Annotated in this window: 48 protein-coding genes, 1 rRNA gene and 1 pseudogene (1 of these 50 running past the window's edge); 36 read left to right on the plus strand and 14 right to left on the minus strand. The window is 72.8% G+C overall.

Annotation, left to right across the window (positions count from 1 at the left end):
• Positions 1-92, plus strand: a 5S ribosomal RNA gene (rrf, locus tag AB0H83_RS36205); the annotation flags it as partial.
• Positions 93-192: 100 nt separating this feature from the next.
• Here the strand turns inward: rrf and AB0H83_RS36210 are convergent.
• Complete coding sequence (locus AB0H83_RS36210; protein WP_360103109.1) at positions 193-855, minus strand: hypothetical protein; 663 nt, start codon at positions 853-855, stop codon at positions 193-195.
• 87 nt (positions 856-942) lie between these two features.
• A complete protein-coding gene (locus tag AB0H83_RS36215; RefSeq protein WP_360103111.1) occupies positions 943-1,806 on the minus strand; it encodes a hypothetical protein in 864 nt (287 codons plus the stop codon).
• Between the two features lie 72 nt (positions 1,807-1,878).
• On the opposite strand from AB0H83_RS36215, the gene AB0H83_RS36220 reads away from it, so the two are divergent.
• From AB0H83_RS36220 to AB0H83_RS36235, 4 genes are all read left to right on the plus strand, one after another.
• Positions 1,879-4,497, plus strand: coding sequence for a valine--tRNA ligase (locus tag AB0H83_RS36220; protein ID WP_360103113.1), 2,619 nt, complete (start codon positions 1,879-1,881; stop codon positions 4,495-4,497).
• A 174-nt stretch (positions 4,498-4,671) separates the two neighbouring features.
• Entirely contained in the window at positions 4,672-5,994 is a 1,323-nt protein-coding gene (locus tag AB0H83_RS36225; RefSeq protein WP_360103115.1) for a folylpolyglutamate synthase/dihydrofolate synthase family protein, read from the plus strand.
• 174 nt (positions 5,995-6,168) lie between these two features.
• Positions 6,169-6,513, plus strand: coding sequence for a DUF4233 domain-containing protein (locus AB0H83_RS36230; RefSeq protein WP_360103117.1), 345 nt, complete (start codon positions 6,169-6,171; stop codon positions 6,511-6,513).
• A 3-nt stretch (positions 6,514-6,516) separates the two neighbouring features.
• A complete protein-coding gene (locus tag AB0H83_RS36235) occupies positions 6,517-7,485 on the plus strand; it encodes a YafY family protein (RefSeq protein ID WP_360103119.1) in 969 nt (322 codons plus the stop codon).
• Here the strand turns inward: AB0H83_RS36235 and AB0H83_RS36240 are convergent.
• Complete coding sequence (locus AB0H83_RS36240) at positions 7,482-9,917, minus strand: VOC family protein (RefSeq protein WP_360103121.1); 2,436 nt, start codon at positions 9,915-9,917, stop codon at positions 7,482-7,484. The two genes, AB0H83_RS36235 and AB0H83_RS36240, sit on opposite strands and share 4 nt — an antisense overlap.
• A 181-nt stretch (positions 9,918-10,098) precedes the next feature.
• Between AB0H83_RS36240 and ndk the strand changes: the two genes are divergently transcribed.
• On the plus strand, positions 10,099-10,512 hold the full coding sequence (ndk, locus tag AB0H83_RS36245; protein ID WP_360103123.1) for a nucleoside-diphosphate kinase: 414 nt from the start codon (positions 10,099-10,101) through the stop codon (positions 10,510-10,512).
• A gap of 103 nt (positions 10,513-10,615) precedes the next feature.
• Here the strand turns inward: ndk and AB0H83_RS36250 are convergent, their stop codons facing one another.
• Complete coding sequence (locus AB0H83_RS36250) at positions 10,616-12,139, minus strand: glycosyl hydrolase family 18 protein (RefSeq protein ID WP_360103125.1); 1,524 nt, start codon at positions 12,137-12,139, stop codon at positions 10,616-10,618.
• A gap of 429 nt (positions 12,140-12,568) precedes the next feature.
• On the opposite strand from AB0H83_RS36250, the gene ileS reads away from it, so the two are divergent.
• Positions 12,569-15,679, plus strand: coding sequence for an isoleucine--tRNA ligase (ileS, locus tag AB0H83_RS36255; protein ID WP_360103127.1), 3,111 nt, complete (start codon positions 12,569-12,571; stop codon positions 15,677-15,679).
• Here the strand turns inward: ileS and AB0H83_RS36260 are convergent.
• Positions 15,676-16,296: an XRE family transcriptional regulator gene (locus AB0H83_RS36260; RefSeq protein WP_360103129.1), complete on the minus strand. Its 621-nt coding sequence runs from the start codon at positions 16,294-16,296 to the stop codon at positions 15,676-15,678. The two genes, ileS and AB0H83_RS36260, sit on opposite strands and share 4 nt — an antisense overlap.
• Positions 16,297-16,323: 27 nt before the next feature.
• Between AB0H83_RS36260 and AB0H83_RS36265 the strand changes: the two genes are divergently transcribed.
• The 3 genes from AB0H83_RS36265 to AB0H83_RS36275 all read left to right on the plus strand — a co-directional run bounded on the left by AB0H83_RS36265 (position 16,324) and on the right by AB0H83_RS36275 (position 18,742).
• Positions 16,324-16,959, plus strand: coding sequence for a phenylalanine--tRNA ligase beta subunit-related protein (locus tag AB0H83_RS36265; protein ID WP_360103131.1), 636 nt, complete (start codon positions 16,324-16,326; stop codon positions 16,957-16,959).
• A gap of 67 nt (positions 16,960-17,026) precedes the next feature.
• Positions 17,027-17,911 carry a DMT family transporter gene (locus tag AB0H83_RS36270; RefSeq protein WP_360103133.1) on the plus strand — a complete coding sequence of 295 codons (885 nt, stop codon included), beginning with the start codon at positions 17,027-17,029 and terminating at the stop codon, positions 17,909-17,911.
• A gap of 108 nt (positions 17,912-18,019) precedes the next feature.
• Positions 18,020-18,742 carry a lysophospholipid acyltransferase family protein gene (locus tag AB0H83_RS36275; RefSeq protein WP_360103135.1) on the plus strand — a complete coding sequence of 241 codons (723 nt, stop codon included), beginning with the start codon at positions 18,020-18,022 and terminating at the stop codon, positions 18,740-18,742.
• Positions 18,743-18,777: 35 nt separating this feature from the next.
• Here the strand turns inward: AB0H83_RS36275 and AB0H83_RS36280 are convergent, their stop codons facing one another.
• Positions 18,778-19,629 carry a hypothetical protein gene (locus tag AB0H83_RS36280; protein ID WP_360103137.1) on the minus strand — a complete coding sequence of 284 codons (852 nt, stop codon included), beginning with the start codon at positions 19,627-19,629 and terminating at the stop codon, positions 18,778-18,780.
• Positions 19,630-19,713: 84 nt separating this feature from the next.
• Between AB0H83_RS36280 and AB0H83_RS36285 the strand changes: the two genes are divergently transcribed.
• From AB0H83_RS36285 to AB0H83_RS36330, 10 genes are all read left to right on the plus strand, one after another.
• Positions 19,714-20,442 (plus strand): beta-phosphoglucomutase family hydrolase, encoded by a 729-nt coding sequence (locus AB0H83_RS36285; protein WP_360103140.1) that lies wholly within the window; start codon positions 19,714-19,716, stop codon positions 20,440-20,442.
• On the plus strand, positions 20,443-22,788 hold the full coding sequence (locus AB0H83_RS36290) for a glycosyl hydrolase family 65 protein (RefSeq protein ID WP_360103142.1): 2,346 nt from the start codon (positions 20,443-20,445) through the stop codon (positions 22,786-22,788).
• A gap of 26 nt (positions 22,789-22,814) precedes the next feature.
• Entirely contained in the window at positions 22,815-24,776 is a 1,962-nt protein-coding gene (locus AB0H83_RS36295) for a TIGR03960 family B12-binding radical SAM protein (protein ID WP_360103144.1), read from the plus strand.
• Complete coding sequence (locus tag AB0H83_RS36300) at positions 24,769-25,572, plus strand: TIGR03936 family radical SAM-associated protein (protein WP_360103145.1); 804 nt, start codon at positions 24,769-24,771, stop codon at positions 25,570-25,572. Before AB0H83_RS36295 ends, AB0H83_RS36300 begins: the two co-directional genes overlap by 8 nt.
• A gap of 129 nt (positions 25,573-25,701) precedes the next feature.
• Positions 25,702-28,692 carry an Rne/Rng family ribonuclease gene (locus AB0H83_RS36305; protein WP_360103147.1) on the plus strand — a complete coding sequence of 997 codons (2,991 nt, stop codon included), beginning with the start codon at positions 25,702-25,704 and terminating at the stop codon, positions 28,690-28,692.
• Positions 28,693-28,816: 124 nt separating this feature from the next.
• Positions 28,817-29,131, plus strand: coding sequence for a 50S ribosomal protein L21 (gene rplU, locus AB0H83_RS36310; RefSeq protein ID WP_033365478.1), 315 nt, complete (start codon positions 28,817-28,819; stop codon positions 29,129-29,131).
• A 10-nt stretch (positions 29,132-29,141) separates the two neighbouring features.
• Entirely contained in the window at positions 29,142-29,399 is a 258-nt protein-coding gene (gene rpmA / locus AB0H83_RS36315; protein ID WP_033365480.1) for a 50S ribosomal protein L27, read from the plus strand.
• An 80-nt stretch (positions 29,400-29,479) separates the two neighbouring features.
• A complete protein-coding gene (gene obgE, locus AB0H83_RS36320) occupies positions 29,480-30,934 on the plus strand; it encodes a GTPase ObgE (RefSeq protein ID WP_360103150.1) in 1,455 nt (484 codons plus the stop codon).
• Between the two features lie 69 nt (positions 30,935-31,003).
• Entirely contained in the window at positions 31,004-31,927 is a 924-nt protein-coding gene (locus AB0H83_RS36325) for a GNAT family N-acetyltransferase (protein WP_360103151.1), read from the plus strand.
• 16 nt (positions 31,928-31,943) lie between these two features.
• The gene (locus AB0H83_RS36330; protein ID WP_360103153.1) at positions 31,944-33,092 is read left to right on the plus strand and encodes a hypothetical protein; all 1,149 of its coding nucleotides are present in this window, start codon (positions 31,944-31,946) and stop codon (positions 33,090-33,092) included.
• Here the strand turns inward: AB0H83_RS36330 and trpS are convergent.
• Positions 33,025-34,056, minus strand: coding sequence for a tryptophan--tRNA ligase (gene trpS, locus AB0H83_RS36335; RefSeq protein ID WP_360103155.1), 1,032 nt, complete (start codon positions 34,054-34,056; stop codon positions 33,025-33,027). The genes AB0H83_RS36330 and trpS overlap by 68 nt on opposite strands.
• A gap of 301 nt (positions 34,057-34,357) precedes the next feature.
• Between trpS and AB0H83_RS36340 the strand changes: the two genes are divergently transcribed.
• Both AB0H83_RS36340 and AB0H83_RS36345 read left to right on the plus strand, forming a co-directional pair.
• Entirely contained in the window at positions 34,358-34,546 is a 189-nt protein-coding gene (locus tag AB0H83_RS36340; protein ID WP_360103157.1) for a hypothetical protein, read from the plus strand.
• Positions 34,543-35,055, plus strand: coding sequence for a hypothetical protein (locus tag AB0H83_RS36345; protein WP_360103159.1), 513 nt, complete (start codon positions 34,543-34,545; stop codon positions 35,053-35,055). Before AB0H83_RS36340 ends, AB0H83_RS36345 begins: the two co-directional genes overlap by 4 nt.
• A 61-nt stretch (positions 35,056-35,116) precedes the next feature.
• On the opposite strand, the gene AB0H83_RS36350 is transcribed toward AB0H83_RS36345, so the two are convergent.
• Positions 35,117-35,335 (minus strand): DUF397 domain-containing protein, encoded by a 219-nt coding sequence (locus tag AB0H83_RS36350; protein ID WP_033365485.1) that lies wholly within the window; start codon positions 35,333-35,335, stop codon positions 35,117-35,119.
• An 85-nt stretch (positions 35,336-35,420) separates the two neighbouring features.
• On the opposite strand from AB0H83_RS36350, the gene nadD reads away from it, so the two are divergent.
• The 9 genes and pseudogenes from nadD to AB0H83_RS36395 form a co-directional block, all read left to right on the plus strand.
• Positions 35,421-36,014, plus strand: a complete 594-nt coding sequence (gene nadD, locus AB0H83_RS36355) for a nicotinate-nucleotide adenylyltransferase (protein ID WP_360103161.1) — start codon at positions 35,421-35,423, stop codon at positions 36,012-36,014.
• 80 nt (positions 36,015-36,094) lie between these two features.
• A complete protein-coding gene (gene rsfS / locus AB0H83_RS36360) occupies positions 36,095-36,478 on the plus strand; it encodes a ribosome silencing factor (protein WP_033365487.1) in 384 nt (127 codons plus the stop codon).
• Positions 36,479-36,506: 28 nt separating this feature from the next.
• A complete protein-coding gene (locus AB0H83_RS36365; protein WP_360103164.1) occupies positions 36,507-37,106 on the plus strand; it encodes a histidine phosphatase family protein in 600 nt (199 codons plus the stop codon).
• A gap of 41 nt (positions 37,107-37,147) precedes the next feature.
• Positions 37,148-37,552, plus strand: coding sequence for a hypothetical protein (locus tag AB0H83_RS36370; RefSeq protein ID WP_360103166.1), 405 nt, complete (start codon positions 37,148-37,150; stop codon positions 37,550-37,552).
• Between the two features lie 17 nt (positions 37,553-37,569).
• A complete protein-coding gene (locus AB0H83_RS36375; protein ID WP_360103168.1) occupies positions 37,570-38,445 on the plus strand; it encodes a DegV family protein in 876 nt (291 codons plus the stop codon).
• A 92-nt stretch (positions 38,446-38,537) separates the two neighbouring features.
• Positions 38,538-39,290, plus strand: coding sequence for a ComEA family DNA-binding protein (locus tag AB0H83_RS36380; protein ID WP_360103170.1), 753 nt, complete (start codon positions 38,538-38,540; stop codon positions 39,288-39,290).
• Positions 39,287-41,599, plus strand: a complete 2,313-nt coding sequence (locus AB0H83_RS36385; RefSeq protein WP_360103172.1) for a ComEC/Rec2 family competence protein — start codon at positions 39,287-39,289, stop codon at positions 41,597-41,599. Before AB0H83_RS36380 ends, AB0H83_RS36385 begins: the two co-directional genes overlap by 4 nt.
• A 4-nt stretch (positions 41,600-41,603) precedes the next feature.
• Entirely contained in the window at positions 41,604-42,587 is a 984-nt protein-coding gene (gene holA, locus AB0H83_RS36390; protein WP_360103174.1) for a DNA polymerase III subunit delta, read from the plus strand.
• Positions 42,584-42,796: pseudogene (locus AB0H83_RS36395) on the plus strand (hypothetical protein); the annotation flags it as partial. The gene holA and the pseudogene AB0H83_RS36395, both read left to right, overlap by 4 nt.
• 3,176 nt (positions 42,797-45,972) lie before the next feature.
• Here the strand turns inward: AB0H83_RS36395 and rpsT are convergent.
• The 4 genes from rpsT to AB0H83_RS36415 form a co-directional block, all read right to left on the minus strand.
• On the minus strand, positions 45,973-46,239 hold the full coding sequence (rpsT, locus tag AB0H83_RS36400) for a 30S ribosomal protein S20 (RefSeq protein ID WP_033365494.1): 267 nt from the start codon (positions 46,237-46,239) through the stop codon (positions 45,973-45,975).
• A 131-nt stretch (positions 46,240-46,370) separates the two neighbouring features.
• On the minus strand, positions 46,371-47,558 hold the full coding sequence (locus AB0H83_RS36405) for an Ig-like domain-containing protein (protein ID WP_360103176.1): 1,188 nt from the start codon (positions 47,556-47,558) through the stop codon (positions 46,371-46,373).
• A gap of 21 nt (positions 47,559-47,579) precedes the next feature.
• Complete coding sequence (locus AB0H83_RS36410) at positions 47,580-50,048, minus strand: ATP-binding protein (RefSeq protein ID WP_360103178.1); 2,469 nt, start codon at positions 50,046-50,048, stop codon at positions 47,580-47,582.
• A 63-nt stretch (positions 50,049-50,111) separates the two neighbouring features.
• A complete protein-coding gene (locus tag AB0H83_RS36415; protein ID WP_360103236.1) occupies positions 50,112-50,783 on the minus strand; it encodes an ABC transporter ATP-binding protein in 672 nt (223 codons plus the stop codon).
• Positions 50,784-50,917: 134 nt separating this feature from the next.
• On the opposite strand from AB0H83_RS36415, the gene AB0H83_RS36420 reads away from it, so the two are divergent.
• Positions 50,918-51,508 carry a helix-turn-helix transcriptional regulator gene (locus AB0H83_RS36420; RefSeq protein ID WP_360103180.1) on the plus strand — a complete coding sequence of 197 codons (591 nt, stop codon included), beginning with the start codon at positions 50,918-50,920 and terminating at the stop codon, positions 51,506-51,508.
• A 157-nt stretch (positions 51,509-51,665) separates the two neighbouring features.
• Here AB0H83_RS36420 and AB0H83_RS36425 read toward each other — a convergent pair whose 3' ends face one another.
• Positions 51,666-52,781: an FAD-binding oxidoreductase gene (locus tag AB0H83_RS36425; RefSeq protein WP_360103238.1), complete on the minus strand. Its 1,116-nt coding sequence runs from the start codon at positions 52,779-52,781 to the stop codon at positions 51,666-51,668.
• A 72-nt stretch (positions 52,782-52,853) separates the two neighbouring features.
• On the opposite strand from AB0H83_RS36425, the gene AB0H83_RS36430 reads away from it, so the two are divergent.
• Positions 52,854-53,795: a PfkB family carbohydrate kinase gene (locus AB0H83_RS36430; RefSeq protein ID WP_360103182.1), complete on the plus strand. Its 942-nt coding sequence runs from the start codon at positions 52,854-52,856 to the stop codon at positions 53,793-53,795.
• 66 nt (positions 53,796-53,861) lie between these two features.
• Here the strand turns inward: AB0H83_RS36430 and AB0H83_RS36435 are convergent, their stop codons facing one another.
• Entirely contained in the window at positions 53,862-54,260 is a 399-nt protein-coding gene (locus tag AB0H83_RS36435) for a hypothetical protein (protein ID WP_360103184.1), read from the minus strand.
• Between the two features lie 180 nt (positions 54,261-54,440).
• Here AB0H83_RS36435 and AB0H83_RS36440 point away from each other — a divergent pair, with 180 nt between their 5' ends.
• The 3 genes in view from AB0H83_RS36440 to AB0H83_RS36450 are tightly spaced (each overlapping or abutting the next) and all read left to right on the plus strand, a layout consistent with a single transcriptional unit that may run on beyond the window.
• Positions 54,441-57,074 (plus strand): nitrate- and nitrite sensing domain-containing protein, encoded by a 2,634-nt coding sequence (locus AB0H83_RS36440; protein WP_360103186.1) that lies wholly within the window; start codon positions 54,441-54,443, stop codon positions 57,072-57,074.
• Positions 57,075-57,494, plus strand: a complete 420-nt coding sequence (locus AB0H83_RS36445) for a roadblock/LC7 domain-containing protein (protein WP_360103188.1) — start codon at positions 57,075-57,077, stop codon at positions 57,492-57,494.
• On the plus strand, positions 57,484-57,671 hold the beginning of the coding sequence (locus tag AB0H83_RS36450) for a DUF742 domain-containing protein (protein ID WP_360103190.1). The gene runs 196 nt beyond the window's last position; the window shows 188 of its 384 coding nt (coding positions 1-188); its start codon is at positions 57,484-57,486; the stop codon falls past the right edge of the window. The genes AB0H83_RS36445 and AB0H83_RS36450 overlap by 11 nt, the downstream gene beginning before the upstream one ends.

Raw genomic sequence — 57,671 nt, forward strand, 5'->3', positions numbered from 1 at the left:
CGCCCGGTCCCATTCCGAACCCGGAAGCTAAGCCCTCCAGCGCCGATGGTACTGCACCCGAGAGAGTGTGGGAGAGTAGGACGCCGCCGGACAAACCTTCGCAGTAGCCCCCACCACACGGTGGGGGCTACTCGCGTTTCCAGGAACAACAAGGCCGCATTTCCAGAAAAACAAGGCCCGGCGAACGCCGGATCAGCGCTTCTCGACCGCCGGCCGCAGCTGCAGCAGCGCCTTCTCCGCGTCCGCCATCTGCCGGCCGGGGAACAGCGCCACGCCCAGCGAGCCGTTGTCGGCCCAGCCGCACACCGACATCGAGCCGTCCTTGTCGACGATCTCACCGCACCGGGCCAACCCACCGAGCTCACCCGCGTCGACGTCGTGGACGTTGCGGACACCGGCGTCGCCCGGGTCTGGGCCGGCGACCGCCTTGAACGCCCCGTCCAGGGCACGCTCCGGCTTCCAGATCCGGCCCGTGCCGGCGACGAGGATGACCGTGCGCACCTCGGACGGGCCGTTCTGGTCCCGGTAGATGGCGCCGACGCTCTTGTCGAGGCTCACCTGCGTGACGACGGCATCCCGGACGTACTCCGCGGTCTGCGTCGCGTCCTCGGTCGAGAACAGGGTGAAGGAGCCGATCTGCGGCGGCGTCGACACGGTCGTGTCGCTCTGCTGCGTGACCCGCACGACCGTCGGGCCGTAGACGACCGCGGAGCCGAGCAGCGCCACGCCGGCGAGCGCGCCGCAGACGATCGCGACCTTCTTCAGGTTGATGGACGAGCCGGGCCCGTCACCACGGGACTCGTCGTCGTCGGAAGCCTCGAAGGCGTCGTCGGAGATGCCCGGCAGATCGACCATCGGCGCAGCGTAGCAAGGGCCGCTACATGCAGCGGGGCCGGACCGTGGTGGCCCGGCCCCACCCGTACCCCGGGCAGAACGCGACGATCAGCGGCTCTCGACAGCCGGACGGATCCGCAGGAACAGGTCCGCGGCCTCCTGGAGCTCACGGCCGACGAAGACGGCGATGCCGACGCTGCCGTGGTCGGCCCAGACGCACAACGTCATCGCCAATTCGTCCTCCTTGCCGGTCGCACACTTCACGGTGCCACCCAGGTCACCGGCCGGGTAGCTGGTCTGCCCGCCGACCCCGCCGCCGGCGGTCGCGTTGAAGCCCTTGAACGCGTCCTCGATCTCATCGTCGGGGAACAGGATCGTCGAGGTCGCCGCCACCAGCACGACCGGCTTCTGCGGGTCGCCGTCGCTGTAGATGCCCGCCGCGACCTGGTCGACATCGCCCACGTTGGTGCGCAGGTCGGCCTCCATCTGGTCGACGATCGTCTGCATCTGCTCGGAGGTCTCCTTGTTGAGACCGCCGGGCAGCGTCGCCGGCGCCGTCACGGTGGTGCCGCTCGCGGAGATGACCGGGTACAGGAACACGCAGGAGATCACCGCACAGACCAGGAACAGCGCGCCGAGCACCCCGAGCGTGATCTTCAACCCTTTGCCCCGGCGGGCGGGCGGAGGAGGCGGCGGGAACGCGGGACCGGGCACCGGCGGCTGGAACGGCTGCGGCTGCTGGTACGCCGGCTGGTACGCCGGCGCCTGGTACGGGTCCTGGTACGCGGGCTGCTGATACGGCTGCTGCTGGGCCGGGTACGACTGCGGCGGGCCGTAGGGCCCGGGCTGCTGCTGGTAGGACCCGTCGCTCGGAGTCTGCTGCGTGCCGAACTCCGGCGCCAGGTCGTACGACTGCGGCTGGAACGGCTGCGAGCGAGGTTCGTCGTCAGACGGGCGGGGCGGGTAAGTCACCGTCGATCAGTCTCCTGAGTGAGGGGGCACTGGCGAGCGTAGACCCCGCATGCGAAGTTCTAGACTCGCAATGTGACGGAGACTCAACGGACGCCCGGCGCAGCCGAGCCGACCGCCCCCACTGCTTCGGTGCTCTCGGCCCAGTATGCGCCAGGAGAGGTAGAACAGCGGCGGTATGAGCAATGGGTCGCCGACGGTCTGTTCACGGCGGACGCGGCCGGCGACAAGCCCCCGTTCGCCATCGTGCTGCCTCCGCCGAACGTGACCGGCTCCCTGCACATCGGCCATGCCCTCGACCACACCGTCCAGGACGCCCTCACCCGCCGCAAGCGGATGCAGGGCTACGAGGCGCTGTGGCTGCCCGGCATGGACCACGCCGGCATCGCCACCCAGAACGTCGTGGAGCGGCAGCTCGCCGCGTCCAAGCAGTCCCGGCACGACCTGGGCCGCGAGGCGTTCGTGGAGAAGGTCTGGCAGTGGAAGGCCGAGTCCGGCGGCAAGATCCTGGGCCAGATGACCCGGCTCGGCGACTCGGTCGACTGGAGCCGCGAGCGGTTCACCATGGACGAGGGCCTGTCCCGCGCCGTCCTCACCATCTTCAAGCGGCTCTTCGACGACGGGCTCATCTACCGGGCCGAGCGCATCATCAACTGGTGCCCCCGGTGCCTGACCGCCCTGTCGGACATCGAGGTCGAGCACTCCGACGACGACGGTGAACTCGTCTCCATCCGCTACGGCGACGGCGACAACGCGATCGTGGTGGCCACCACCCGGGCCGAGACCATGCTCGGCGACACCGCCGTGGCCGTCCACCCCGACGACGAGCGGTACCAGCACCTCGTCGGCACCGAGGTCGAGCTGCCGCTCACCGGCCGGCGCATCCCGATCGTCGCCGACCCGCACGTGGACCCGGCGTTCGGCACCGGCGCGGTCAAGGTCACCCCGGCGCACGACCCCAACGACTTCGAGATCGGCCAGCGGCACAACCTGCCCAGCCTCACGATCATGGACGAGCACGGCGTCGTCACCGTGCACGGGCCGTTCCTCGGCCTCGACCGGTTCGAGGCCCGGCCGGCCATCATCGCCGCGCTGCGCGCCGAAGGGCGCATCGTGGCGGAGAAGCGGCCCTACGTGCACGCGGTCGGGCACTGCCAGCGCTGCGGCACCACCGTCGAGCCGCGGCTGTCGCTGCAGTGGTTCGTGCGCACCGGGCCCCTCGCCAAGGCCGCCGGCGACGCCGTGCGCGACGGCCGGGTCCGGGTCGAGCCGCCGGAGCTCACCAAGCGCTACTTCGGCTGGGTCGACAACATGCACGACTGGTGCATCTCCCGCCAGCTGTGGTGGGGGCACCGGATCCCGGTCTGGTACGGCCCACAGGGCGAGGTCGTCTGCGTCGGCCCCGACGAGCAGCCGCCCGCCGGGGACGGCTGGACCCAGGACCAGGACGTCCTGGACACGTGGTTCTCCTCGGCGCTGTGGCCGTTCTCCACGCTCGGCTGGCCCGACGAGACCCCGGACCTGGCGAAGTTCTATCCGACCAGCGTCCTGGTCACCGGCTACGACATCCTGTTCTTCTGGGTCGCCCGGATGATGATGTTCGGCCTGTACGCGATGGACGGCCGGCCGCCGTTCCACGTCGTCATGCTCCACGGCATGGTCCGCGACCAGCACGGCAAGAAGATGTCGAAGTCGTTCGGCAACGTGGTGGACCCGCTGGACTGGATCGACCGGTTCGGCGCCGACGCGACCCGCTTCACCCTCGCCCGCGGCGCCAACCCCGGCGCGGACGTGCCCGTCAGCGAGGAATGGGTGCAGGGCGCCCGCAACTTCTGCAACAAGCTGTGGAACGCGACCCGGTTCGGCCTGTCCAACGGCGCGACCGTCGAGGGTGATCTGCCCACCGAGGAGCTGTCGACCGTCGACCGGTGGATCCTGTCCCGGCTGCAGCACGTCATCGCCGAGGTCGACGAGCAGTTCGAGGCGTTCGAGCTGGCGAAGGTCTGCGACACGCTGTACCACTTCGCGTGGGACGACGTCTGCGACTGGTACCTGGAGCTGTCGAAGCCGGCGATGACCCCGCAGCGGCAGCGGGTGCTGGGCCACGTGCTGGACCAGCTGCTGCGGCTGCTGCACCCGATCACCCCGTTCGTGACCGAGGAGCTGTGGACCACGCTGACCGGCGCGCGGACCCTGGTGCGGGCCGCGTGGCCGGCCGCTGACCGGGCGCTGATCGACGACGCCGCCGAGCGGGAGGTCGCCGACCTGCAGCGGGTCGTCACCGAGGTCCGCCGGTTCCGGGCCGACCAGGGCGTCAAGCCGGCCCAGCGGGTCGTCGCCCGGCTGGAGGGCCTCGACGCCGCCGGGCTCGCCGCGCACGAGGGCCTCATCCGGTCCCTCGCGCGCCTGGAGACCCCGGGCGACGAGTTCGCGGCCACGGCGAAGCTCAGCGTGGGTGTCGGCGTCACCGTCGAGCTCGACACCCGCGGCACGATCGACGTCGGCGCCGAGCGGGCCCGCCTCGGCAAGGACAAGGCCGCCGCGGAGAAGGAGGCCGCGCAGTGCCGGGCGAAGCTCGACAACCCGGCGTTCACCGACAAGGCGCCCGAGGCGGTCGTGGAGAAGATCCGCCAGCGGCTCGCCGCCGCCGAGGCCGACCTCGCCCGCATCACGGGGCAGCTGGAAGCCCTGTGAGCGGCCAGCGGAGCGGCTCGGGCCGCGAACCATGTGGGTGCAGGGTTGGCTCAGGCCGGCGCCGGAGCGCGGCGGAGGCGGCGGCATGAGCGGCCCGCAGCGCAGCGGAGGGCTGCGAACCGGTAGCTCAGGGTGGGGCTCAGGCCGGCGCCGGAGCGCAGCGGAGGCGGTGGCATGAGCAGGTTTACGGAGGTCGACCAGGAGCTCAACGGTCGGGGCTTCACCCGCATGGTGTTCGACCTCGGCCGGATCGAAGGGCTGCTCGACCTCATGGGCAGCCCGCAGCGGGCGTACCCGGCGATCCACATCACCGGCACCAACGGCAAGACGTCGACCGCCCGGATGATCGACTCGCTGCTGCGCGCGCACGGGCTGCGGACCGGGCGGTACACCAGTCCGCACCTGCAGTCGATCCGGGAGCGGATCAGCATCGAGGACGAGCCGATCAGCGAGGAGCGGTTCGTCGAGATCTACGACGAGGTCCAGCCCCTCGCCGAGTACCTCGACGCGCGCAGTGACGCGCCGCTCACGTACTTCGACATGACGACCGCGATGGCGTTCGCCGCGTTCGCCGACGCGCCCGTCGACGTGGCCGTCGTCGAGGTCGGTCTCGGCGGCGCGGACGACTCCACCAACGTGCTGCAGGCCCAGACGACGGTCATCACGCCGATCGGCCTGGACCACACCGAGTGGCTCGGCGACACCATCGAGGACATCGCGCTGGCCAAGGCCGGCATCGTCCACAAGGGGTCGACGCTGATCTGCGCGGCGCAGCCGGACGAGGCGATGCGCCCGATCCTGGAGCGCTGCGCCGAGGTCGGCGCGACCATCGCCCGGGAAGGCCGCGAGTTCGGCGTCGTGCAGCGCGACCTCGCGGTCGGCGGGCAGGTCCTCACCCTGCAGGGCCTGTCCGGCACCTACGAGGGCGTCTTCCTGCCGCTGCACGGCGAGCACCAGGCGCAGAACGCGGCGATCGCGCTCGCCGCCGTCGAGTCGTTCCTCGGCGCCGGCAACGAGCGCGCGCTCAACGCCGAGGCCGTCCGCGACGGGTTCGGCGGGGCCACCTCGCCCGGGCGGCTCGAGCGGGTCCGCAACTCGCCGCCGATCCTCGTCGACGCCGCCCACAACGCCGCCGGCATGCGGGCCACCGTCCGGGCGCTCAACGAGGAGTTCGCGTTCAACGGGCTCGTCGCCGTCGTCGCCGCCCTCGCCGACAAGGACGTCGAGGGCATGCTCGAGCTGCTCGAGCCGATCACCGAGAGCATCGTCTGCACCCGCAACAGCTCGCCCCGGGGCATGTCCGCCGCGCAGCTCGGCGCGATCGCCGAGGAGCTGTACGGGCCCGAACGGGTCCACGTGGTGCCGGACCTGCCCGACGCGATCGACACCGCGGTCGCGCTCGCCGAGTCCGACAATGCGGTCCCCGGCACCATCGGCATTCTCGTCACCGGCTCGGTCGTGACCGTCGCCGACGCCCGAGGGCTGCTGAAGCGATGAGTGGTCCGGAGCGTAGCGGAGGAGCCGCTCATCATGGGCGCAGGGTTGGCTCACGGTGGCGCCGGAGCGCAGCGGAGGTGACGCCATGAGTGGTCCGGAGCGTAGCGGAGGAGCCGCTCATCATGGGCGCAGGGTTGGCTCACGGCGGCGCCGGAGCGCAGCGGAGGTGACGCCGTGAGCACCGCCGGCCTGAAGAACCCCGGCGGCGCGGTCCGCGGCGTCGGGGCGGCCACCCTCGTCGTCGAAGGGCTCGTGCTGCTGCTGGCGCTGCTGCCCCTGGCGAAGCTGGGCCAGTCGACCGCGGCGATCTGGCTCTGCGCCGGGCTCGCCGTGCTCAGCTTCGCCCTGTGCGGGCTGCTGCGCTACGACTGGGCGTGGCCGGCGGCGCTGGTCGTGCCGGTGGCGCTGCTCGCCGGTGGCGTCCTGCACTGGTCGCTGGTCGTGCTCGGCATCGTGTTCGGGCTCAGCTGGGGATACGTCCTGTACGTGCGCCGAGCCGTCTACGCGAACAAACCCTGACGCATGCGGGCGAGCCGGCTGCTGTCCACGCTCCTGCTGCTGCAGACCCGGGGCCGGCTCACCGCCCAGCAGATCGCCGACGAGCTTGAGGTGTCCGTCCGCACTGTGTACCGCGACATCGAGGCGCTCTCCGCGTCAGGTGTTCCCGTGTACGCCGACAGAGGGCCGGCCGGCGGATACCAGCTCGTCGACGGCTACCGCACCACCCTGACGGGGCTCACCACCGACGAGGCGGCCGCGCTGTTCCTCGCCGGCAGCGGCGCCACCGCCGGGCACCTCGGCCTCGGGCCCACCCTCGACGCGGCGCAGCTCAAGCTCCTCGCCGCGATGCCACTGGAGCAACGCACCACGGCGGCCCGCATCCAGGAACGCGTGCACGTCGACGCGCCCGGCTGGTTCCGTGACCCGGAGGCCCCGCCGCACCTCGACGCGGTCGCCGGGGCCGTGTGGGAGCAGCGGCCGCTGCGGGTCTCGTACCGCAAATGGGACGGCAGCCAGGTCGAGCGGACCATCGAACCGTTCGGCCTGGTCCTCAAGGGCACCGCCTGGTACGTCGTCGCCCGCGGCCGGGAACGGGTCAACGCGTACCGGATCTCCCGCATCGACGCCGTCGACGTCCTCGACGGCCGCTTCGAGCGCCCCGCCGGCTTCGACCTGCGCGGCTACTGGACCGAGTGGTCCGACCGGCTGCAGCGCACCCTGTACCGCGGCGGCGACGCGACCGTCCTCGTCGGGCCCCGCGCCGCGAGCATGTGGTGGATGCTCGGCCCGGTCGCCGAGCGGGCGCTGCGCGACACCGCCGGCCCGCCCGACGCCGACGGCTGGGTCCGGATCGTCATGCCGATCGAGTCCTTCGAACACGCCCGGGTCGACCTCGGCCGCTTCGGCCCCGACGTCGAGGTCCTCGAGCCGGCGGAGCTGCGCGACCTGATGCGCCGCACCGCCGAGGAGACCCTGCGCCGGTACGCCTAACGACGCAGCTCCCACTTCGTCAGCGCGATCGCGTGCCCGTCGGGGTCGCGGAACGTCGCCGAGCACAGCTCCAGCTGCTCGCCCTGCGGGACGACCCGCGGCCGGTGGACGAAGTCGACGCCCTGCTCGCGGAGCCGCTCGTACGCCTCGTAGACGTCGGGCACCTCGAGGTTCAGGTGGACGACCCGGCGGTCCACCGGCGGCATGTCCGCGACCCGGCGCAGCACGACCCGGGCGTCGCCGGTGGCGAGCACCACCGCGGCCGGGCCGCTGTCGAGCTCGGTGAGGCCCAGCGTGTCCCGGTAGAACCGCCGCGAGCGCTCCAGGTCCGACACGATCAGCGTGATGCTCACCCCGTTGACGCCGTCGAGCGGCATCGACTGCGGCTGTTGCCGGGCCGCCAGGAACTGCCCGACCGCGCCTTCGGACGGCGGCTGCTCCTCCAGCTGGTCCTCCGGCGCGTCGCCGACGTAGTGCTCGGTGGCGTACGGGTCGGGGCTGACCGGCTCATCGTCGTCGATGTCTGCGGTGGTCGTGGCGGCGGTGGCGGCGGCGGGCCTCGGCCAGACGGGGGAGCGGACGTGGCCGTTGGCGGACCACGCCGACGTCGTGCGGCCCGTCGGCCCGCCGGCGTCCACGGCACCCCAGGGACGGATCGAGGTCGTGCCGTTGCCCACCGGCGCTTCGGCGGCGGCGTGGGCGGCTCCAGTGCCGGCGGGTTCGTCGGAGAGGGCGGCCGGCGGCTCGTCGGTGGCGGGCGGCTCGTCGGCGAGCGCGGCGGACGCCTCGTTCGCGGACCGCAGCGGGGTCGGCGGGACGACCGCCCGCGGCTCGACCACCGCGGCGGCGCCGGTGGCCGGGTCCTCGGACAGGTCCTCGGCCGCGCCGGTCCCGGCGGCCGGCGCCTGCTCGGCCCGCGCCATCCTGGTCGGCAGCTGCTCGGTCTCGCGGTCCGGCCACCAGGTGATCCCGGAGGCGAGGGCCGCGGTGCCCGCCGGCCGGTCGCCGGGCGGCTCGACGCCACCCTCGACGGCGGACTCGACCGCCGCCGGCTCCTCCTGCGTCCCGGCGGAGGCGCCTGAAGCGGCTGAGGCGGCTGAGGCGGCGGGCGTGGTGGTCGAGGCGGGCTTGGTCAAAGTGACGGCGGCTGCCGGCTCGCCGTCCGGATCAGCGGCGGGCAGGTCCGACACCGGCAGGTCCGGCGGCGGGGACAGCGTCGAGCCGGCCTCCGGGATCGTGTACGTCGCGGCGGCCTCGGTCACCACCGCCGGAGTCTCCTCGGTCGCCGCCGGGGCCGCCTGGGTCACCGCCGCGGGAGTCTCCTCCGCGGCGGTGGCGGGTGGTGCCTGCGCCGGCCGGTTGGGTCCGCGGTCGTGGGTGCCGGGGCGGGGCCGGGGGCTCGGCCGCCGGCGGGCGCCGCCGTGCACCGGGTTGGACGGCAACCGGACCACCACCGGCGGGGTGTCCTCGGTGGCGGCGCCGGTCGCCTCGGCCGGCCCGGCCGCCGCGGCGGGTCCGTCGTCCACCGCGGGGTCGCCCGGCTCGGCGAACGCGACCGCGGCCGCGGCCGCTGCCGAGGGCCCCGGCCCGGTCGGGCTCAGGCCGGCCTGGCCCGTGCCGGTCAGGCCGGTGCCCGTCGCGGCGGGGGAGGTCGGCCGGGAGGCGGGCCTGGTCTGTCCGAGGCGGTCGGAGCGGCCGGACAGCCGGACCGGCCCGATGACCGGCGCCGCGACCGGGGGCAGGTCGGTGAGGGTGGGCCGGTTGTCGGGCGGCAGCTCCTCGGCGGGCCGTTCGAACACCGGGCCGCCACCGGCACCGCCACCACCGCCGGGGGCGCCGCCGCTGTGGGTGCCGGCGGTGGGCGTACCGAAGCCGCCGCCGTCGAGATCGCCGGCGTCCGGGGCGCGGTCGGCGGGGGCCTGGGCGCGCCGGCGCTCGTATTCGTCGGTCGGGGAGTCGACGACGGCGAGCTCGTCGCCGTCGACGGAGTACTGCGGGGTGTTGCGGGTGGGCCGGCGCTCCGAGGCCTGCACGTCCTGGTGCGACTGGACCTTGTCCCACACGATGGCGAGCTTGCGCGGGTTGCCCTTGAGGACCTGGACGGGCAGCGTGGCGCCGGGGTCGGGCCACTTGTCCAGGGGGATCGCCGGGTCGACGGTGGAGACGGTGGCGCCGTTGACACCGCTGGCGCGCACGACCAGCTTGAGCCGGCCGCGGGCGGTCCGGCCGTCGGTCGTCGGGCGGGGCGAGATATCGGCGACCCTCGCTGTGCCGTAAACGTATTGCCGCACCTTGTGGCGCGAGTTCAGGACAAGGATCAGCACCGGGCCGGCGGCGGCCACGATGATGCCCAACGCCATCACCAAGGCGTTGGACCAACCCAATCCGCAGAATGCCAGGAAACCGCCGACCACGATGAGCAGTGCGATCACGAGTTTCCTGCTGCCGGTGTCCTGTGCACGATTGCTGGACGGCAAGTCGACCTCCCCAGACGACTGACATCAGGCTATGCCTGATCATCGCCGGAACGGAAGTGTTCGGCACCCTGGCGGGTCGGGTCCGGTGACGCTCGGTAGGCTCAGGGACGTACCGGACCGATCTTGGAGGCACGTCGTGGCGGAGCGTTCGCTCGTTTTGATCAAGCCTGATGCCGTGCGTCGGGGACTCGTCGGCGAGATCATCGGCCGTCTGGAGCGCAAGGGCCTCGCGATCGACGCGATGCGGCTGCGCGCCATGGACCGCGCCCTCGCCGACCAGCACTACGCCGAGCACGTCGAGCGGGACTTCTACCCGCCGTTGCGGGACTTCATGACCGGCGGCAACCTGGTCGCGCTGGTCGTCTCCGGCGACGAGGCGATCGCCGTCATCCGCACTCTGATCGGCTCGACCGACGGCCGCAAGGCCGCGCCCGGCAGCATCCGCGGCGATTTCTCGCTGTCCAACCGCGAGAATCTCGTGCACGCATCCGACTCCGTCGACAGTGCGAAGCGTGAGATCGCGCTGTGGTTCCCGGAGCTCGCGGAGTAATTTCACCTTCGGGAAATCACCCGAAGACAAAAGCGAGGGGACGGGTGCTGGGACACCCGCCCCCTCCCTGTGTTGGGGAAGAAAGCTCGGCCGGAGGTGCGGGTTACGGCAGCGTCGCCAGGTGCGGCTTGACGGTCCGGGCGAAGTTGTTGCCGTTGGTGACGTCCCAGTTGATCGACCAGGTCATGGCGCCGCGGATCCCCGGGTACGTGTGCGGCGGCTTGAACGTGCCGCAGCTGGTGCCGGTCGCCAGGCACGACAGCGCCTGGTTGACCAGGGCCGGGGCGACCACACCGCCGCCGGCCGCGCCGGGCCCGGCGGGCAGGCCGAGGGCCACCTGGTCGGGGCGCAGCCCGTTCTCCAGCTGGATGCAGGCCAGGGCGGTCATGAAGTTGACGGTGCCCTGCGAGTACGCGGCCATCTGGTCGCACCCGAGCATGCTGCCGGAGTTGTAGTACTGGGTGTAGACCACCGTCAGGATGTCCTTGATGGACAGTGCCAGGGCGAAGTAGCTGCCGCCGGTGGACTGCATGTCGATCGTCTGCGGCGCCATCGTGATGATGAGGTTGGCGCCGGCCTTGGCCCGCAGCGAGCGCAGCGCCTGCGCCATGTAGGTCGGGTTGAGACCGTTCTCCAGGTCGATGTCGATGCCGTCGAAGCCGTACTGCTGCATCAGCGACCAGGCGCTGTTGGCGAAGTTCGTGGCCGCGGTCGCGTCACCGACGGTGACCCGGCCGGCTTCGCCGCCGACGGACAGGATGACCTTCTTGCCGCGGGCGTGCAGGGTGGCGATGTCGGACTTGAACTCGGCGTCGGTGTAGCCGCCGACGGCCGCGGCGAGCTGCGGGTCGACCTGGAACGTCAGCTGCCCGGGCTGCGTGCCGGTCTCGGCGAACGCGACGTCGATCAGGTCGTACTCGCTGGGCACGTCGCGCAGCTTCAGCTTGGCGGCGCCGTTGACGAAGTCCTGCCAGTAGCCGGTGAGGAAGTGCGTCGGCAGCGGGCTCGGCGGCGTCGACGTGGACGGTGACGGCGAGGTGGACGGCGACTTCGAGGGCGACGCCGACGGGGACGCCGACGGTGACGTGGAGCGCGACGGCGACGCCGACGGCGTGGTCGGGCCGACCGTGGTCGGCGGGGTGCCGCCGGGGCCGTTGAGGGAGAAGTCGTCCGCGGTGTACACGGGCTGGCCGTACCAGCCGTGGACGTAGACGACCGCGGAGGTCTGTGCCGCGCCGGTGGTGAACGCGACCGACAGCTGCTGGTAGCCGCTGGTGCCGGGGGTCCAGGTGCTCGCCTCGACGCCGCCGGTGACGCCGATGAAGACGTAGGAGCCGTTGACGTACCCGGAGAAGGTGTACTTCGTGTTCGGCTGGACCGACACCGTCTGCTGGCACCGCGCGGTGGTGCCGCCGGGGGTACCGGTGAGCTTGTAGGTGCCGGTGCGGGCGGCGCCGGACGTGACGGCGGCGGCCGGCTCGCAGCTCCAGTTGTTGGCGTTGCCGGTCTCGAATCCTGGGTTGGTGAGCAGCTCGGCGGCCGAGGCGGGCAACGCGATGGCGACCCCGGCGAGGGTCAGCGCGGCCGCGGCGGTGCCCGAGAGCAGGGCGATGTTGCGTGGGCGCATCATGGCTCCAGGTGGGGGCGGCGTCGATGGGCGTCGACGGGTGATGTCACCAAACGCCAGCGCGGATTTAATGTCAAGGTTTCTTTACTGTTCTTTATGCCTGCCGCCGAAACGCGCCACGACACCCGCCGGAACGCGCCCGGGCGGACTGCCGCGCCGCGGTGGGCGGGGTGACGGGCGGCGGGAGAAACCCGGGTGACCGGCGCGCTATCCTCAAGGCACAGGCGTCGACCCGGCCATCACCGGCGAGCCTCCGGAAGAACGGGCCGGCATGCCGGCCTCAGTAGAACCGGACGGGCACCGGCCCGTGACAGCCGGCCAACGAGCGGCCACCGCGAGGTGGCAAGCGGGGTGGTACCGCGGACCTGCGAAGGTTCGTCCCCGCGTGGAGTTCAGGAAGCTGACATCACGCGAGGAGTGCGACCACCGATGGCCTACCCGATGCACCATGCGGCTCACGGCGTGCCGGCCAGCCCCAACCTGCCCGAGGTCGAGCGCGGCGTGCTCGACTACTGGGCCGCCGACAAGACGTTCGAGGCCTCCGTCGAGCAGCGCGAGGCCGGGGTCGACGGCGCCAACGAGTTCGTGTTCTACGACGGGCCGCCGTTCGCCAACGGGCTGCCGCACTACGGTCACCTGCTGACCGGCTACGCGAAGGACGTCGTGCCGCGGTACAAGTCGATGCGCGGCTTCCGGGTCGAGCGGCGCTTCGGGTGGGACTGTCACGGCCTGCCCGCCGAGGTCGAGGCGGAGAAGCAGCTCGGCATCACCACGAAGGCCGAGATCCTGCAGCTGGGCGTCGACAAGTTCAACGCCGCGACCAAGGAGTCGGTGCTGCGCTACACCAACGAGTGGGAGCGCTACGTCACCCGCCAGGCACGCTGGGTCGACTTCACCAACGACTACAAGACGCTCGACCTGGACTACATGGAAAGCGTCATGTGGGCGTTCAAGACCCTGCACGACAAGGGTCTGGTCTACGAGGGTTTCCGGGTGCTCGCGTACTGCTGGCGCTGCGAGACGCCGCTGTCCAACACCGAGCTGCGGATGGACGACGACGTCTACCGCGACCGGCAGGACCCGGCGCTGACCGTGGCGTTCCAGCTGGAGACCGGCGAGAAGATCCTCGCCTGGACGACGACCCCGTGGACGCTGCCGTCCAACCTGGCCCTGGCCGTCGGCCCGGACATCGACTACGCCGTCTACGAGGAGGACGGCGTCCGGTACGTCCTGGCGGAGTCGCGGGTCGCGGCCTACGAGAAGGAGCTGGCCAACGCGTCCAGGGTGGATACGGTCAAGGGCGCCACGCTCGTCGGGCGCCGGTACACGCCGCTGTTCGACTTCCTCGCCGACACGCCCAACGCGTTCCAGGTCATCGGCGCCGACTTCGTCACCACCGAGGACGGCACCGGCGTCGTGCACATGGCGCCCGCCTTCGGCGAGGACGACCAGACCGCGTGCGCCTCGGTCGGCATCCCCACCGTCGTCACCGTCGACGAGCACACCCGCTTCACCTCGCTCGTCCCGGCGTACCAGGGGATGCAGGTCTTCGAGGCCAACAAGCCGGTCATCCGCGACCTGAAGGCGGCCGGCGTCGTCGTGCGCCACGACTCCTACACCCACTCCTACCCGCACTGCTGGCGCTGCGACTCGCCGCTGGTCTACAAGGCGGTGTCGTCGTGGTTCGTGGCGGTGTCCACGTTCCGCGACCGGATGGTGGAGCTCAACCAGCAGATCACCTGGACGCCGGAGCACATCAAGGAGGGCTCGTTCGGCAAGTGGCTGGCCAACGCCCGCGACTGGTCGATCAGCCGGAACCGGTTCTGGGGCTCGCCGATCCCGGTCTGGAAGTCCGACGACCCGCAGTATCCGCGCGTCGACGTGTACGGCTCGCTCGACGAGCTCGAGCGCGACTTCGGCGTGCGCCCCGGCGACCTGCACCGGCCCGAGATCGACAGCCTGACCCGGCCCAACCCGGACGACCCGACCGGGCAGTCGGTCATGCGCCGCGTGCCGGAGGTGCTGGACTGCTGGTTCGAGTCCGGGTCGATGCCGTTCGCCCAGGTGCACTACCCGTTCGAGAACAGGGACTGGTTCGAGCACCACTACCCGGGCGACTTCATCGTCGAGTACATCGGCCAGACCCGCGGCTGGTTCTACACCATGCACGTGCTGGCCACGGCGCTGTTCGACCGCCCCGCGTTCAACAACTGCGTGAGCCACGGCATCCTGCTCGGCGAGGACGGCCGCAAGATGTCCAAGAGCCTGCGCAACTACCCCGACGTGTACCGGGTGTTCGACGAGTACGGCTCCGACGCGATGCGCTGGTTCCTGGTGTCCTCGCCGGTGCTGCGCGGCGGCGACATGCCGGTCACCGAGGTCGGCATCCGCGACGCGGTCCGGCAGGTGCTGCTGCCGCTGTGGAACGTCTGGTACTTCTTCTCGCTGTACGCCAACGCCGACGGGTACACCGCGCGGCGGCGCACGGACAGCACGCACCTGCTCGACCGGTACGTGCTGGCGAAGACCGGCGAGCTCGTCGCGGGCGTGCAGCAGCAGCTGGACGCCTACGACCTGTCCGGTGCCTGCGCGAGCGTGCGCTCCTACCTGGACGCGCTGACCAACTGGTACGTGCGGCGCTCCCGCGACCGGTTCTGGTCCGGCGACCGCGACGCGTTCGACACGCTGTACACGGTGCTGTCGACGCTCACGCAGGTCGTCGCGCCGCTCGCGCCGCTGACCGTGGAGGAGATCTACCGCGGCCTGACCGGCGAGCGGTCGGTGCACCTCACGGACTGGCCGTCGGCGGCGGACTTCCCCGCGGACCACGCACTCGTCGCCGACATGGACGCGGTACGGGACGTGTGCTCGGCGGCGCTGTCCCTGCGCAAGGCGCGGGGGCTGCGGGTACGGCTGCCGCTGTCGACGCTGACCGTGGCGACCCCGCGGGCGGAGGCGCTGCGGCCCTTCGCCGCGCTCGTCGCCGACGAGGTCAACGTCAAGGAGGTCGTCTTCACCGGTGACGTCGCCGCGCACTGCACGCCGGTGCTGACGCTGGTGCCGCGCGTGCTCGGCCCCCGCCTCGGCAAGGAGGTCCAGCAGGTGATCAAGGCGGTCAAGGCCGGCGACTGGAAGCGCTCCGCCGGCGGCGACGTCGTGGCCGGCGGCGTGACCCTGCAGGACGGCGAGTACGACCTGAAGCTCGTCGCGGCCGACCCGACCCAGTCGGCGCCGCTGCCCGGCGGCGAGGGCGTGGTGGTGCTGGACAGCACCGTCACCCCCGAGCTGGCGGCCGAGGGACTCGCCCGCGACCTGGTCAGGGTCGTGCAGCAGGCCCGGCGCGACGCGGACCTCAACGTGTCGGACCGGGTGACGGTCGCCGTGGACGCCGAGGGGCTTGCCGACGTGCTGGCCGTGCACGGCGCGTTCGTCGCCGGCGAGGTCCTGGCCGACGCGGTCGAGCTCGGCGCGGTGGCGGACGGCTTCGCCGGCGAGGTCGGCGAGGGTCAGCCCGTCCGCGTGCGGATCACGAAGGTCTAGGCGGGGTTCGGCGCGCGCCGGTCGAACTCGCCCTCGGGCATGACGACCACCATCGTGAGGACCGCCTCCACGTCCGCCGCGTTGCGGTAGCCGTGGGGGCGGTCGGCCCGGAAGTCGATCGTCTCGCCGGGGCCGACGGTGTGGTCGTTGCCGTCGACCGTCACCACGAGCGAGCCCTCGTGCAGGTGGATCAGCTCCCGGGTGCCGGACGAGTGGTCGCTGGAGTCGTGCGTCTCGCCGGGCGGCAGCCGCCACTGCCAGACCTCGACGAACGCCGGGTCGTTGACGCCGCGCAGCAGCCGGCCCGTGCCGCCGGTCCCGCCGCGCCACAGCACCGGCGGCTCGTCGGCGCCGACGATCTTCACCACCGGCTCCGGCTCGGACTCCAGCAGCCGGCCGATGCTCACCCCGAACGACTCCGCGATCCGGCACAGTGTGCCGATGCTCGGGTTGGTCCGGGCGCCCTCGATCTGCACGAGCATGCCCTTGCTGACCCCCGACCGGCTGGCCAGCTCGTCGAGGGACCAGCGGCGCCCCTGCCGCAGCGCCTTCACGTGGCGCGCGATCGCCGCCTGGGCGACCTGAGTCACGTCGCCGGTCAAAATATTTTCCTCCACGGTCAATATTGTGGTACGACATGGGCTATGTTCGCCATTGCCGATGAAGTGCTCGACCTGTGCCGGTCCGCGGGCCATGAGGCTACCGTCCTCGCCGTCCTGGCCGACGGGCTGCGCAACGGTCCGAGCGATGGCGCCGTGCTGCACCAGGCGATCAAGGACGCCGGCGACCTCACCGCGCCCCTGGAGGCGTGGCGGGACGTCTACCGGGCGTTCGGCGCCAAGCCGCAGCGCACCCCCTGCTCTGCCGAGGCGCTGCGCAAGCGGGCCGCGCGTGGCGACGTGCCCGTGGTCGACCGGCTCGTCGACGCGTACAACGCCGTGAGCATCCGCTTCGCCGTGCCGATCGGCGGGGAGGACCGCGCCGCCCTCGCCGGCGTCGAGCGGCTGGTGCGCGCCGCAGGCGACGAGCCCTTCGACACCGTCAAGGAGGGCGCCCCGGTCGTGGAGACCCCCGAGCCGGGCGAGGTGATCTGGCGCGACGACCTCGGCGTGACCTGCCGCCGGTGGAACTGGCGCCAGGGCCGCCGCACCGCGATCACCGCCGCCACCACGTCGGCCGTGTTCCTGCTCGAGGGCCTCGACACCGACCTCACCCCGGCCGCTACCATGCTCGCCGAGCTCATCGACGCCGACAGCGTGACCATCGAGCGGCTCTCATGACCGGCCCGGAGCGCGGCGGAGGGCCGGGCATGCCGGGGTGTGGTTCGGGGTGCGGCAGGGGCGTCACATGATCGCGGTGGTGCTGGCGGCGCTGTCCGGGCTGGTGTGGGGCGTCGGGGACTTCGCCGGCGGCAAGGCCAGCCAGCGCATCGACGCGGTGAGCGTGGTCGTGCTGTCGAAGGCGGCCAGCGTGCCGCTGCTGCTGGTCTATCTGGTGCTGATGCCGGCCACCGTGCACCCGGGCGTGCTGGGCTGGGGCGCGGCGGCCGGGGTGTTCGGCGTGGTCGGGATGATGGTCTTCTACCGGGCGATGGCCGGCGGGGCGATGACGATCGTCGCTCCGGTCAGCGCGGTCACGACCGCGCTGCTGCCGGTCGGCGCCGGGCTGCTGCTCGGCGAGCGCCCCGGCGGGCTCGCCCTCGCGGGGGCGGGCTGCGCGATCGCCGCGATCGGCCTGGTCAGCCTGGTGCCCGCCGAACATCCCGGCCATGACGCCGGCAGCAGCAGCCCCGTCGCCGGCGAGGGCGCCGGGCGGTTGCTCGGGCTGGCGCTCGGCGCGGGTGTCGCGTTCGGGCTGTTCTTCATCTGCCTGTCCGCGGCCGGTGACGCCGCCGGTGGTGAGGCCGGCATGTGGCCCGTCCTCGGTGCCCAGCTGGCCGCCCTGGTCGTCGGCGGGCCGCTCCTGCTGCGCCGCCGCGCTCCCGGCGCCCCGCGGCTGGCCGGCCCGCCGCTACGCTGGCTGCTCGTCGCCGGGATGCTCGACATGACCGCGAACGCGCTCTACATCGTGGCGGTGCAGAGCGGCGACCTGAGCATCATCGCGCCGGTCGCCTCGCTGTACCCGGTGAGCACCGTCCTGCTGGCGATGCTCGTCGACCGGGAGCGGCTGCGCCCGGTGCAGCTCGCCGGGCTGGGGCTCGCCGTGACCGCGCTGGTGCTGGTCGCCTCCTGAGCCACCCGGGGCGGGTGGTGTTGCCCACGGTGTGACGTCTCCGGCTGACCTGACGACCCTTGCCGTCTACAGTGGGCGGCATCGTCTGTTGAGCCTGGTGGAGGCCCTTTGTCCGCGCTTTATGCGGTCGGCAAGTTCGCGATCTCCCCAATGTCCCGCCTGCTGTGGCGGCCGAAGATCAGCGGCCTGGACAACGTGCCGGCCACCGGCCCGGCGATCCTCGCCAGCAACCACCAGTCGGTCATTGACTCGGTGCTGATGGGCGCCTTCATGCCGCGCAACGTCTACTTCCTGGCCAAGGACGAGTACTTCGTCGCCCCCGGCGTCAAGGGCACCGTCATGCGCAACGTCATGTACGGCCTGAACCAGATCCCCGTCGACCGCTCCGGCGGCCGGGCCAGCCTGATGGCCCTCGACGCCGCGCTGCCGGTCCTGCGCGCCGGGCACGTGCTGGGCATCTTCCCCGAGGGCACCCGCTCGCCCGACGGCCGGCTGTACCGTGGCCGCCCCGGTGTGGCGAAGCTCGCGCTCGACGCGCCCGCCCCGATCATCCCCATCGGCATCATGAACACCGAGAAGATCCAGCCGATCGGCGCGTCCGTGCCCCGGCTCGGCCCGACTGTCGAGGTCCGCGTCGGCGAGCCGCTGGACCTGAGCCAGTGGCAGGGCGGCGAGGTCGACAGCCGCGGCCTGCGCGAGCTGACCCTGAAGCTGATGAACGCGATCCAGCAGCTCACCGGGCAGGAGTACGTCGCCCGGTACGCCCCGAAACGCCCCGACCAGATCGCCGCCGCCAACGGCCACAACGGCACCGCCGCTCCGGCAGATTGAAAGCCAACCGCGCGGCAGATTGAAAGACCGGCGGGTCAGCCGCGGCGGACGATGGAGCCGCGGATGTTGTGCGTCAGCGTGCCCGCCTGCTCCAGCGACTTGCCGGGGAAGACGGCCAGGGCGATGACGCCGTGGTCGGCCCAGCCGCACACGGTCGCGGACCGGCCGTCGAAGCGGGCCGGCGCGCAGCGCTGCTCGCCGCCGAACGGGCCCGGGTCGATGTCGCGCACCGTGCCGACCTGCAGCGCGGCGGGCAGCTTGCGGATACTCGCCTCCAGGTCGCGGGTGGGGTTGGTGATGAAGCGGGTGGCGCCGGCGACGAGGACCCGTAGCTGCCGGTTCGAGGCGTCGGTGTAGGTCACCGTGAAGCCGGACTCGTCGAGGTGGTCCGAGGTCAGCGCCTTCTGCAGATCGGTGGCCGCCTTTTTCGCGTTGGCGTCGCTGGTACGCGTGAGCCCTGGCACCGTCGCGTCGACCTGGACCGACGCCGGGTACTGCACCCAGTACGGGCGGGCCCACGCGTAGGAGCCGCCGCAGCAGCCCGCGCACAGGGTGAACAGCAGCAGCATCACCCACGGCCAGCGTCGCTTGCGCCGGCGGTACTGCGGTGGCGGCGGTGCGTAGCCGGGCGGCGGCGGCCGATACCCGAGCGGCGGGTGGTACCCGGGCGGTGGCGGGCCGTACTGGGGAACCGGGACGTACCGGATCTCCGGCGGTGGCGGTGACGGATCCGGCGGCAACGGCACGGTGCGGGGCGCGGCGGGCAGGTCGAGGGTGTCCTCCCACTGCCGCCGCCGGCGTGACCCGCCCGGCGGCACCGACGCCGAACCCACCCACGTCGGCGTGGCCGGCTGGCGTTCGGTCGGCGATTCATCCGGGAGTGTCACACCTGCAGGCTAGCCACCCGGTGCACGGACCGCAGAGCGCCGGTGCCGGGTTTGGAAGGTTGCCGGCGTGGATACGGTGGGGGTGTGCTGGGGCTACCGCAACGCGTGACCGCCTGCCTGTTCGACCTCGACGGGGTGCTCACCCCGACCGCGGTCATCCACAACAGGGCCTGGACCAGGACGTTCGACGACTTCCTCAAGGGACGCGCGGGCCAGCGGCCGTTCGACCCGGTCGGCGACTACAACGACTACGTCGACGGCAAGCCGCGCGAGGCCGGGGTCCGGGACTTCCTCGCCTCCCGCGGCATCGCGCTGCCCGAGGGCGCGCCCGACGACCCGCCGGACGCGCAGACCGTGTACGGCCTGGGCAACCGCAAGAACCAGCTGCTGCTCACGCTCATCAAGGAGGGGCTGCAGCCGTACCCGGGATCCGTGCGCTACCTGCACGCCGTGGCCGGCGCGGGGCTGCGCCGGGCGGTGGTGAGCTCCAGCGCCAACACCCTGCAGGTCATCACGTCGACCGGACTGGCGCCGCTGCTGGAGGTCCGGGTCGACGGCGGCACCATCCGCGAGCGCGGCCTGCGCGGCAAGCCCGCACCCGACACGTTCCTGGAGGCGGCCAAGGAGCTCGGCGTCACGCCGGAGCAGGCCGCCGTGTTCGAGGACGCCCTCGCCGGGGTCGCCGCGGGCAGGGCCGGCGGGTTCGGCTGTGTTGTCGGCGTCGACCGGATCGGCGGCGGCCACGCCGACGACCTGCGCGCCGCCGGCGCCGACGTGGTCGTGCCGGATCTCGACGTCCTGCTGGAGGGCTGAATGGCCAAGTTCCCCGTCGAGCCGTGGACGATCCGCGAGACCCGCCTCGACCTCGACGACCTGGGCCAGACCGAGTCGCTGTTCGCCCTGTCCAACGGGCACATGGGGCTGCGCGGCAACCTCGACGAGGGCGAGCCGTTCGGCCTGCCTGGCACCTACCTCAACTCGTTCTACGAGGAGCGCCCGCTGCCCTACGCGGAGGCCGGCTACGGCTTCCCCGAGGAGGGCCAGACCATTCTCAACGTCACCAACGGCAAGGTGTTCCGCCTGCTGGTCGACGACGAGCCCTTCGACGTGCGGTACGGCAACCTGCTCGGCCACGAGCGGGTCCTGGACCTGCGGGCAGGCACGCTGCGGCGCGACGTCGACTGGGTGTCGCCGGCCGGGCAGCGGATCAAGGTGCACACCACCCGGCTCGTGTCGCTGGAGCAGCGGTCGGTCGCGGCGTTCCTGTACGAGGTGGAGCCCGTCGCCGGCCCGGCCCGGGTGATCGTGCAGTCGGAGCTGGTCGCCAACGAGGACACGCCGGAGCCGAGCAAGGACCCGCGGGTCGCCGCGGTGCTCGGCCACGCCCTGGAGCCGGAGGAGCACGCGGCCCGCGACCTCAACGCGCAGCTGCTGCACCGCACGAAGGCCAGCTGGCTGCGGCTCGGCGCGGAGATGGACCACGAGGTCGAGGCCCCGGTGCCGGTGCGCTCGCACACCGAGGCGACGGAGGACTGGGCGCGGACCACGTTCGCCTGCGAGCTGCAGCCCGGCCAGCGGCTGCGGATCATCAAGTACCTCGCGTACGGCTGGTCGAGCCAGCGCTCCCGCCAGGCGATCCGTGACCAGGTCCACGGCGCGATCGCCGGGGCCCGGCTCGGCGGCTGGGACGGGCTCGTCGCCGCGCAGCGGCGCTTCCTCGACGGCTTCTGGGGGCAGGCCGACGTCGAGCTCGACGGCGACGCGGAGATCCAGCAGGCGGTGCGCTTCGCGCTGTTCCACCTGATGCAGTCCGGCGCGCGGGCCGAGGCCCGGCCGATCGCCGCGAAGGGCCTGACCGGCCGCGGGTATGACGGGCACGTCTTCTGGGACACCGAGAGCTTCGTGCTGCCGGTGCTGACCTACACGCACCCGCAGGCGGCCCGCGACGGGCTGCGGTGGCGCCACGGCACGCTGCCGATGGCCCGCGACCGGGCCGCGCAGCTGGGACTGGCCGGGGCGGCCTTCCCGTGGCGGACGATCCGCGGTCAGGAATGCTCCGCCTACTGGCCGGCCGGCACCGCCGGGTTCCACGTCAACGCCGACATCGCCGCGGCCGTCGAGCGGTACGTGTGGGCCACCGGCGACACCGCCTTCGAGGTCGAGTTCGGCCTGGAGGTGCTGGTCGAGACGGCCCGGCTGTGGCGCTCGCTGGGCCACCACGACCGGCACGGCGTCTTCCACATCGACGGCGTCACCGGGCCCGACGAGTACAGCGCCATCGCCGACGACAACATCTACACCAACCTCATGGCCCAGCAGAACATGCTGGCCGCGGCGGGAGCCGCCGAACGGCACCCGGACACCGCGCACGCCCTCGGCGTCGACGACGAGGAGATCGCGTCGTGGCGGGACGCGGCCGCCCGGGTCCACCTGCCCCACAACGCCGAGCTGGGGGTGCACGAGCAGTCCGCCGGGTTCACCCGCCACCAGGAGTGGGACTTCGCCGGCACGCCGCCGGAGCACTACCCGCTGCTGCTGCACTACCCGTACTTCGACCTGTACCGCAAGCAGGTCGTCAAGCAGGCCGACCTGATCCTGGCCATGCACTGGCGCGGCGACGCGTTCACCGCGGAGCAGAAGGCCCGCAACTTCGCCTACTACGACGAGCGCACGGTCCGCGACTCGTCGCTGTCGGCGTGCACGCAGGCGGTCATGGCCGCCGAGGTCGGCCACCCCGAGCTGGCGTACGACTACCTCGGCGAGGCGGCCTTCGTCGACCTGTACAACCTGCAGCGCAACGCCGGTGACGGGTTGCACATGGCCTCACTCGCCGGGACCTGGCTGGCGCTGGTCGCGGGCTTCGGCGGCATGCGCGACCACGGCGGGGAGCTGTCGTTCATGCCGCGGCTGCCGGACCGGCTCGACCGGCTGTCGTTCTCGATCACCTGCCACGGCAGCATCCTGCGGGTCGTCGTCAACCACCAGGAGGCCACGTACACCGTCGAGTCGGGGAAGATGACGATGCGCCACCACGGCGAGCGGTTCACCGTCGAGCCGGACAAGCCGGTCACGCTGCGGGTACCGCCGCCGCGACCGGCCACCCCGGCGCCGCACCAGCCCGCCGGGCGGGAGCCGCAGCGGCGCCACCGGATGTCGTGACGGGCGAGCGCGTACCCTGGTAGCTCGTGAGCGTCAGGAGCGTCTTCCCGCAACTCGAGCGTCTGCTGCCCCGGATCAGCAAGCCGATCCAATACGTGGGCGGTGAGCTCGGTGCGGTCGTCAAGGACTGGGACTCCGCCACCGTGCGGTGGGCCCTGTCCTACCCCGACGCCTATGAGGTCGGCCTGCCCAACCAGGGCGTCCAGATCCTCTACGAGGTGCTCAACGAGCAGCCCGACGTGCTCGCCGAGCGCACCTACGCGGTCTGGCCCGACCTGGAGGCGCTCATGCGCGCCGAGGGCGTGCCGCAGTTCACCGTGGAGGCGCACCGCCCGGTGACGGCGTTCGACCTGTTCGGCATCTCCTTCGCCACCGAGCTCGGCTACACCAACATGCTGACAATGCTCGACCTGGCCGGGATCCCGCTGGACTCCCGCGACCGGGACGAGCGGCACCCAGTCGTGATCGCCGGCGGGCACGCCGCGTTCAACCCGGAGCCGATCGCCGACTTCATCGACGCCGCCGTGCTCGGCGACGGCGAGGAGGCGGTGCTGGAGATCACCGCCATCGTGCGGCAGTGGAAGGGTGAGGGCTCGCCCGGCGGCCGCGACGAGCTGCTGCTGCGCCTGGCCCGCACCGAGTCGGTCTACGTGCCGCGCTTCTACGACGTGGACTACCTGCCCGACGGGCGCATCCAGCGGGTCGTGCCCAACCGGGCGGACGTGCCGTTCCGGGTGCACAAGCGCACCACGATGGACCTGGACGCGTGGCCGTACCCGAAGCGGCCCCTGGTGCCGCTCGCCGAGACGGTGCATGAGCGCTACGCGGTGGAGATCTTCCGCGGCTGCACCCGTGGCTGCCGCTTCTGCCAGGCGGGCATGATCACCCGCCCGGTGCGGGAGCGGTCCATCACCACGGTGGGGCAGATGGTGCAGGAGGGGCTCGAGTTCTCCGGCTTCCACGAGGTCGGGCTGCTGTCGCTGTCCTCCGCGGACCACTCGGAGATCGGTGACATGTGCTCGGGCCTCGCCCAGCAGTACGAGGGCACCAACGTCTCGCTGTCGCTGCCCTCGACGCGGGTCGACGCGTTCAACGTGACCCTCGCCCAGGAGTTGGCCCGCAACGGCCGCCGCACCGGCCTGACGTTCGCGCCGGAGGGCGGCTCGGAGCGGATCCGCAAGGTGATCAACAAGATGGTCACCGAGGAGGACCTGATCCGCACGGTCGTCACGGCGTACAGCAACGGCTGGCGGCAGGTGAAGCTGTACTTCATGTGCGGCCTGCCGACCGAGACCGACGACGACGTGCTGCAGATCGCCAATCTGGCGCACGAGGTCATCCGGGCCGGCCGGGAGGCCACCGGCTCGCGCGACATCCGCTGCACGGTGTCGATCGGCGGGTTCGTGCCGAAGCCGCACACCCCGTTCCAGTGGGCGAAGATGGAGACCCCGGAGGTCATCGACCACCGGCTGCGGGCGCTGAAGCAGGCGATCAACAGCGACCGCAGCCTCGGCAAGGCGATCGGCTACCGCTACCACGACGGCCAGCCCTCGCTGATCGAGGGCCTGCTCAGCCGGGGTGACCGGCGGGTCGGCGCGGTCATCCGGCGGGTCTGGCAGGACGGTGGCCGCTTCGACGGCTGGTCGGAGCACTTCTCCTACCAGCGCTGGGTCGACGCCGCTGCGGCGGTGCTGCCGGGCTACGGCGTGGACCTGGACTGGTTCACCACCCGCGAGCGCGACCAGAACGAGGTCCTGCCGTGGGACCACCTCGACTCCGGCCTGGACAAGGACTGGCTCTGGCAGGACTGGCAGGACTCGCTCACCGGGTTCGAGCAGGACGACTGCCGCTGGACGCCGTGCTTCGACTGCGGTGTGTGCCCGAGCCAGGACACCGAGATCCAGATCGGCCCCACCGGCAAGCAGCTGCTGCCGCTGACCCCGGTCGGCGTGGGGCTGCGCACACCCAAGGTGCACCAGCATGGCTAAGCGGCAGCCGGAGGGTGGCCAGGACCCGGTCGTGCAGCGGATCCGGCTGCGCTACGCCAAGCGCGGCCCGATGCGGTTCACCTCACACCGTGACTTCGCTCGCGCCTTCGAGCGGGCGCTGCTGCGCGCCAACGTGCCGATCGCCTACTCGCAGGGCTTCACCCCGCACCCGAAGGTCTCCTACGCCTCGGCGGCGCCGACCGGCGTGGCCAGCGAGGCCGAGTACCTGGAGATCGGCCTGCGGGCAGTGGTGGACCCCGGCGAGCTGCGCGCCGCCCTCGACGCGGCGCTGTCACCCGGCCTCGACGTGATCGAGGCCGTACAGTCCCCGCTCAACGGCGGGGGCAGCCTCGCCGACCGCATCGACGCGTCGTCCTGGCGCATCGAGCTGCCCGGCATCGCGCCGGACGGCGCGCAGGCGGCGGTCCGGGCCTTCCTGGACGCCCCTGAGGTGCTCGTGGAGCGGCTCACCAAACAGGGCAAGCGGGTCTTCGACACCCGCGCGGCCGTCGTCCGGCTGGCCGTCGCCGAGGTCGCTGCGACCCCCGGTGACACACCTTCCGAGGTCACCGACGCACCGTGTGCGATACTCGACCTTGTCGTGCGGCAGGGAACCCCGACCGTGCGACCCGACGACGTGCTGTCCGGTCTGCGTGTGGTAGCCGACCTGGAGCCTCCGGTCCCGCCTCGTGCGACCCGACTGGCTCAGGGCGTGCTGACCGCGCAGGGAGAGTTCGTCGATCCGCTCGATGCGGATCGGCCGGCGGTCGTCGTCGGGGCTTCGTCACTGGTGTAGTCGGCGAAGTTGGCAGACTTTCGGCGGATCGTCCGTGTGAGCGGATACCTCCGCCGGCACAACATATAGGTGCCCCCGTGTGGCTGCGTTTGGACGCGCCCGGGAGCGCCAGAACTGGAGAACGTCCGCATGTTCGACAACGAGTCGGCAAGCGGCGAGGCAACCGGCGACGAGCCGGTGGCAGACGCCGCTACCACCGAAGAGACCACCACCCCCGCGCGCCGCACGCGGCGCCGCGCCACCAAGGCGACCGCCGCGCCGGCCGAGCCGCAGGACGCCGCCCCTGACCTGGCTTCCGCCGCGGAGGCCGCGCCCGCTGCGGCGGCCCCCGGTGCGGACCTCGCGCCGGCTTCCGCTGCGGATGCCGGGCCGGCCTCCGGGGCGGACGCCGCGCCGGTCGAGGAGGCGGCGCCCGTCCGGCGGACCCGCCGCAGAGCGGTGAAGGCGGCACCGAGCGACGAAACCGGCGAATTGGGCGAGTCCGGGCAGCAGGCGCTGCCGCTGGAGACCGAGGAGCCCGCCGCCGCGCCGGTCAAGGCCACCCGCACCCGCCGCCGGGCCACCAAGGCCGCGCCGGAGCCAGAGCCCGAGCCGCTGCCGGAGGCGGTCGCTCCCGCCGAGGAGCCGGTCGCGGAGGTCCTCGAGGAGGCCGAGGAGGCCGAGGAGGCCGCGGTCGTCGCCGAGGAGCCGGTCGCGCCCGTCGAGGAGGTCGAGGAGCCGGTCGCGGAGCCGCCTGCCCGCCGGGGGCGCCGGGCCGCGCCGATCCAGGTGCTGTTCATGCCGCCGAGCGAGGAGGTCGAGCCGCCGGTCCGCCCGGCCGCCACCGCCGTGCCCGCGTCGGCGTCCGGGATCGACCCGTTCGCCCCGCCGGCCCCCGCCCTGACCTCCGACTACGCCGACGACCTGGGCGACGAGCTCGCCGAGGAGCCGGTCGGCCGCAGCCGCCGTCGCAGGGGTCGCCGCGCGGCCGAGGACGCGCCGGCCGCCGACGTGGTCCGCTCCGACGCGCCGGTCGAGACCGACGAGGTCGACGCCGAGACCGACGAGGACGAGGACGACGACGAGTTCGAGCCCGGCACCCGCCGCCGCCGGCGGCGTGGCCGCCGTGGCCGTGGCCGTGGCCGTGGCACGCTCGGCGAGGACGCCGACGACATCGACGGCGAGGCCGAGACCGACGGCGAGGGCGAGGAGGCCGCGGCCGACGAGGACGCCGAGGCGGCCGACGACGGCGACGAGGACGGCGAGGGCCTGACCCGCCGCCGGCGCCGCCGCCGGCGCAAGGGCTCCGCGGACACCGAGCCGGCCGACGACCCGCACGTCGTGGTGAAGATCCGCGAGCCGCGCCCGGCCGCCCGTGAGCGCGACCGCGACGAGGTGCAGGGCATCTCCGGCTCGACCCGCCTGGAGGCCAAGCGCCAGCGCCGCCGCGACGGCCGTGAGCAGCGCCGCACCCGCCCGCCGATCCTGTCGGAGTCGGAGTTCCTGGCCCGCCGCGAGGCGGTCGACCGCACGATGGTGATCCGCCAGAAGAACGACCGCACCCAGATCGCGGTCCTGGAGGACAAGGTGCTCGTCGAGCACTACGTCACCCGGGCCTCGTCCAGCTCGATGGTCGGCAACGTGTACCTGGGCCGCGTGCAGAACGTGCTGCCCAGCATGGAGGCGGCCTTCGTCGACATCGGCCGGGGGCGCAACGCGGTGCTCTACGCCGGCGAGGTCAACTGGGACGCGACCGGGCTGGAGGGCCGCACCCGCTCCATCGAGCAGGCCCTGAAGTCCGGCGACTCGGTGCTGGTGCAGGTGACCAAGGACCCGATCGGCACCAAGGGCGCCCGGCTGACCAGCCACATCGCGCTGTCCGGCCGGCACCTGGTGTACGTGCCGCACGGCAACGCCTCCGGCATCAGCCGCAAGCTGTCCGACATCGAGCGCAAGCGCCTGCGCGACGTGCTGAAGAACCTGGTGCCCGACGGCGCCGGCGTGATCGTGCGCACCGCGGCCGAGGGCGCGAGCGAGGACGACCTGGCCCGCGACGTGAAGCGGCTGCAGGCGCAGTGGGAGGCGATCCAGGAGAAGTCCGGCAGCAGCAGCGCGCCGGCCCTGCTCTACGAGGAGCCCGAGCTGGTCGTGCGGGTCGTGCGTGACCTGTTCAACGAGGACTTCCGCGAGCTGGTCATCCAGGGCAACGACGCCTACGAGTCGGTGGAGCCCTACCTCTCGCACGTGTCGCCGGACCTGGTCGACCGCGTGCGCCGGTACACCGGCGTCAACGACGCCTTCGCCGACCTGCGCATCGACGAGCAGCTGATCAAGGCCCTCGACCGGCGGGTGTTCCTGCCCTCCGGCGGCAGCCTCGTCATCGACCGCACCGAGGCGATGACCGTCATCGACGTCAACACCGGCAAGTACACCGGTGCCGGCGGCAACCTCGAGGAGACGGTCACCCGCAACAACCTCGAGGCGGCCGAGGAGATCGTCCACCAGCTGCGCCTGCGCGACCTGGGCGGCATCATCGTCATCGACTTCATCGACATGGTCCTGGAGTCCAACCGCGACCTGGTGCTGCGCCGGCTGACCGAGTGCCTGGGCCGGGACCGGACCAAGCACCAGGTCACCGAGATCACCTCGCTGGGCCTGGTCCAGATGACCCGCAAGCGGGTCGGCCAGGGCCTGCTGGAGGCCTTCAGCGAGACCTGCGAGGTGTGCAAGGGTCGCGGCCTGATCATCCACACCGAGCCGATCCCGGAGAAGCGTGGCAGCGGCGGTGGCGGCGGTGGGAACGCCGGCACCAACGGGCACAGCCCGGCGGCGAAGGTGGCCGCGGCCACCGTCACCAGCGGTGTGGACGAGTCCGACGTGCAGCCGGCCCGCAGCGGCCGCCGGCGCGGGCGCCGCGGCGGTGCGGCGGTGGCCGAGGAGGAGACCACCTCCACCGAGGTCGAGACCGACACCGTCGACGTGCCGCACACGGTCGAGGACGTCGAGGAGGAGGCGGAGTTCACGCCGATCGCCTCCGAGGACGACCCTGACAACATCGACGAGGACGAGGACGAGGCGGCCGGCAACGGTGCCCGCCGCCGGACCCGCCGGGGTGGTCTGCGCAGGCGGACCCGCCCCTGATTTGGGGGGTGCGCCACCGATGGCGTACCCTTTTCAAGGCGCACCTTCGTGCGCCGGGTCTTTGTGTGCTCTTCACGGCAGCAGATGACCAACCGCCAGTAGCTACGACAGGAGTCCGCGTCCGATGTACGCGATCGTCAAGACCGGCGGCAAGCAGTACAAGGTCGCCGAGGGCGATGTGATCGAGGTCGAGAAGCTCGCGGGCCAGCCTGGCGACTCCCTGTCGCTCGCGGCGGTGCTGCTTGTCGACGGCGAAGATCTCATCACCGACGCGGCGAAGCTTGCCAGCGCCGCGGTGACCGCTGAGGTCGTCGCGCACACCAAGGGTCCGAAGATCCGGATCCACAAGTTCAAGAACAAGACCGGCTACCACAAGCGCCAGGGTCACCGCCAGCCGCTGACCCAGGTGAAGGTCACCGGCATCTCCACCGGGAAGTAGGGGCAGCGCGATGGCACATAAAAAAGGTGCGTCCAGCTCGCGGAACGGGCGCGACTCCGCTGCCCAGCGGCTCGGCGTGAAGCGGTTCGGCGGCCAGCTGGTCAACGCCGGCGAGATCATCATCCGGCAGCGCGGCACCAAGTTCCACCCGGGTGACCTGGTGGGTCGCGGTGGCGACGACACGCTGTTCGCGCTCGCCGCGGGCCACGTGCTGTTCGGCACCAAGCGTGGCCGCAAGACGGTCAGCATCACCCCAGCCGCAGGCTGAAGTTTCTTTTCCGGACGGCGGGCCGGGGGCATATACGCTCCCAGCCCGCCGTTCGTGTTGGTGAGTGAGGGGATCAAGTCGTGACCACGTTCGTTGACCGGGCCGTGCTGCACGTGAAGGCCGGCGACGGTGGCCACGGCTGCGTGTCCATCCATCGCGAGAAGTTCAAGCCGTTCGGCGGGCCCGACGGCGGCGACGGCGGCCACGGCGGCAGCGTCAAGCTGGTCGTCGACCCCGGCGTGCACACGCTGCTGGACTTCCATTTCCACCCGCACCAGAAGGGCGGCAACGGCGCCGGCGGCGCGGGCAACGACCGCGACGGCGCCAACGGCCAGACGCTGGTCCTGCGGGTGCCGGACGGCACCGTGGTGCTCAGCATGGACGGCGAGGTCCTCGCGGACCTGATCGGCGAGGGCACCGAGTTCGAGCTGGCCCGCGGCGGACGCGGCGGCCGGGGCAACGCGGCGCTGGCCAATACCCGCCGCAAGGCGCCCGGCTTCGCCGAGCTCGGTGAGCCCGGCGAGGAGACCAACGTCGTCCTGGAGCTCAAGAGCGTTGCCGACGTCGGCCTGGTCGGCTTCCCGTCGGCCGGCAAGTCGTCGCTGATCTCGGTCATCTCGGCGGCCCGGCCGAAGATCGCCGACTACCCGTTCACCACGCTGGTGCCCAACCTCGGCGTCGTGCAGGCGGGCGACAACACGTTCACCGTCGCCGACGTGCCCGGCCTCATCCCGGGCGCGGCCACCGGCAAGGGCCTGGGCCTGGAGTTCCTGCGGCACATCGAGCGCACCGCGGTGCTGGTCCACGTGGTCGACACGGCCGCGCTGGAGACCGAGCGTGATCCGGTCTCCGACATCGACGCGATCGAGGCGGAGCTGGCCGCCTACGGCGGGCTGGAGGACCGGCCGCGGCTCGTTGCGCTCAACAAGATCGACGTGCCGGACGGCCGCGACCTCGCCGACATCATGCGCGAGGAGCTCGAGGAGCGCGGCTATCGGGTGTACCCGGTGAGCGCGGTCACCCACGAAGGGCTTCGCGAGCTCGTGTTCGCCATGTCCGAGCTGGTGCTGGAGCAGCGCAAGCTGGCCCCGCCGCCGGAGCGCACCCGCATCGTGATCCGGCCGGTCGCCGTCGACGACAGCGGCTTCACGATCACCCAGGACGCCGAGGGCGTCTTCGTGGTCAGCGGCGGCGCGCCCGAGCGGTGGGTGCGCCAGACCAACTTCGACAACGACGAGGCCGTCGGCTATCTTGCCGACCGGCTCGCCCGGCTCGGTGTCGAGGATGCGCTCAAGAAGGCCGGCGCGGTCTCCGGATCGCCGGTTCGTATTGGCGTCCGTGAATTCGATTGGCAGCCGAACTCGTACACCGCCGACGATTACGTGCCGGGCAACCGGGGCACCGACCACCGCATCGAGGAGCCCAGCAAGCGGGTGCGGGCCTCGGAGCGCAAGGCCATGCGGGGTGCCCGCCGCCAGCCGTACGAGACGCTGGAACTTTCATCCTCCGACAAGGAAGACCCCGACGAATTTTGACCCGCGGCGCAACGAAATTCGCTGGTCAGGTGAAACATCCGGGAAATCCGGGTTGCGTACCGTCTTCCCATGTTGATCGAGCAACGTCCATCGGACGACTCGGAAGTGATCGCGCTTGTGGTCGATCAGCAGGTCGAACTGCGGGCGCGGGACGGCGGCCGCGACGGCCACGTCTACGCGGTCAACCCGGCGGCGAGGTACCTCGTTGCGGTCATGGGTGGTGACGCGGTCGCCTGTGGCGCGCTGCTCGCCGCCGACATGGACGTCGCAGAGATCACCCGGCTCTACGTGCGTCCGGCCTACCGGGGCCGCGGACTGGCCCGGCGGATGCTCGCCGCGCTGGAGGACTTCGCCGCCTCGCGGGGGCACCGCGTGCTGCGGCTGGAGACCGGGGTGACCTCGTCCGACGCCATCGCCCTGTTCCTCGCCGCGGGGTACCGGCCGATCCCGCGGTTCGGCGTCTACGTGCGGTACGAAAGCAGCCGCTGCTTCGAGAAGCGCTTCGACGACGCCGACCGCGAGGTGCGGGTGACCCGTCGCAGCGCGGGTGACCCGGCCGTCGTGGACCTGCTCGCGGCGGCCGCCGACGAGATGGCCCACCGTTACGGCGGGCCCGACGCGCGCCGTTTCCCGGTCAACCCGGCGGCCCGGTTCGTGGTCGCCACCGTCGACGGCGTCGGCGCCGGGTGCGGCGCGATCCAGCCGCTGGACGACCAGACCGTCGAACTCAAGCGGATGTACGTGCGCCCCGCGCACCGCGGCGCCGGCATCGCCCGGCGGGTCCTCGCCGCGCTGGAGGACCTCGCGGTCGGCTCGCACTACCCGCTGATCCGGCTGGAGACGGGTACCCGACAGCCGGAAGCGATCCGTTTGTACGAATCAGCCGGTTACCGACCGATACCACCCTATGGGCCGTACGTACACAGTCCGCTCAGCCTGTGCTACGAAAAACTCGTTATTGCCACGGAGGCCATCGCGTCCGAGCTCGCGTGAGGCTAATGTCTGGTCGGTGGGCATCCTCGAGCGGCTGACCCGACCGGCCCGATCACCACGTGAGCGCTTCGCCGATCAGGTGCTGGCAGAGCTGCGCAGGCTCGGTGTCCGTGACGCGGAGTTCCGCCCGACCCAGTTCGCCATCGTCTGTGAGTGCGGCCAGGACGCGTACAGCTGGCTCTTCCTGGCCAAGGCGTTCAGCCAGTACCAGCGCCGGCCGGGCGACCGCAAGCAGTTCGTGCGCGACTTCGTGGCCAACAGCCTGGCGCCGCCGGCCCAGCCCGAGACGTTCGACGAGGCGCTGCCGAAGCTCCGCCTCGCGCTGCGGCACGCCGCCCGCGGCACCCGCACGCTGCGCCGCCCCGCACTGCCGCACCTCGACGAGGTCGTGCTCGTCGATGACGTCCCGGTCGACCTGGACAGCCCGGCCCGCTGGGGCGTCAGCGTCGAGGAGATCTTCACCGCCGCGCACGACCACACCCTGGCCCGCGCCGAGCTGCCGGCCAGCGCCGCCCTCTTCGGCCCGTCGGTGCTGCACGTGCCCGACTACTCCGGCGAGCACCTCGTGTCCTGGGTGCTGCTGGACGGCTGGCTGGCCGAGCTCGACGAGCAGGTCGGCGGGCGGGCCGTGGCGTTCCTGCCGAGCACGCTGATGCTGCTCGTGTGCGCCGACGAGCCCCGCCTGGTCGAGCAGCTGTTCGAGCTCGCCGCCGACGAGTACGCGCGCACCCCGCGGCCGCTGTCGCCGATGGCGTACACCACCGACGACGACGGCCACGTGGTGCCCTTCGATCCTGCGCCCGGCCACCCGGCGTTCCTCGCCGCGGCCAAGGCCCGCCGCCGGCTCGCCACCGACGTGGCGGAGCACCAGCGGCGGACCCTGGCCGATCCGCGCCTGGCCGACTGCACCCTGACCGCCCGCCCCGACGGCTCCACGTTCACCACCGCCGTCTGGGCGGTCGGCTCGCCGACGCTGCTGCCCGCCGTCGACTTCGTCGGCGTGTCGCTGCCGGGGGAGCGGGTGTTCTACGTGCCGTGGGCGTTGATGGTCGAGGCCGACCTGCTCACCGAGGAGATTGACTTCCGGCCGGCCCGCTTCAGTGCGGTCGACCGGCCGTCGCCGGCGTCGCTGGGGTACCTGCGGGAGCGCGCCGCCCACCTGTGAGGCCGAGTGCGAGCCTGGCCCGCTGCACGGTCGCGTCGGCGTGCCGGGCGGCCCGCTCCGCGCCGGCGGCCAGGATCTGCTCGACGTCGTCGTCGCCGAGCTCCTGGTAACGGCGCTGGATCGGTTCGAGGGTGGCGATCACAGCGTCCGCGACCGCCGACTTGAGCGTGCCGTACCCGGTGCCGCGGAAGTCGCCGGCGACGTCGGCCGGGTCGCGGTCGCTCAACGCACCCAGGATGTCGAGCAGGTTGGCCACGCCGGGGCGCTGCTGCGGGTCGTACCCCACCTCCGTGCCGGTGTCGGTCACCGCCCGCATCACCTTGCGCCGCAGTACGTCGGGCGGGTCGAGCAGGAACAACACGCCGGACGTCGAGGTGTTGGTCTTGCCCATCTTGCGGGTGGGGTCGGCGAGGTCGGCGATGCGCGCGGCGACCGCGGGGTGCACCGCGCGCGGCACCGTGAACGTCGGGCCGTAGCGCTCGTTGAACCGTTCCGCGAGGTCGCGGGTCAGCTCGACGTGCTGGCGCTGGTCGCGGCCGACCGGCACCTCCTCGATGTCGTGCAGCAGGATGTCGGCCGCCATCAGGACGGGGTACGTCAGCAGCGACAGCCGCGAGCCGCCACCGCCGCCCTTCTCCTTGAACTGGATCATGCGGTGCGCCTCGCCGTAGCTCGCCACGCATTCCAGCAGGTAGTGCAGTTCCAGGTGGGCGGCGACGTCGGACTGCCGGTACAGCAGGGCCTGCCCGGGGTCGATCCCGGCGGCCAGCAGCAGCCCGGCCACCTCGCGGGTGCGCGCCTGGACCAGGGCGGGGTCGTGCTGCACGGTCAGGGCGTGCAGGTCGGCGATGAACGCGACGGTGGGCTGCTCGTGCTGGCCGCGGACGACGGGTCTGATCGCGCCGACGTAGTTGCCGAGCTGCAGGTGGCCGGTGGGCTTGAAGCCGGAGATGCGACGGGACATTTCGGACTCCTCCAAGGATGTGCGTGGAGGCTCGGCCGATCCGGACATTTGACCCTGTTTTGACCACATGACAAAGGCCGCCCGGAACGGACGGCCTGGTGAGGGTGTGTCTGCGTGCGGCCGCCCCTTAGCGGGCGCGCCAGCTGGTCAGTCGGTGCAGCACGGTTTGTACCTTAGCAGGCTTTGCTGCGGGTCGTAATGTCCGAAAATGTCGGTCGGTCAGTGGCCCCCTCTCTGGCCCCTCCCAAGCGGCGGATTCAGGTGTTTGCTGGAGCGGAACGCCGATCGGGGAGGGCACGGCATGGACGAGATGACGGGGGCGGGCGTCGACGTGGAAGGGGACCGGCACTGGCTGCGGCTGAGCTGCCCGGGCTGCCGGGGCTGGCTGGGGGTGCCGGGCGAGGTGCCGCCGGGGGCGGCGGGACAGCTGGTGGCGCGGCGCATCGACGCGTTCGTGCAGCGGCACGTGGCGTGCGGGCGGGGGCGGTGACGATGCTGCGGCAGTTCCGCCTGACGGTCGCCGGGGCGCTGGACGACGAGCGGGCCGACGTGCTGTTCGACCGGGCCGGCGACCTGTGCGTGGAGGTGGTGCCCGCCGACGGGCTGGCCTGGGTGGCGTTCGACCGGGTCGCGCCGACACTGGTCGACGCGGTCGTGTCGGGGGTTCGTGACCTGGACGCGGCGGGGGTCGGCATCGCCGCGGCCGTGGCCGACGACCCGCTGGTCACGCTGGAGGTGATCGCGGCGCGGGCCGGCCGGCCGGTCGACGTCGTGCGCGGCTGGACCGGCGGCGGGTTCCCCGCCCCTGTCCGGGACCATCCGCGGCGGCCGGTCTACCACTGGCCGGACGTGTCGGCGTGGCTGGACCGGCACCGGGCGGTGCCGGCCGCCGGTGACCCGGCGGTGACCCTGGAGGCGGTCACGCTCGCGCTGCGGCTGCGCGCGCTGGCGCCCCGGCTCGAGCGGATGCCGCCGATCCGGTCGCTGCTCTATCCGTGATGCTGGTGGCCCCGGACGCCCGAGCGCTCGGGCGTCCGGGGCCGGGTCCTCGGCCGGCCGCTCAGACGTCGAATTCGCCGTCTTTGGCGCCGGCGACGAAGGCGTCCCACTCGTCCTGGGTGAAGACGAGCACGGGACTGTGCGGGTCGGCGCCGTTGCGCAGCCCGATCAGGTCGTCGACGAACGCCACCTCGACCCGGCTGCCGTGGCTCTCGCCGGGCGCTGAGCGCCAGACGGCACGGGAGCTGTCAAAGGCACCCTTGGGGTGCGACAACGTCATGGCCCTGAGGCTACACGGGGTCTCAGGGCCACGGAACGCAGGCACTCGTCCGGGCGACCGGCGAGCTGATCACTACGATGCCAGGATGCGCGTGGGCATCATGGGCGGGACGTTCGACCCGATCCACCACGGCCACCTGGTCGCCGCGAGCGAGGTGGCCGACCGGTTCAGGCTGGACCAGGTGGTGTTCGTGCCCACCGGCGACCCCTGGCAGAAGAGCGGTTCGGCGGTCAGCTCGCCCGAGGACCGCTACCTGATGACGGTCATCGCGACCGCGTCCAACCCGCGGTTCACGGTCAGCCGGGTCGACGTCGACCGGGTCGGCCCCACGTACACCGTCGACACGCTGCGTGACCTCCGCAAACGCTACGGTCCCTCGGCCGAGCTGTTCTTCATCACCGGCGCCGACGCGCTCAACAAGATCCTTTCCTGGAAGGACGCCCGGGACCTGTTCGGCCTCGCGCACTTCGTCGGCGTGACCCGGCCGGGGTTCGAGCTCGACGCCTCCCACCTGCCCGCCGACTCCGTCTCACTGGTGCAGGTGCCGGCCATGGCGATCTCGTCCACCGACTGCCGGCGCCGGGTCGAGAGCGGCAAACCGGTCTGGTACCTGGTTCCCGACGGCGTGGTGCAATACATCGCTAAGCGAGGTTTGTACCGAAAAGTCGACAACATCTGAGAGGCAGACTGTCGTACCGGCGTGAGAGGCTAGAACGAGCCCGGCGCAGCAGGCCGGGGCAGACCGACGAAGGGAGCCCGGTGCCCGCGACTGAGCGTGCCATCGAGCTGGCGCTCACCGCTGCACAGGCGGCCGCCGACAAGAAGGCTGAAGACATCGTCATCCTGGACGTCGCCGACCAGCTGGTCATCACCGACGCGTTCCTGGTCGCCTCGGCGCCCAACGAGCGGCAGGTCCTGTCGATCGTCGACGCCATCGAGGAGCGACTCGCGCAGCTGCCCGAGAAGGCGAAACCGGTGCGTCGCGAAGGTGAGCGGGGCGGACGCTGGGTCCTGCTGGACTACGTCGACATCGTCGTGCACGTGCAGCACAGCGAGGAGCGGGAGTTCTACCAGCTCGACCGGCTGTGGAAGGACTGCCCGGTCATCGAGTTCGTCGACCGCGACCTGCCCGCCCCCGCGTGACCGCCGCGCGGCCGCACGGAGGTCCTGCGTGACCCGGCTGATCCTGTGGCGGCACGGGCAGACCGCCTGGAATGCCGGCGGCCGGGTGCAGGGACAGATCGACACCCCGCTGTCCGAGACCGGGCTGGCCCAGGCGGCCGCCGCCGCGCCGCGGCTCGCCGCACTTGAGCCCGCCGTGCTCGTCACCAGCGACCTGCGCCGCGCCAGCACCACCATGGCCGCGCTCGCCGCGCTCCTCGACGTGCCGGTCACCGCCGATCAGCGGCTGCGTGAGCGCAGCTTCGGCGAGTGGGAGGGCCTCACCCACACCGAGATCAATGCCACCTGGCCGGACGCGTTCGAGCGGTGGCGGCGCGGTGAGCCCGTCGACGACGCCGACGTCGAGGAGATCGACGCGCTGAGCAAGCGGATGACCGACGCGCTGCAGGAAATCGTGGCCGCGGCACCGCCCGGCGCGACCATCGTCGTCGCGACCCACGGCGCCGCGGCCCGGCACGGCACCTGCGCGCTGCTCGGCTGGCCGCAGGCGCTCGCCTCGACCCTCGGCGCGCTGCACAACTGCCACTCCACCGACCTGCGCTTCGACGAGACCCGCGGGTGGCAACTCGCCGGTCATAACCTGCCATGACCGGGTGGAACCGGGCGGGTGGCGGTAGCGTCGAAAGGGTTATGGCGATCCGCTCTGTGCTCCTGTTCGCCGCCGTCGCGTCGCTGCTCGGCGGCTGCGCCGCGGCGTCCGACAACGCGGCCGCGCCCTCGGCGGCGCCGACGCTGTCGCCGGTGCCCTCCCAGGTCTCCGTCGTGCCCGCCCCGTCCCGGCCGGCCGCCGCCCCGACGAGCGGCTCCAGAGCGGGCGCGTCCGGGATGAGCGTCTCCGGCGAGGTCGTCGAGGGGGTCGAGGCCGGCTGCCTGCTGCTGCAGACCCCCGGCACGCTCTACCTGCTCATCGGCGGCGACCGGGCCGCGCTGCAGGTCGGCAAGCGGGTCACCGTCGTCGGCACCCCGCAGCCCGGCCTGATGAGCACCTGCCAGCAGGGCACCCCGTTCCAGGTGGTCTCGGTCAGGAGCAGCTGATCGGCTACGGTGCCGTCATGACCGGCTCACACCACGCCGTTGCCGTTGTCACCGACTCGACCGCCTGCCTGCCGCCCGACCTGGCCAACGACCCGGCCCGGCGGCTCACCGTCGTGCCGCTCGCCGTCGTGGTCAACGGCGTCCCCGGCCTCGAGACCATCGACGTGGACTCCGCCACGGTCGCCGAGGCCCTCAATGCCCGCCGCGTCTCCGTCACCACCTCCCGGCCCTCCCCGGAGGCCTTCGCCGTCGTGTACCGGCAACTGCTCGACGCCGGCGCGCCGGCCGTGCTGTCGGTGCACCTGTCGGCGAAGCTGTCCGGCACCTACGACGCCGCCGTGCTGGCCGCGGCCGAGTTCGACGGTGCCGTGTCCGTCGTCGACACCCAGTCCACGGGGATGGGGCTGGGCTTCCCGGCGCTCGCGGCCGCGTCGGCGGCAGCTTCCGGCGCGGGGCTGGACGAGGTGCGGCAGGCGGCGCTCGACGCCGTGGACCGCACCTCGACGCTGTTCTACGTCGACACCCTGGAGTTCCTGCGCCGGGGCGGGCGGATCGGGGCGGCGGCGGCGCTGCTGGGCACCGCCTTGTCGGTGAAGCCGATCCTGCACACCACCGACCAGGGGGTGGTCGTGCGGGAGAAGGTCCGTACGTCGAGCCGGGCCCTGGCGCGCCTGGTCGACATGGCCGACGAGGCGGCGGGGTCGTCGGTGGTGGACGTCGCGGTGCACCACCTGGCGGCGCCGGACCGGGCGGACGCGCTGCTGACGACGTTGAAGGAGCGGCTCGGGGAGCGGCTGCGGGGGGCGTACCTGACGGAGGTCGGCGCGGTCGTCGGCGCGCATGTGGGGCCGGGGACGGTGGCCGTGGTGGTGCACGCGGTGCAGCTTCGCTGATCTTGGTGGGTTTTCCACAAGCGGGTCGTTGTCCACAGGACGGGCGTCGCGCCGGGGCGTGCCGACGGTGTCCGGTCCTAGCGTGACCGGGCATGAGGCGCAGTGCTGCAGACGACGAGACGCAGGCCGCGGGGCGGCTGGCCAGGGTGGTCGGCCTGCCGCCGGACCCGTATCCCTGGGACGGGTCGTTCCCGGCTGAGACCGACCCGACGGCCCTCTCCACGGGGACCGTCGGCGGCGGCGCGCGGTCATGGCTCACGGCGGTCGACCCCGGCCGGCGGGGCGTGCGGGTCCTGGCGGTCGTCGCCGCGCTGGTCGTGCTCGGCGCGGCCTTCCTCGCGTGGCGGTCCCGGCCGCAGGTCACCCCGGCGCCACCGGCCACCGCGGTCTCCGCCGCCCTGCCCCCGTCCAGCAGCGCCCCGAACCGGCTGATCGTGTCCGTCAACGGCAAGGTCCAGCGGCCCGGGTTGGTCGAGCTGCCGGCTGGTGCCCGCGTCGCCGACGCCATCGCCGCCGCCGGCGGGGCGTTGCCCGGCACCGACCTCAGCGGCCTCAACCTGGCCCGCAAGGTCGTCGACGGCGAGATGATCGCGGTCGGTGTCCCGGCGCCGGCCGGGGCCGCGCCGCCCGGCTCAGGTGGCGGCTCAGGTGGCGGCCTCGTCAACCTCAACACCGCCACCGTCACCGAGCTCCAGACGCTGCCCGGCATCGGTGCGGTCCTCGCCCAGCGCATCGTCGAATACCGCGACCGCCACGGCGGCTTCCGCGCCGTCACCGACCTGCGGCAGGTCGAGGGCATCGGCGACGCGAAGTTCCAGCAGCTCAGAGACCGGGTGACGGTGTGAGCACCGACCTGCGCCTGGCGGGTGCCGCGACCGGCTGCTGGCTGACCGCCCTGAGCTGCCTGTTCTGCCCTGCCTGGGCATGCTGGGCGGTGGGTCTGGGCGCAGTGGCCCTCGCCGCGCTGTGGGCCAGGCTCCCCGCGCGGGCGCTGCACCCGACGCGGTGGGTGGTCGTCGCGGCGCTGCTCGGCATCGCCTGCGGCGCCGTCGCCACGGCCGCGCGTGTCGGCGAGCGCGACGCCGAGCCACTCGCCGGCCTGGCCGCGGGGCACCGCACCGTGCAGCTCGGACTGCGCATCTCCGACGACCCGCGGCTGGGCCGCTCGACGGCCGGGCGGGCGCCCACCGTCGTCGTGCCGGCCCGGCTGGCCTGGCTGCGTACGCCCGACGGGACCAGCGTCCGGCTCGCGGCGCGGGTGCTCGTCCTCGCCAGTGACCGGGGCTGGCTGGGGCTGCTGCCGGGGCAGCGGGTCGAGGCGACCGGCCGGCTGTCCCCGTCCCGCGGCGGGGACCTGCGCGCCGCGATCATCTCCGTGCCGGACGCGCCCGCCCGGGTGGAGGCCGCGCCGCTCGCACAGCGGGCGGCCGGCACCCTGCGCGCCGGCCTGCAACGCGCCTGCCTGCCATTGCCGGCGGAGCCGGGAGGGCTGCTGCCGGGGCTCGTCGTCGGCGACACGAGCCGGCTCGACCAGCAGCTCGCCGAGGATTTCCGTGCCACCGGCCTCACCCACCTGACCGCCGTCTCCGGCGCGAACCTGGCGATCGTGGTCGGCCTGGTGCTGATGCTCGCCCGCTGGTGCCGGGCCGGGCCGAAGCTCGCCGCGCTGATCTGCGTGCTGGCGCTCGTCGGGTTCGTCGTGCTGGTCCGCCCGTCGCCGAGCGTGCTGCGGGCCGCCGCGATGGGCGGGCTGGCCCTCGTCGCGCTCGCCCTCGGGCGGCCCAGGGCCGTGCTGCCGTCCCTCGCCACCGGTGTCCTCGTGCTCGTCGTGGCCGATCCGGAGCTGGCGGTCGACGCCGGGTTCGCGCTGTCCGTCCTGGCCACCGGCGGCCTGGTGCTGCTGGCGCCGCGGTGGGCGCAGGCGCTGCAGGCCCGGGGCTGGCCGGCGTTCGCGGCCGAGGCGGTGTGCGTGCCGGCCGCGGCGCAGGCGGCCTGCGCGCCGGTGATCGCGGGCATCTCCGGCGGCGTCAGCCTCACCACGATCCCGGCCAACCTGCTCGCCGCGCCCGCCGTCGCGCCGGCCACCGTCCTGGGCGTCCTCACCGCGGTCGCCTCGCCCGTGCTGCCCGAGGCGGCGCAGTTCACCGCCTGGTTGGCGGCCTGGCCGGCGCGCTGGCTCGTCACCATCGCCCACCACGGCGCCGCCGTCCCCGACGGCGTGCTGCCCTGGCCGGGCGGCACGTTCGGCGGGGCGCTGCTCGGTGGGCTGCTCGCCGTGCTGCTCGTCGCGTCCCGCCGGAGGGTGGTGCGGCGCGTCGTCCTGGCCGTGGCCGTCGGCTCGGTGCTCGGCGCGGTGCCGGTGCGGTTGCTCACGGGCGGCTGGCCGCCGCCAGGCTGGCTCGTCGTCGCCTGCGACGTCGGGCAGGGCGACGCCCTCGTCGTGGCCGCCGGCGAGCACGACGCCGTCGTCGTCGACGCCGGGCCGCAGGCCGACCCCGTCGACCGCTGCCTGCGTGACCTCGGCGTGCGGCGGGTACCGCTGCTGGTCATCAGCCATTTCCACGCCGATCACATCGGCGGCCTCGACGGCGTGCTGCGCCGGCGGCGCGTCGAGGGGCTGCTCGTGCCGCCGTTCGCCGAGCCGGTCGCGGGCCGTGGCGCCGTGCTCGACCGGGGGATCGCCGCCCTCGACGCGCCGGCCGGCACCACGCTCACCGTCGGCCCGGTCGGGCTGACCGTCCTCGGCCCGGCGCTGAAGGTGACCGGCACGCGATCCGACGTCAACAACAATTCGCTGGTCATCGCGGTCACCGTCGGCGAGATCCGGCTGCTGCTCACCGGCGACGCCGAGACCGAGGAGCAGGAGAGCCTGCTTGCCGCGCCGCTGCGCGCCGACGTGCTCAAGGTCCCGCACCACGGATCCGCGTATCAGGACCTGGCGTTCCTGGACGCGGTCGCGCCGAGGGTCGCCCTGATCAGCGTCGGCGCAGGCAACGACTACGGCCATCCCAGCGCGGGCGTGCTGGCCCGCCTCGGCCGCGGCGGCGCCCGGGTCGTGCGGACCGACCAGCACGGTGACCTCGCCGTCGTCCGCGACGCCACGGGCGGGCTCGCGGTCGTGGCGCACGGCAGGGTTTCTGTCGGTGGGGCGTGACACGATGGCTCGCGTGTCTGGTACTGGTCTGCCCCGCCTCCGCCTGGTGATCGGTGACGAGGAGCTGCTCGTCTCCCGTGCGATCACCGACACCATCGCCGCCGCCCGCGCCGCCGACCCCGACACCGAGGTCCACCGCCGCGCCGGCGGTGAGCTGCTCGCCGGTGAGCTCGCGGAGATGCTGAGCCCGTCGCTGTTCGGCGGCCGGCGGGTGCTCGTCGTCGACAGCGGGCAGGACGCCAAGAAGGACATCATCGCGGCGCTGCTCGCCTACGCCGCCGACCCCGAGGACGACGTCGTGCTCGTCGTCGCCCACGCCGGCGGCGCCAAGGGCAAGGCCCTGGCCGACGGGCTCAAGGCCGCGGGGGCCGACGTCGTGCCCGCGGCGAAGATCAGCAAGCACCGCGAGCGGGTCGACTTCGTGCGCAACGAGATCCGTCGCCAGGGCGGCAAGATCGGCGAGGACGCCGCCGAGGCGCTGCTCGGCGCCGTCGGCAACGATCTGCGTGAGCTGGTCGCCGCCTGCTCGCAGCTGGTCGCCGACACCGGCGGCCGCATCGACGTGAGCACCGTCGCGCAGTATTACCGCGGCCGTGCCGAGGTCTCCGGGTTCACCGTCGCCGACGCCGTCATGGTGGGCGACACGGCCGCCGCGCTGGAGGCCCTGCGGTGGGCGATGCACGTCGGCGTGGACCCCGTGCCGATCGCCGACGCCATCGCCGACGGGATCCGCACGGTCGCCCGCGTGGCCGCCGCCGGCAAGGGCAGCGCATATCAACTCGCCGGAAATTTGGGAATGCCTCCGTGGAAGGTCGAACGCGCGCAGCGCCAAGCCCGTGGCTGGACGGCCGAGGCGCTCGTTGATGCCATGCGAGTGGCGGCAGAGTGCAATGCCGCCGTCAAGGGTGGCTCGGACGACCGCGGCTATGCGCTCGAGCGGGCTGTGTTCGCAGTGGTCGCGGCGCGTGCTGGAGGAATAGGACGATGACGACGAGCAACGGTTTCGCCTCACAGGCGCCGCTGTATGTGCGTGCGCTGCGGCTTCGCCACCTGCACATCGGCGGATTCATCAGTTTCATGCTGTTCGAGTGCATGATCGCGGCCGGCGTGCTGCTGGCACTCGCCGAGTTGGTCAGCTGGTGGGCGGTGCCCGTCCTCCCGGCGGTCGTCGCGGTCATGGTCAAGGTCAACGACATGGCCATCGGCGGATCGAAGCGGGTCCGGGCCCAGACGCGTTCCGCCGCCCGGGGTTCATCCGAACGGGCGTCATCCACCCGGGTGGATCTCGCCGGCTATGACGACGAGCCCGTGTCCGCCACCCGGCGGACCACGACCGCGCTGGACCGGGCCGAGATGGCCCGCGGCGCCGGCAACTCGACCGGCACGGGTGCCGGCGCGGCGGCGCGTGCCGCCGGCCGCGACCCGTCCGGGTCCGGGATCTCGGTGACCGGCTCGGGCCGCGCGGCAGCGGGCAGCGTCGCCAGGTCCAGCCTCGCCGGCGCCGTCTCCGGTGCTCCCGGCACATCTGGTGGCGGCTCCGGTCGTGCCGGCTCGGCCGCTGCTGCCGATGGTGGTGCTGGTGGTGGTCTTGCCGGCGGTGGTCCGCGCGGCGGGGTCGGCGTGCGGCAGGGCGGGGCCCGGGGTGGCAGCGCTGCCGGCGGCGGCACGGGAGCAGGGAGTTCCAGCGGTGCTGGAAGCGGCACCGGAGCTGGCGCCGGCACCGGCACCGGCGCTGGCGGCGGGGCGGGGGCTGGCGGCGCGGGCACGCGCACGGCGACCCGGCAGGCGGCCAGCGAGCCACCGGCGCAGCGCAAGAAGGTCGGCGTCATCCGGATCTCGGTCCCGGCCCGCGACGGCGGCCCCCGCGGCGCCACCCGCCAGGCGGAGCCGTCGCCCAATACGGAGTACGGGATCTCGCCCGCCAGCGACGTCCCACCCGGCCAGCCCACCGCCGACACCGCCGTCCGCCGGCCCGTCCGCGACGGCGACACGGGGGTCCACCCTGCGTACCAGGAGGAGACGACCGGCTCGGGCCACGCTTTCCGTGTCGGTGATACCGGCTCCGGTCGTGCGTTCCGCGACGGTGACACCGGTTCCAGTCGCGCGTTCCGCGACGGTGACACGGGTTCGGGCCGGGCGCTCCAGGACGGTGACACCGGGGTGCACCCGGCGTTCCGCGTCGGCGAGGGCGGCGCACACGCGGCCTTCCACGGGGGCGACGACACTCACCGCCCTGACCTGCACGAGGGCGACACCGGCGTGCACACCGCCTACCGCGGCGTGGACACCACCCGCGGGACCCGCTTCCGCGACGACGAGACCGGCGCCGACGGCCGTCACGGCCGGACCGGCGAGCACGAGGGCTGGGACCAGCCGGCCGGCGGCGGCACGTGGCCGACCCGCACCGGCTGGGACGAGTCGACCCGGTCCGCGCAGGCCGGTCAGCACTGGGAGCGTTCCGGCGAGCACGCCCAGGACTGGCACCAGCCGGCGCAGCCCGGCCACGGCCACGACGACCAGACCACCGAGGTCTGGGACCGGGCCGGCCACGCTCAGGTTGGCTGGGGGCACGACCGCGGCCAGGACTGGGGGCAGGACGGCCAGCACGCCCACGGTTGGGGCCAGGACGGTCAGGCCGCCCAGCACTGGGACCAGCAGGGTCGTGCCCGCCAGGGAGGCCAGTTCGGTGAGGCCGGCCAGGTCGCTTACACCGATCAGGCCGACTACGCCGGCCAAGCTGACTACGCCGGCCAAGCTGACTACGCCGGCCAAGCTGACTACGCCGGCCAAGCTGACTACGCCGGGCGGGCCGACTACACCGGTCAAGCCGGCCAGGCCGGTTATGCCGACCAGGCTGGCTTCTCCGACCAGGCTGGTTTCTCCGGGCAGGCTGGCTATGTCGGGCAGGATGGGCCGGGCCGCGATGCGCAGGCCTGGGACCGCGAGGACGACGGGCAGAGCTGGGACCGGGCCGCGCCCGCCGGTTGGGAGCAGGGCGCCGGCTTCGAGCGGGAGGCGCAGGCCAGCTCTGGCCACTCGCAGGCTGGCTTCGGCCACTCGCAGGCTGGCGCCGGTCACTCGCAGGTCGGCTCCGGTTATGTGCAGGCCGGCTCGGGTCAGGCTGCCTGGGGTGACGACGGGCGGGCGCGGGACGCTGAGGAGGTCACCGACGGGCGCGGGCGTGGGATGCGGCAGAACGACGGTCAGTGGAGCGGGCACCCGGTCCGGGTCGAGCCGGGGTCGACCGGCGACACGAGGCAGGCGTGGGGCGAGGACACCGCCGCGGGCCGGGGCAGTGAGGCGGCCTGGGCCGGTCCGGCGAGCACCGGCGGCGGGCAGGCCAACTGGGGTGACGAGACCGTGTGGGGAGACCGGGCCGCTTGGACCGGGCGCGGCAGCGGGACGGCGGCGCACGGTGAGCCGGTGGACCCGTGGGCGGACTGGGACGACGAGACCGGCTGGGCGGACCAGGCGCAGTGGGGTGCCGCGCCCAACCGGGGTGCACAGACCGGCTGGGCCGCGGGACAGGCGGCGTGGAGCGGGTACGAGCCCGCCGCCGACGCCGACCCGAACGATCCGACCCGGCCCGTCGACAGCGGCCGCACCGGGAACCGGGACGCCACCGGTGGCCGGCACGCGCAGCGGCAGCCGGGTGGCCGGCGCAGGGCGGACGACACCGGGCACTTCCCGTCGGGGCAGTTCCAGTCGGGCCGGCACGCCGAGCGTCCATGGCGCGCCGACGACGACCTGACCAGGCAGCGGACCGGGGGGTTCAACCAGGGCCGCTTCGCCTGACGGCAGCGTGGGTCACGTCGGCCGGGGGCACCGGCTGCGGTGGCCGAGCTCTGGAGATGCGTCACCTGACCCGGGTGGTCCCGCTGTGGCCGGCTGGAGGACGGCCGCTGCGGTGTACGTGTCTGGGGACATAGATGATGAGCCGGAGGATCGTGGGGTGCTGGCCCCGGGTCCTCCGGCTCATCGGTGTTCAGAGAGGCGAAGCGCCCGGCGAGGCGGGGAGCGGCGCAGCGCTCGCCAGGGCACAGCGGCACAGCAGCGGTGCAGCAGCGGTGCAGCAGCACGGCGGCGGGATCAGGGCTGACTTCGTTGCGAGAGCGGGTGCCGTGCCTGCCGATGTGGGTGCACTCGGTGGACCACGGGTACAACCCGGTGGATTGCTGGAACCCGGTGGATCCCTGTTTGCCGGCGCACAGCGATCCACCGGGTTGTGCTTGCTGCAGGCAACGCGCGCTGGTCCGGCGGTGGAGGGTGAACTCGCGGCCAGAACCGCAGAGGGCGGCGGCGGGGTCAGGGCACAGCGAAAGCGCCGCCCGGGTGGGGCGGCGCTTTTCGGCAGTACGAGGTGTGGTGACCGCTCAGGCGGCCAGCGAGCCCAGCTTCTTGGTGATCGCCGACTTGCGGTTGGCGGCCTGGTTCTTGTGGATGACGCCCTTGCTGGCGGCCTGGTCCAGCTTGCGCGACGCGGCGCGGAGCAGCGTCGTGGCGGCCTCGGTGTCGCCGGCGGCGGTCGCCTCGTGGAATTTGCGGATCGCCGTCTTCAGCGACGACTTGACCGACTTGTTGCGCAGGCGGCGCTTCTCGTTCTGCCGGTTGCGCTTGATCTGGGACTTGATGTTCGCCACGCGACAGACCTCGTCTTGTTAGCTCGGGTTGGAAACGTTGAAGCGCAAGCAACAGGGACGCGTCACCGTGCGCGATGAATCAGGTTACCAGGTCCCCACCCGGCCAGCCAAAACGGCCACCGGAGGAGTGCTCAGAGTGCGCTGCCCTTGCGGTACTCGTCCCAGGAGAGCTCCCAGTCGGTCCAGCCGTCGCCGTACTTCACGCGCTCCTCGGTGCCCTTGACGATGACGGGGTCGCCGATGTGGGTCACGCTGTACAGCCATTTTGCCAGCTCGAGGGAGATGTTGACGCAGCCGTGGGAGACGTTGCGCTTGCCCTGGTCCTTGACCGACCAGGGGGCGGCGTGGATGTACTGGCCGCTCCAGGTGATCCGCTGCGGGTACTCGACCTTGGTGCGGTAGCCGTCGGGGGAGTCGACCGGGACGCCGTAGGTGGAGGAGTCGAACCACTCCCACTCGTTCTTCACCATGACGATGAAGTTGCCGCTGTCGGAGGGGTTGCTGGGCTTGCCCAGGGACACGGGCATCGTCTTGAGCAGCACGCCGTCCTCGGTGACGGTCATCTGCTTGGTGGCGTTGTCGACCTCCATGATCAGCTTCTTGCCCACGGTGGCGTCGACGGTGAGGTCTTTCTCGCCGTACGACTTGCCGCCGAAGGACACTCCGCCGACGGCGGCGCGCAGGCTGAGTTTGGTGCCGGGCTGCCAGTACTCCTTCGGGCGGTAGTGGATCTCCTTGGCGGAGAACCAGTTCCAGACGCCCTCCTGGGGCGGGTCCGAGGACATGAGCAGGCGCTTCTGGATGCCGGCGCGCTTGTCCTTCGGGATGTCGACGCCGAAGGACAGGATCATGGGCATGCCGACGCCGACGACCTGGCCGTCGCCGATCTGGCTGGTGGTGCGGGCGAGGCTGGCCGGCTTGGCCATGGTGGTGAACTTCACCGTGCTCTTGGTGGAGCCGGCGGTGACCGTGGCCGTGTACTCGGTGCCGTACTTGAGCTGCTTCGCCGGCATCCACTCCACGCCGCTGGGCGCCGCAGACGGGGATGAACCGGAAGAATTCGGTGACAATGGGGCGCCCTCGATGGCCGTCCCGGCCGCGTCCTGCAGGGTAACCGTCGCATCGGCGGACGACTCGTAGACGATCGAGGTGGCCGTCGACACGTCCCGCGCGCCGTCGGTGGGCGTCGTCACCTTGACGGTGGCAGCGGCCGCCGTACCGGAGCCGCCGCCACCCTTCCAGGAGGGGGCGGGGTCGCCACAGCCGGCGAGCACCAGGGCGCTCGCCACGAACATCAAGGTCAATCGTTGTAGTTGCATCAGCAACCATTGTGCCTCGGTCTACAGGGACGGCAACCGGACGAGGAAGGTCGTGCCCGGTTTGTCGCCGTGATCGGTGACGGTGATCGTGCCGCCGTGCCGCTCGATGACGGTGCGGCTGATGGCCAGGCCGAGGCCGGTGCCGGGCAGGCCGAGGCTGCGGATGTTGGAGCCGCGGAAGAAGCGTTCGAAGAGCCGGGAGCGCTCCTCCTCGGGGATGCCGACGCCGGTGTCGGTGACCCGCAGGTCGACCCCGGCGGTGTCGCGGACCAGCTCGATCTCGACCCGGCCGCCGGCGGGGGTGAACTTCACCGCGTTGGTGACCAGGTGGTCCACGACCTTGCGCAGCCGCGGCTGGTCGCCGGCGACGGGGGCGGGGCCGTCGGGCAGCGTGACCCGCATGTCGATGTCCTTCTCGAGGGCGGCGCGGGTGCCGGTCTCGGTGCTGGCCCGGACCACGGCGGCGAAGTCCAGCGGCCGCTCGACCAGCGAGACGTAGCCGCTCTCCAGGCCGGCGAGGTCCAGCAGGTCGTCGATGATGGCCCGGAGGTTCTCCGCGTTGCGGGCGATGACCGACAGGAACTGGGCCCGGGTCGTCTCGTCGTCGTTGTCGTGCAGGAGCAGCTCCGTGTACGACGAGATCGACGTCAACGGCGTGCGCAGCTCGTGACCGACCAGCGAGATGAACTCGTCCTTCGTGCGGGCCAGCTGCAGGGCCAGGTCCTCGGCGCGGCGGCGCTCCAGGAACTGCCCGACGTGCGCGGCGATCCCGGACAGCAGCGCGATGAGGGACTCCTCCGGCTCCTCGGCGGCGTCGCCGAAGAAGCTCAGCGTGCCGGTGACCCCGCCGCCGTCGCGGATCGGCACGGCCAGGCCGACCCGCAGCCCGTGCCGGGCCAGCGACGGCACGTTGAGCCGGCTGCCGACGACGGAGATGTCGGGGATCCAGGCGGGCTGGCCGGTCTCCCAGGCGACGCCGGAGACGCCGACCCCGGGCGCCAGCGGGCCCGGCTCGGGGATGACGTAGCCGGGCTCCGTCCACATCGCCGCGTTGCGCAGGACGTTGCCGACCCGGTCGACCAGCCACAGCTCGGCGTGCGGCCACTGCAGCGTCCCGGCGACCGCGCCCAGCAGCTCAGGGCCGGCGTCCTCGATCGTCGGGGCCTGTTCCAGGATGCGCGACACCGCCAGCTCGCACTCGATGAGCCGCTGCGCCCGGCGCCGGTCGGTGACCTCGTGCAGGGCGGCGACGGCGCCGAGCCGGTTGCCGTCGCTGTCGCGGATCGGCTGGGCGTTGGCGGTGAAGCTGCGCCGGGGCCGGCCGGGCAGGTGGACGACGACCTCGGCCTCGCGGACGTGCTCGCCGTGGAACGCGCGCACCAGCGGCAGGTCGTCCGAGGCGACCGGCTCCGACTGGTACGTGCGGTAGTGCTGCCCCCACGACTCGACGGTCGACTGGTTGGCGTCGCTGCCGGCGATCTCCCGCATGGCGCGGTTGAACAGGATCAGCCGGCCGCGCTCGTCGCAGGCGACCACGCCGGCGTCGAGGTTGTCGAGCAGGGCGCTGAGGAAGTGCCGCTCGCGGGCCAGCTGCCGCTCCGCGGCGACGCGTTCGCTGATGTCGTAGACGAACGCGTGCGCGTGCCGGCCGGCCGGGCCCTCCACGACGTTGAGGGTGAGCTCGACCGGGAACTCGTCGCCGGCCCGGTTGATCGCGTAGAGCTGGAGGCGTTGCCCGATGAGCTTCGGTGCGCCGCCGCGCGCCAGCCTGGTCAGCCCCGCGCGGTGTGCGGCCCGGAACCGCTCCGGGATGATCAGCTCGTCGACCTGCTTGCCGATCGCCTCCTGCGCGGACCAGCCGAAGGTGCGCTCCGCGGCCCGGTTCCAGCGGGTGATCTCCCCGGTGAGCTCGATGCCGACGAACGCCTCCAGCGCCGTCTCCAGCACCGCGTCGGTCTCGGCCGCCGCGATCGCGATGTCCTGGCGGCTGGTCTCGGCGCCCAGCATGACCTCGAGCATGGCGGCGCACTCCCCGACCGCGGTGACGTCGTCGTCGGTCCAGTGCCGGGGCACGGAGTCGGTGACGCAGACCGCGCCGAGCGTGTGGCCGTGCAGGTCGTGGATGGGCTGGCCGAGGTACGCGGTGACGCCCCGGTCCTGCACCGCGCCGAGGTCGCGCAGCGCCGGGTGGTCCCTCGCGTCGCTGATCACCAGCGGGGTGTTCTCGGCCACCACGTACTGGCAGAAGGAGCTGGTCGCCGGCTCGGCGTGGACGCGGTCGAGGTCGGGTGGCAGCCCGTGCCTGCCGACGATGTGCATCCGCTCGTCGTCGACGAGGGTCAGCAGCCCGACCGGCGCCACGACAGAGCGCGCCGCGAGCCGGACCAGCCCGTCGACGGGCGACGATGAGGAGGCCAGCAGCGCCTGTGCGCGCCGCAGCGCGGCGAGCCGTTCGGGCTGCGCGAGCACGCCGAGATCGAGTTGCGGCATGTCACACCCCTAACCCGCAAGCACCTGGCGTTGATCGTACCTGCGCAAAGGGGTGAAATCAGTCTAAAGCCGGAGCTGCGTGGCGCGAGCGAGCGTCGAGGACGGGTCCTCGCCGTCGGTCAGGTCGATGTCGTCGGTGAGTTTGCCGTCGGCCAGCCGCAGCAACCGGTCGCACCGGGCCGCGATGTGCTGCTCGTGTGTGGCGAGCAGCACCGTCATCCCGTGCTGCTCACGCAGGTCGAGCAGCAGGTCCAGGATCTGCGTGCCATTGGCGGAGTCGAGGTTGCCGGTCGGCTCGTCGGCGAGCAGCAGCTTCGGCGAGCCGATCAGCGCCCGCGCGATCGCGACCCGCTGCTGCTGCCCGCCGGACAGCTGCGCCGGCAGGGCCCGCTCGCGGCCGCTGAGGCCGACCGCGTCCAGCAGCTCCCGGGCGCGTGCCTGCTTGTCGAAGCCGACCCGGAACGGCAGCACCGGCGCGATCACGTTGTCCAGCGCGGTGAGGGCCGGCAGCAGATGGTACCGCTGGAAAACGAACCCGACCGTGCGCCGGTACTCGCTCAGCCGGCGCCGCCGCAGGGCCGTCACCTCGACGCCGTCGACGACGACCGTGCCGGCGTCGGCGGATTCGATCGCGCCGATGAGGTGCAGCAGCGTCGACTTGCCCGAGCCGCTCGGGCCGGCGACCGCGGTGAAACTGCCCGCCTCGACCCGCAGGGTCAGGCCGTCGGCGGCCATGATGTCCTGCTCACCGGTGTGGAACCGTTTCGTGAGCCCGGTGACGGACAGCTCGGCCCCGGTCGACGGTGCGGTCATGGCCCTACTCTGTCGCAATGCATTGCGACAATGCAAGGGGCGAGTAGGCTCTGGGCATGCCGATCCACCACGCGGTGCTGTCGCTGCTGTCGCACGGACCCAGTTACGGGTACGAGCTGAAGGGCGCCTTCGAGACCGCGGTGGGGCCGCAGTGGGGGCCGCTGAACATCGGCCACCTGTACCAGATCCTCGACCGGCTCTCCCGCGACGGCATGGTCAGCTCCGAGCGGCACGCGCAGGCGGTGAAGCCCGACCGGGTGGTGTACGAGATCACCGACGCCGGCCGCGGTGAGCTGCGGCGCTGGCTGGACGAGGCGAGCCCGCGCAGCGGTGGCTTCCGCGACGACTTCTTCCTCAAGGTGACGGCCGCGGCCCGCTCCGGCGACCCGGAGATCGTGCGCAGGGTGCTCGGCCAGCAGCGCACGTACCTGCTGCGCGAGCTGCGCAACCTCGACGGCCTGCGGCGCAAGGCGCCCGACCCGGTGGTGGGGCTGCTGCTGTCGGCGGCGACCCGGCACGTCGAGGCGGATCTGGCGTTCGTCGACGACGCCGAGCAGGCGCTGCTGCGCGAGCCGGGCACGGTGGCGGGGCTGGCAGGCGTGCGGCGCGCGGATGCGGCACCGGACGAGCTGCGCCGACCCGCGTAACGCCGCGCGGCGACGGTGCCGCGCGGTCGGTGCCGGCTCGCGGAACCGCCGCGCCGGGCCGGAGAAGCTGCGGCTCGTGGAACCGCCGCGCCGGGGCGGACGAGCTGGGCCGGTCCGCGGAACCGCCGTGCTGGACCGGATGAGCTGCGCCGGCCCGTCAGACTCTCGGGTGCAGGGCGCCGTGCTTCAGCCCCGGGATCTCGAACGGCTCGCCGAGCAGCTCCGCCGCGCCCAGCCGGGCCAGGGCCGGCGCGGTCTGGATGCCGAAGCCGCCCTGCCCCGCGAACCAGTAGAAGCCCTCCTGCGCCGGGTCCGGCCCGACGACCGGGTTGCGGTCCGGCGCGAACGTGCGCAGCCCCGCCCAGCTGGTCCGCACCCGGCGCAGCGGCAGGGTGGTCACGGCGGCGACCCGCTCCACCGCCAGGGCCACGTCCTCGGGCTCCGCCACCGCGTCGACCGGCGGCGACGGCGTCTCGTCGCACGGCGACACCAGCAGCCCGCCGCTCTCCGGCCGGAAGTAGAACTCGTCGCCGACATCGAGGACCAGCGGCCAGCTCGGCGCGACCCCGTCGATGGACACGACCGCCACGGTGCGGCGCATCGGCGTCAGCCCGGCCGTACGCACCCCGAGCCGCCCGGCCACGGCGTCGGCCCACGCGCCTGCGGCGTTGACGACCCGCCCGGCCGCCAGGTCGCCGCGGTCGGTGGTGAGCCGCCAGCCGTGCCCGGTCCACTCGCCGGCCTCCAGGCCGATCGAGGTGCGCAGCTGCACGCCCGCGGCGACGGCGCGTTTGCGGTACTGCTGATGCAGCGCATCGACGTCGATGTCCTGCGCGGTGCGTTCGACCGCTGCGCGGGCCACCGCCGACGGGCGCAGCACGGGGCACAGCGTCTGCGCGCCCGCGACGTCGGTGCCGCGCAGCGCCGGGTTGGCGGTCAGCAGCGCGTTCATCGCCAGGAGCTGGTCCTCGCGGGCCACCCAGACCAGCGGCCGGGACCGCAGCAGCGGCGTGCCCGACTCGGCGCCGAGCGCGTCGAGGATGGTGCGCGACGCGCGGGTCAGCGCCCGGACCTCAGGCGAGCCGTAGCTCTCCAGGAACGCGGCCACGGACCGCCCGGTCGTGTGATACCCGAACTGGTTCTCCCGCTCCAGCACCACGATCCGCAAGCGCTCCCGGTGACCGCCAGCGGCCTCGGCACGCTCCACCAGCCGGCCATCAAGTTCGGCGAGCTCGGCGGCGAGGGACAGGCCGGCCATGCCCCCACCGATCATCGCCACGTCTGCGCGTTCGATCCTGTGATTGTCGCAGGGAATGTTCCGTTACGAGCCGGGTAGTCGCCTCGCGTGAGATTCGCCGAGCTCGCCGCCCGCTGGCAGGACCGTCCCGTGCTCGTCGTCGGAGACGCCGTGCTCGACTGCTGGCTGCACGGCACCCCGACCCGCATGAGCCGGGAGGGGCCGGTCCCCGTCGTCACGCTGGACACGACCCGGGAGGTCGGCGGCGGCGCCGCGGCCCTCGCCGGCGCCCTCACCGCGCTCGGCGCCCGGACCACCGTCGTCGGCGCGACCGGCGACGACGACGCGGGCGCCACCCTGCGCTCCAGGGTGTGGGACAGCGGTGCCACGGACCGCCTGGTCGTCTCCGTCGGCCGGCGTACGCTCACCAAACGCCGCCTCATCGCCGCCGGCCAGGTGATCGCCCGCTTCGACGACGGCGACACGACCCCGCTCGGCGGGACCGCGGCGGAGACGCTGCGGCAACGCCTCGACGAGTCGCTCGCCGAGGCCCCCGAGGCGGTCGTCGTGTGCGACCTGGGCGGGGGCACCCTCGGCTCCGCCGTCCGCGCGCTGCTGGCGGCCCGGCGCCTGGACGTGCGGCTGCTCGCCGTCGACGCGCTCGACCTGGCCCCGTGGGCACACCTCGGCCCCGACCTGGTCACGCCCACCCTGGACACGGTCAGCGGGGTCGTCGAAGGTACCAACGCCGCCGCCGTCACCGCGGCCCGCGGCATGCTCCTGCGCTCGACCGCCGCGGCCGTCGTGTCCGTCGCGCTGGACGCCGACGGGGCGGTCGTCGTCAGCCAGGACGCCGACACCGTGCACACCTCGGCCGCGCCGGGGCCGCGCAACCGGTCCGCGTACGTCGCCGGCTTCGTCCTCGCCCAGCTCGCCGGCGCCCCGGTCGCGGAGGCCGCCGCCACCGCCCAGCGCTGCGCCGCCATCCGCGCCCGCGACCTGGCGCTGACCACCACCCAGCGGGCCGGCCTGACCATCATCCCTGCCTGACCCGGCACTCCGCGGCGGCCGCCCGCGGGCATGGCGGCCGTCAGGAGTCGCGGGTCATGGCGGCCGTCAGCTGAGCTGGGCTTCCGGGGTCCGGTCCTTGCAGCGGACGGCGACGTGGATGACCTGGGTGTCGGAGCGGAAGGTGAGACGGTACTCGGCGCCGGGGCCCTGCTGGGCGCCCTCGATGCGGAAGCCGAACGCCGGGCTCAGGCTGTCGGCCCAGACCATGCCGGCGTCGCAGCGGGCGGCGATGTTGCCGCCGGGGGTGCGCAGGAGCTTCGGCACGCCCGAGGTGGGCGACGAGGACGGGGCGGCGGAGGGGGTCGCGGCCGGGGCCGGGACGCGGGTGATCGAGGCCAGCAGTGCCGTGCGGACGGCCTCGACCCTGCCGACGCCGAACATGCTGAGGGCCGCCGTACACGCGGTCCAGGCGCAGATCGCGAAAATCCACCGTCTACCTCGCATACCGGGCGCCCTGCCCGGGGCGTGGGAAAGCACACCGGGGCGAGAAGGAGGGCGGGAGGGAGATCACGGGCGAGCCGGGTTTGGGACGTGGACGACCTTGTTGGTGACTTCCTCGCCTGTGTGTCCGTATCATGCCCGAGACGCGCCACCCCCCTTGTCGACGCGACCCACGAGGATCACATGAAGGCCCGCACGTGGAGAATCCGCACGTGGTCGATCCGCGCCAAGATCGTCACCCTGCTGCTGCCGCCGCTGTTGTCGCTCGTCGTGCTGTGGGTCTTCGCGACCAACCTGACGTCGAACGCGGTGGTGGAGCTGTTCGACGCGCAGACGTACTACGAGCTGGCCGCCGAGCCCGCCGAGATGGTGATCGTCGAGCTGCAGCGGGAGCGCAAGCTGTCCCAGGTGTACCTGGGGGCCGGCCGGGCGGAGGGCAAGCCCGAGGCGACGACGCTGGCCGAGCAGCGGCGCAAGTCCGACGCGGCGCTCGCCAACTTCCGCAGCCTCGCCGGGCGGGACGAGACCAGGGAGGCGATGCCGGAGGCGGCGAAGGGCCGGCTCGCCGAGATCATGGTCGCGCTCGACGGGATCGTGTCGGGGCGGGCGGGGATCTCGCTCGGGCAGGTCGACCGGTCCGGCGCGATGGAGATCTACAACGGTCCGATGGATGCGATCTACCGGTGGTACAACGCGCTGCCCGGGGTGAGTGACGCGCAGCTGGGCAAGGACGCCCGCACGAACATCGCGATGAGCCGGGCGCGGGAGCTGCTCGCGCGGGAGGACTCGCTGGTCAACGGCGCCGCGGCGGCGGGGAAGTTCATCCGCACCGAGAGCGCCGACCTGATCGCGATGATCGGCGCGAAGCGCAACGCGTACGCGGAGCAGTCGGCGGAGCTGCCGGCGGCGGTGCAGCAGACGTACCGGGACATCGTCGACGGCGAGGCGCACAAGCGGCTGACCGAGTTCGAGAACCGGATCATCGCCGAGGCCAGGCCGAACGCCGCCATCCCGGTCGACATCATCGCGTGGCGGGACGCGTACGACCGGCTCGCCGAGCAGCTGCGCAAGCTGGACCTGCAGTTCGGTGACACGATCCTGGAGCGGGCCGGGCCGGTCGGTGCGGCCATCGTGGTGCGGCTGGTGCTCGCCGCGGTGCTGGGCCTGCTCGCCATCGCGGTGTCCGTGGTGCTGTCGATCCGGATCGGCCGATCGCTGATCAACCGGCTGACCGGGCTGCGGCAGGACGCGCAGGCCCTCGCCGACCAGCGGCTGCCGGAGCTCGTCGGCCGGTTGCGCCGCGGTGAGGATCTCGACCTCGCCGAGGCGGCGCCGCCGCTGGAGTACGGCACCGACGAGATCGGCAAGGTGGGCAACGCGTTCAGCGCCGTGCAGCGCACCGCGATCGAGTCCGCGGCGCACGAGGCGCAGCTGCGGCGCGGCCTCAACGAGGTGTTCCTCAACATCGCCCGCCGCAGCCAGACGCTGCTGCACCGGCAGCTGGCGCTGCTGGACCGCATGGAGCGGCGCACCACGGACCCGGAGGAGCTGGAGGACCTGTTCCGGGTCGACCACCTGGCGACCCGCATGCGCCGCCACGCCGAGGACCTGGTCATCCTGGCCGGCGCGACGCCGGGCCGGGGCTGGCGCAACCCGGTGCCGATGGTCGACGTGGTCCGCGGCGCGGTGTCCGAGGTCGAGGACTACGCGCGGGTCGGCTTCCTCACGCTGCCGGAGGCGTCGCTGGTCGGGCGCGCCGTCGCCGACGTCATCCACCTGCTCGCCGAGGTGATCGAGAACGCCACGTCGTACTCGCCTCCGCACACCCGGGTGCAGATCAGCGGGCAGCTGGTGCCGAACGGGTTCGCGATCGAGATCGAGGACCGTGGCCTGGGCATGTCGCCGGAGGCGATCGAGGAGGCCAACGAGCGGCTGCTGCACCCGCCGGACTTCGACCCCGCCAACAGCGCCCGGCTGGGGCTGTTCGTGGTGGCGCTGCTGGCCGCCCGGCACGGGGTACGGGTCACGCTGCGGTCCTCGCCGTACGGCGGGGTGACCGCGGTCGTGCTGATCCCGCCGCACCTGATCGCGGGCGCGACCCCGGAGCTGACCGCGTCGACCCCGTCGGAGCTCAGGAACGAGCTCAGGAACGAGCCCAGAAACGAGCCCAGGCACGAGTTCGGCAACGAGCTCACCGGCGAGCTCGCCGGTGAGGTGACGGGCGAGCCGGAGGCCGGGCGGGCGGAGCCGTCCCGCGCCACCCGCGCGGTGCTGGACGTCACGGCGTCGGAGTCGACCCACACGCTGGACGCCGCGCCGTCCCACGCGGGCCGCACGCTGTCCCACGCCGGCCGCACGCTGGACGCCGTGTCGTCCCCGGCGGGCCACCCGCTGGACGCCGGGCCGGCCGAGGCGGGCCGCACGCCGGTGCTGGACCGTGCCCCGCGCGTGCCGGCCCCCCGCAGCGGCGACGTCGACGCCGAGGTCGTGGCCGCCGCGGGCCCGGCGGCGCCGCAGCGGAACTGGGCTTCCCCCGTACCGCCGGCGCAACCGCAACCCGAACAGCCGCTGGACCTGACCGACGACGGGCTGCCGAAGCGCCGCCGGCAGGCGAGCCTCGCGCCGCAGCTGCGGGAGCGGCCCGAGGACGAGCACACGGCCGACGGCGTGCCGGCGTCGCAGTTCGCCTCCGCCGGGGCCGGCAGGTCGCCCGAGCAGACCCGCACGATGATGACGTCGCTGCAGGCAGGGTTCACCCGGGGACGCCGGGACGCGGCGCTCACCGACGATCAACCCACATCGGAAAGGGACGCATAGGTGGCACAATCGACGAGTCGCACCGGCAAGCTCGACTGGCTCCTCGACGATCTCGTCGACCGGGTCGAGTCGGCGCAGCACGCCGTGGTGCTCTCCGCCGACGGGCTGCTCATGGGCGCGTCCTCGGGGCTCGGCCGGGACGACGCCGAGCACCTGTCGGCGGTGGCCTCCGGGTTCCAGAGCCTGGCCCGCAGCGCCGGGCGGCACTTCAACGGCGGCACCGTCCGCCAGACGATCGTGGAGATGGACGACGCGTTCCTGTTCGTCACGGCCGCCGGGCAAGGTGCCTGCCTGGCCGTGCTGAGCGCCGCGGACTCCGACATCGGTGTGATCGCCTACGAGATGGCGATGCTGGTGACCCGGGTCGGACAGTACCTCACTGCACCGTCACGAACGGGCACACCGTCCGATGCCGGGTGATCACGACTGGCTCGACTCCGAGGCCGGTCCGGTGGTGCGCCCGTATGCGGTGACGGGCGGGCGGGCCAGGCCCGCCGTCGGCGGCTTCGACCTGGTCGCGTTCGTCGTCAACGCGGCGGACGGACCGGGGCGCCCGCGGCACCTGCAACCGGAACACTATGCGATCCTGGCCCGCAC

This window comes from Dactylosporangium sp. NPDC050688 (genome assembly GCF_040654515.1).
Classification (GTDB): Bacteria; Actinomycetota; Actinomycetes; order Mycobacteriales; family Micromonosporaceae; genus Dactylosporangium.

Coding starts and splice junctions, on each gene's coding strand:
- holA (WP_360103174.1), top strand. CDS start 41,604: ATGGCTCGCGTGTCTGGTACTGGTCTGCCCCGCCTCCGCCTGGTGATC.
- AB0H83_RS36340 (WP_360103157.1), top strand. CDS start 34,358: ATGGACGAGATGACGGGGGCGGGCGTCGACGTGGAAGGGGACCGGCAC.
- AB0H83_RS36415 (WP_360103236.1), bottom strand. CDS start 50,783: ATGGCCGCCGACGGCCTGACCCTGCGGGTCGAGGCGGGCAGTTTCACC.
- AB0H83_RS36290 (WP_360103142.1), top strand. CDS start 20,443: ATGGCCAAGTTCCCCGTCGAGCCGTGGACGATCCGCGAGACCCGCCTC.
- AB0H83_RS36405 (WP_360103176.1), bottom strand. CDS start 47,558: ATGCAACTACAACGATTGACCTTGATGTTCGTGGCGAGCGCCCTGGTG.
- AB0H83_RS36375 (WP_360103168.1), top strand. CDS start 37,570: ATGACCGGCTCACACCACGCCGTTGCCGTTGTCACCGACTCGACCGCC.
- AB0H83_RS36420 (WP_360103180.1), top strand. CDS start 50,918: ATGCCGATCCACCACGCGGTGCTGTCGCTGCTGTCGCACGGACCCAGT.
- AB0H83_RS36250 (WP_360103125.1), bottom strand. CDS start 12,139: ATGCGCCCACGCAACATCGCCCTGCTCTCGGGCACCGCCGCGGCCGCG.
- AB0H83_RS36325 (WP_360103151.1), top strand. CDS start 31,004: ATGTTGATCGAGCAACGTCCATCGGACGACTCGGAAGTGATCGCGCTT.
- AB0H83_RS36350 (WP_033365485.1), bottom strand. CDS start 35,335: ATGACGTTGTCGCACCCCAAGGGTGCCTTTGACAGCTCCCGTGCCGTC.
- ileS (WP_360103127.1), top strand. CDS start 12,569: ATGGCCTACCCGATGCACCATGCGGCTCACGGCGTGCCGGCCAGCCCC.
- AB0H83_RS36235 (WP_360103119.1), top strand. CDS start 6,517: ATGCGGGCGAGCCGGCTGCTGTCCACGCTCCTGCTGCTGCAGACCCGG.
- AB0H83_RS36410 (WP_360103178.1), bottom strand. CDS start 50,048: ATGCCGCAACTCGATCTCGGCGTGCTCGCGCAGCCCGAACGGCTCGCC.
- AB0H83_RS36225 (WP_360103115.1), top strand. CDS start 4,672: ATGAGCAGGTTTACGGAGGTCGACCAGGAGCTCAACGGTCGGGGCTTC.
- AB0H83_RS36265 (WP_360103131.1), top strand. CDS start 16,324: ATGTTCGCCATTGCCGATGAAGTGCTCGACCTGTGCCGGTCCGCGGGC.
- AB0H83_RS36380 (WP_360103170.1), top strand. CDS start 38,538: ATGAGGCGCAGTGCTGCAGACGACGAGACGCAGGCCGCGGGGCGGCTG.
- AB0H83_RS36435 (WP_360103184.1), bottom strand. CDS start 54,260: ATGCGAGGTAGACGGTGGATTTTCGCGATCTGCGCCTGGACCGCGTGT.
- rplU (WP_033365478.1), top strand. CDS start 28,817: ATGTACGCGATCGTCAAGACCGGCGGCAAGCAGTACAAGGTCGCCGAG.
- AB0H83_RS36300 (WP_360103145.1), top strand. CDS start 24,769: ATGGCTAAGCGGCAGCCGGAGGGTGGCCAGGACCCGGTCGTGCAGCGG.
- AB0H83_RS36370 (WP_360103166.1), top strand. CDS start 37,148: ATGGCGATCCGCTCTGTGCTCCTGTTCGCCGCCGTCGCGTCGCTGCTC.
- AB0H83_RS36270 (WP_360103133.1), top strand. CDS start 17,027: ATGATCGCGGTGGTGCTGGCGGCGCTGTCCGGGCTGGTGTGGGGCGTC.
- AB0H83_RS36425 (WP_360103238.1), bottom strand. CDS start 52,781: ATGATCGGTGGGGGCATGGCCGGCCTGTCCCTCGCCGCCGAGCTCGCC.
- nadD (WP_360103161.1), top strand. CDS start 35,421: ATGCGCGTGGGCATCATGGGCGGGACGTTCGACCCGATCCACCACGGC.
- AB0H83_RS36210 (WP_360103109.1), bottom strand. CDS start 855: ATGGTCGATCTGCCGGGCATCTCCGACGACGCCTTCGAGGCTTCCGAC.
- AB0H83_RS36440 (WP_360103186.1), top strand. CDS start 54,441: ATGAAGGCCCGCACGTGGAGAATCCGCACGTGGTCGATCCGCGCCAAG.
- AB0H83_RS36305 (WP_360103147.1), top strand. CDS start 25,702: ATGTTCGACAACGAGTCGGCAAGCGGCGAGGCAACCGGCGACGAGCCG.
- trpS (WP_360103155.1), bottom strand. CDS start 34,056: ATGTCCCGTCGCATCTCCGGCTTCAAGCCCACCGGCCACCTGCAGCTC.
- rpmA (WP_033365480.1), top strand. CDS start 29,142: ATGGCACATAAAAAAGGTGCGTCCAGCTCGCGGAACGGGCGCGACTCC.